Genomic DNA, 57,282 nt, shown 5'->3' with positions numbered 1-57,282 from the left:
CCCGCAGGCTCGGGCCGGCGGTCCGCGCCCACGATCTCGAGCACGACACCACCTATGCGCCCACCATCCTCGCCTACCTTGACGCCAACAGCGATATCGCGGCCGCCTCCAATCGGCTGTCCGTGCACCCGAACACCGTCCGGTACCGGCTTGTCCGCGCCCAGGAGATCTTCGGGTTCGACCTCTCCGACCCGGACCAGCGTCTGGTGCTGTGGCTGCGGTTGCGGCTCGGTGACCAGCTCGGCTGGTGAGCCTTCTTGTTCGGCAGCGTGGGGGATCTGAAGACCGCGCAGGAGCGGCGTTGAAGGCCGAGTGCTCCTATCGAGAGCCTCATCTCATGCCGAACCCGCCCGCGGGCACCCCTGCCGAGCTGCGCCCTCAGGTCGGCAAAGCCTCAGAACTCATCCATGTGGCGGGCCAATGTTCTGGCCGTGCTCCCTTTCCCACTTCCAGCGGTTGGGGTGCTCCCACATGTGCTTGAGATTATGCTTGAGATGTTCCTTAAAGCGGTGCCATCTCCCCTTGTCGTTCTCCTTGTGCCACCACTTCATGTAGCACTTCGCGCTGTGACACTTCGGTGGCGGATCCGCCAGCTGAGGGCTGTTCGGGCCGCTGGTCACGAACGTGGTCGCGGTAGCCGACGGTGATATTGAGGCGGCGACGGGAGGTGCGGGCGCTGTCAGGGCTCCAGCTGCGATGACGCCTGAAACGGCACCGAGCGCGAGCCTGCGCATGGGGCCGATCTTGCGCATATGTCTTCATCTTCTTCCGGCAGAGCTCAGCCTTTTCCGGCCGACCTGCAGATGCTCGGACAGCCGGTAGCGCGGTCGTCGGCTGATGTGACCGCGTACGCGCGGCGCGATTTGATCGCATCTTGTACGCGGAGATCCTGTCTTGTCCTCTCACACGTACCTTGTGGGAACATAACCAGCATCAGGCAACCTGGGCTACCCCCGCATGTCAAAAATCCCGGCATGTTTCGCTCACCGCTCACGGGCCGCAGCAGGCCACCACCTGCCCCATAACCCGCACTTCAGATCACCGTGTCGCATCACCCAGCCCGGAGCAGGCATCGCCATGCCCAGCGACGCGAACTCCGACCTCCACCAGTGCCCTGACACCACCCGGGCCTCCCCGGACACCTGCTCCGCGACCCCCAAACCAGGACGAACCCGATTCAGAAACCCCTGAAACGACAAGATCCCGCCTGATCGCGATGATCAGACGGGATCCCGTCAACTTCAGTCCAGCCGTTTCAGGAACGGCCCCTGGTGGAGATGAGGGGATTCGAACCCCTGACCCCTTCGATGCGAACGAAGTGCGCTACCGGACTGCGCTACATCCCCGTGGACTCGACCAGATTAGCAAACTCCAGGCAGTCCTCGCGCCATCCATTCACGCCCCGCTCAGTCCCCAACCGCCCGCCGGGGCGGCTCCGCGTACTGATCGAACAGCACATCCCCCTGCCGGGCCGCGAGGTCGATGATCTCGGCCTGGGCTTGTTCGGCTGCCAGCTCCGCCACCCGTCGCTGCTCGCGCAGTCGTCGGGCGCGGTCCGCGCGGGCCTGGAGTACGCGATCGCGCCGTTCGCGGTCGACCTGCACCGCGATCCGAAGGAACGTCATGTAGGCCAGCATGATGACCCCGGCGGGCGCCACGCTCCACCAGGGGATCACCTTGACCGCGGCGGTGACCACCGAGGCGATCACCAGCAGGGCGGTGAAGAAGAGGAGCCGCCGGCGCCGGGCCACGATGATCGCGCGACGCCTGGCCCGGAACTGCCGTGGATCGACCCGCTCGAACTCCGGCGCGTCCTCGTCGCTCTGCTCCTCCGGATCGGCGGGCTGCTGCGAGAGGTCCGGCAGCTGGTGTTCGCCGGTGTAGTACTCCTCGAGCTCGACCAGCTCGGCGAGGTTCGTCTTGTCCCTGCGCAACCACATCGGGACCAGGACACACAGCCACATGACGACGATGGCCAGGTAGAGGAGGATGCTCACGGCGACCTCCGGGCAGCACAAAGACGCCTGTGTGCTGCTGGCGTCTTCGATGTGCTCACGTCACGCACCGTAAGACCGCGTGTCACTAATTGACGAGCATTCGGTGCGGTGTGTCGCGAGATCGTCAAACCTCTTCTACTGGAGACCCACCATGAGCAGCTGCCTCACGCGCGCGACGCCACTGTACGAGCAGCCCGCCGGGTGCGTCCTCAACGGTCAACGCGTAGCAAATGTGGTCGCGCCAGGCTCCATCGATGTGAAGTTGACGACGCCGAATGCCTTCTTCCCGGAATCCGAGCTTCTCAACCACCCTGCGGCTGGCTTGATTCTCGGGGCGGATGTTCGCCTCCAGCCGGTGCAGGCCGGTGGTGAAGAAGCAGTGGTCGACGGCCATCGCGAGTGCGGTCGGGGTGATGCCCTGGCCGGCCAGCGCGCCGTCGATCCAGTAGCCCACCTGTGCGGAGCGGGCCGAGCCCCAGACGATCGCCCCGATGGTGAGCTGTCCCGCGAAGCGGCCACCGTACGTGACGACCCAGGGCAGCGCGAGGCCCTGCCTGGCTTCGCGGCGCAGGGTGCCGACCATGGAGATGTACGGGCCGAGACCCGTTCTGAACAGGGGAGTCTCCGGATTACTGGGCTCCCAGGGACGCAGCCATTCGGCGTTGCGCAACCGCGTCTCTCGCCACACACGTACGTCGGCCAGCCGCAGCGGTCGCAGGCCTACCGGGCCTTCGTTGAGAACCGCCGGCCAGCCACGAAGTCGATCCACATCTCTCATCATCCCCCTATCGGGCACGATGTCGCCACGGATCAGTCGTGGTGACTCTCCGCACGCTAAGAGCGCGGGTGATCGCCGCCCCGAATCTGGTCGACCGCGTGCTGGAGGACGGGAGCCAGTACGGCCACGCCATCCCGTACGCCCCCGGAGGATCCGGGCAGATTGACGATCAACGTGTCACCGGCCTGGCCCGCGAGACCACGGGACAGGATCGAGGTGGGGACTTTGTCGCGGTTCGCCTGCCGGATGGCCTCCGCGATCCCGGGAACCTCGCGGGTGATCACCCGGGCCGTCATCTCCGGCGTCAGATCGGTCGGTGTCAGCCCGGTCCCCCCGGTCGTCACGATCACCGCGTACCCCTCTGAAACGCCGTCACGGAGCGCGGCCTCGACCGGCTCCCCATCGGGCACCACGACGGGCCCCTCCACGGCGCACCCGGCCGCCGAAAGCAACGAAACCAGGAGCGGTCCTGATTTATCGGCGTAAATCCCGGCTGATGCGCGGTTGGACACGGTCACCACGAGCGCGCGGATCACCGCGTCCACAACCCGGTCTTGCCGCCCACCTTCTCCTCCACCCGCACATCGGTGATCACCGCGGCGGGATCGACCGCCTTGACCATGTCGATCAACGCGAGCGCCGCCACGGACACCGCCGTCAACGCCTCCATCTCGACGCCGGTACGGTCAGCCGTCTTCACCCGGCAGGTGATGGCGACCCCCCAATCCTCGACATCGAGCGACACCTTGACGCCGTGCAACGCGATCGGATGGCAGAGCGGGATCAGGTCGGGCGTCCGTTTGGCGCCCATGATGCCGGCGATCCTCGCCACCCCGAGCGCGTCGCCCTTGGGCACCTCACCCGATCGCAGCAGCTCCACCACTGCGGACGACAGCAGCACCCGCCCGGTGGCCGTGGCCGAACGCGCCCCGACCTCCTTGCCGGACACGTCGACCATGCGCGCGGCGCCGGTCTCGTCGAGATGGGTGAACTCGCTCAAAGCCGGATCACCTCCACAACAGCCCCGGAAGGCACCTCGGTCACGTCCTCCGGTACGACGATCAGCGCGTTGGCCGAGGCCAGGGCGGCCAACTGGTGTGAGCCCTGCCCGCGCACCGGCGACACCGTCCCGTCGGACGACAGCACGCCGCGCAGGAACGACCGCCGCCCCGCCGGTGACCGCAACGGCGCGGCGGCCTGGGCGGACAACGTTTCCGGCGATCCCGCGGGCAGTCCGCGCATCTTCGCCAGCGCCGGCCGTACGAAGAGCATGAACGAGACGAACGACGAGACCGGATTGCCGGGCAGCGCGAAGATCGGCACCTGGTCCTCGCCCACGACGCCGAAGCCCTGCGGCATGCCGGGCTGCATCGCGACCTTCTCGAAGTCGACCGTGCCGAGCGGCGTGAGCGCCTCCTTGACCGGCTCGTAGGCGCCCATCGAGACGCCGCCGCTGGTGACGATCGCGTCGGCGCGTACGAGCTGCGCGTCGAGCTGGTCGAGGAAGGCGGCGGGATCGTCGCCGACGGTGGGCGCGCGGAAGCCCTCGGCTCCGGACTCGCGTACGGCGGCGGTCAGGGTCACGCTGTTGGAATCCCAGATCTGTCCCGGCCCTAGGGGCAGGCCGGGTTCGACGAGTTCGGCGCCGGTCGAGAGCACCACGACGCGCGGGCGCGGACGTGCCAGGACGCGGCGGCGGCCCACTCCGGCGATGATGCCGAGCTGCGCGGGCCCGATGACCGTGCCCGGTTTGAGGACGACTTCACCGGCTTGTACGTCTTCGCCCGCCCGGCGGATGGCGTTGCCGGCGACGGGGGCGCGGTCGATCGTGACGGAGACGGTCCCGCCGTTCGTCCACTCCACCGGCACCACGGCGTCGGCGCCGGCGGGCAGGGGCGCCCCTGTCATGATGCGTACGGCATGTCCGGGACCGACCGCCCGCAGCTCACTCGAACCGGCGGCCACGTCGTCGATCACCGCCAGCGTGACCGGGACATCGACGACATCACGCGCCCGTACGGCATAGCCATCCATGGCCGAGTTGTCGAACGGCGGCTGCGGCACCGGCGAGGAGACCTCCTCGGCCAGCGTCGTGCCCAGGGCCTGTTCCAGGTCGAGTTCGAGTGGAGCGAGTGGACGCACGGTGGCCAGGATCTGGGCCAGATGCGCGTCAACTGATTTCATCGAGGAACTCCCGCAGCCACGGCACGAACTCGGGCGCCAGATCGGGCCGGTCGGCCGCGAACTTCACGACCGTACGCAGATAGTCGAGTTTGTCGCCGGTGTCGTAGCGGCGGCCGCGGAACAGCACGCCATGGACCGGCCCGCCCTCCTCGGAACCACGCGCGGCGAGCGTGCGGAGCGCGTCGGTGAGCTGGATCTCGTCGCCGCGGCCCGGCGGGGTGTTCTCGAGGACCTCGAAGACGGCCGGGTCGATCACGTAGCGGCCGATGATCGCCCAGTTGGAGGGCGCCTCGTCCACCGGCGGCTTCTCGACGAGGTCGGTCACCCGTACGACGTCATCCTCGGAGGTGGGCTCGATCGTGGCCACGCCGTACAGCGAGACCTGCTCCTTGGGCACCTCCATCAGCGCGATCACGCTGCCGCCATAGGTGTGGCGCACCTGGATCATGCGGTCGAGCAGCTTGTCACGGTAGTCGATGAGGTCGTCGCCGAGCAGGCAGGCGAACGGGTTGTCGCCGACGTGCTGCTTGGCGCAGAGCACCGCGTGCCCGAGCCCCTTGGGCTCGCCCTGCCGTACGTAATGCAGGGTCGCGAGGGAGGCCGGGTCGCGGACCTGGGACAGCCGATGTTCGTCGCCCTTCGCCTCCAGCACCTCCTCCAGCTCGAAGGCACGGTCGAAGTGGTCCTCGATCGAGCGTTTGTTCTTGCCGGTGACCATGAGGAGGTCGAGGAGCCCGGCGGAGGCCGCCTCCTCGACGACATACTGGATCGCGGGCTTGTCGACGATGGGCAACATCTCCTTGGGTGTCGCCTTCGTCGCCGGAAGGAATCGGGTGCCCAGACCTGCGGCGGGCACGACGGCTTTCGTCACAGGGTCGAAGTCAGCCATGAGTAGACCCTAGTGGAGGTATCTGTGGACAAGATGAAACTGCGCCGCGAGCTGCTCACGGCACGTGGGAATCTCTCCCCGGAGCAATTGCGGGTAAACGCCGTGAAGGTTCGCGAAACGCTGCTCGATCAGCCGTGGGCGCAGATGGCCGGCCTGGTGGCCTGCTACTGGTCCACGGGGGCGGAGCCGGAGACGCACGGGCTGGTGTTCGCGCTGTGGAAGCACGGCGCGACCGTGATCCTGCCCGTGCTGCGGGAGAACGACGACCTCGACTGGGCGGTTTACGACGGTCCCGACACGCTGGCGCCCGGCCGTTTCGGCATCATGGAGCCGGTCGACACCCGGCGTGGCGTCGACGCGATCCGCACGGCCGCCCTCGTGATCGTCCCCGCGCTCGCCGTGGACAGGAAGTCAGGGGTACGGCTCGGCCGCGGCGGCGGCTCGTACGACCGCGCCCTGGCCAGGGTGGGACCGAACGTCCCCACGGTCGCCCTCCTCCATGATGGCGAGCTGATCGACGACGTCCCCGCCGAACCGCACGATCAACGGGTCCGCTGGGCGGTGACACCCAGAGAACTCACTAGGCTTATGTGAACGAAACACACAGGAGGGGGCCAGATGACACTCGATGTCTGGCTTCTTCTGGGTGCCGCCATCGTCATCGCGGCCATCGCCTCCGTCCGCATCGCCCATCGCACCGGCCTGCCCAGCCTTCTGCTGTTCCTCGGTCTGGGTCTGGTCCTGGGCGATTCCGGGGTCGGCATCCTGTTCAACAACCCGGAGCTGGCCCAGCAGATCGGCCTGAGCGCGCTGGCGGTGATCCTGGCTGAAGGTGGTCTGACCACCAACTGGAGCCATGTGCGCCGCTCGGTGCCGCTGGCCCTGATCCTGGCCACCCTGGGTGTGGCGGTCAGCATCGTGGTGGTGGCGCTGGCCGTACAAGGGCTGCTGGGGCTCGATCAGAACGCCGCGCTGATCCTCGGCGCGGTGCTGGCCTCCACCGACGCCGCCGCCGTGTTCTCGGTGCTGCGGCGGCTGCCGCTGCCATCGCGCCTGTCCGGCGTGCTGGAGGCGGAGTCGGGTTTCAACGACGCGCCCACGGTGATCGCGGTCATGCTGCTGAGCAGCGCCACGCACTCGTCGCCGACGGTCGGCTCGTTCCTGCTGCGGACCGGGAGCGAGCTGCTCATCGGCGCGGCGGTCGGCCTGGCCATCGGGCCCGCCGGCGCGTACGCCCTGCGCCGCGTCGCCCTGCCCGCCTCGGGCCTGTACCCGATCGCGGTCCTGGCGCTGACCTTCGTCTCGTACGGCGGCGCGGTGCTGCTGCACGGCTCGGGCTTCCTGGCCGTGTACCTGACGGCGCTGATCCTGGGCAATTCGCGGCTGCCGCACCGGGCGGCGACCAGGGGCTTCGCGGAAGGGGCCGCCTGGCTGGCGCAGATCGGGCTGTTCGTGATGCTCGGACTGCTGGCCAGCCCCAAGGAGCTGCCGTCGGCGATCGTGCCGGGCCTCATCGCGGGAACGGTCCTGGTGCTCCTGGCCAGGCCGCTTTCGGTGATGATCAGTGCGCAGGCGGCCTGGCTGCTGCGCCTCGGCCGGACGAACTGGCGCGAACAGACCTTCCTGTCCTGGGCCGGCCTGCGGGGAGCGGTCCCCATCGTGCTGGCGACCATCCCATGGGCGGCCGGCGTCGAGGGCTCGAAGGAGATCTTCAACGAGGTCTTCGTGATCGTGATGGTGTTCACGCTGGTGCAGGGACCGACGCTGCCGTTCGTGGCCCGGCTCCTCGGCGTGGCCACCCCCGGAGAGGCGCACGACCTGGAGGTGGAGTCGGCACCGCTGGAAGAGCTGAAGGCCGACCTGCTGCAGATCAAGGTGCCACCCAGCTCCAAGCTGCACGGCGTCGAGATCTTCGAACTACGACTGCCGGCCGGCGCCGCCGTCACCCTGATCGTCCGCGACGGCAAATCGTTCGTCCCCGCGGGCACCACCCGGGTCAGGGCCGACGACCAGCTCCTCGTGGTCGCCACGGCAGCCTGCCGCGACGAGGTCGAACGCCGCATGCGGGCCGTCAGCCGCCGGGGCAAGCTGGCTGGTTGGTACGGAGAACGCGGTTCGGAATAGACGTTTGACCCAATCGGTTACCATTAGCAGTCGCATCGCTCGAGTGCCAGAACTTGAAGGAGGAGCGCGTGCCGACCTACCAGTACGCCTGCAACGACTGCGGTGACCAGCTCGAGGTCGTTCAGAAATTTACCGACGATGCGCTGACCGTGTGCCCGGCCTGCCAGGGGAACCTTCGTAAGGTGTTCTCCGCCGTCGGGATCGTGTTCAAGGGTTCGGGCTTCTACCGCACGGACAACCGGGCCTCGTCGACCGCCTCTTCTTCGTCGTCTTCGTCCAACGGGAAGTCGGGCGAGAGCAAGTCCGCCGACTCGAAGCCGTCCGAGTCCGCCAAGTCGTCCGACTCGAAGTCGACGACGTCACCCGCCCCTGCGGCCGCATCCGCCACCCCGTAGCGCTGGTGGCCCCCGCAGCCTTATTCGCCGTCAGGCCCTACCCTGCGGCGCTCTGCGCTGCCCTGTCTCTCGCGGGCAGTCGCTGTTGGCGCCCAGCAGGGCCGAGGCGACTCGTTCGACGAGTCGCTCCAGCTGAGGGTTTGGGCCCCAGTCTGCGACGAGCCTGCTCAAGCCCTCGGACGAGCACCGCAACATCCTCAGCGCGGCCCGCTGCCCCGCCTCCGTCAGCCGAAGCGAATCCCCGTCCGGCGACCGTTCGACCAGGCCGCGGGCTGTCAGCTGGTCAGCGTAGGGGCGGCCCTGCTCCCTGCTGACGTTCGCCCGCTCCGCCAGGTCTGCGGCCTTGACCCAGCCCTCCCCGCCGAGCCGCGCCACGATCCAGACGCCTTGTGGCGGAATGTCGGTCAATCCGGCCAAGTCGCCCAACCGGTGGTAGAACCCTCTGCGCAGGTCGGCGTCCGCCAGTCGTACGAGACCTCTCTCGACCTCCGCCAGCGACGACCGCTCCGCCGAGGTGGCCCCCATGACCTCGCCCAGGTCGGTCGCCTTGGTCGTCTGCCTGAGGCGTTGCTGTGGAATCAGCCAGCTGATCAGGAAGGCCACGAACATCACCGGCGCCGCCACCCGGAAGACGGCGGCGATCGCGTCGGCGTACACATGCAGGAAGTCAGCCACGAGCGCCGGCGGCAACCGCTGAATGGTCGTGGGATCCTGCTGGACGCGCGCCGGATCGAAGCCCGCCGGCAACCGGGTCGTGGCCAGCAGCGCCCGCAGGTCGGAGTCGAGCCGCGCGGTGAAGACCGAGCCGAGCGTGGCGACGCCGAACGACCCGCCGATCATCCGGAAGAACGTGGCGCCCGAGGTGGCCACGCCGAGATCCTTGAAGTGCACCGCGTTCTGCACGATGATCACCAGCACCTGCATGGTCATCCCCAGCCCCACACCCAGGACCAGCAGGAACAGCCCCAGCCTCAGCAGGGTGGTGTGCTCGGTCAGCGTGGAGAGCAGAAACAACCCCACCGTGGCGACGCCCGAGCCCGCGATCGGCAGGAAGCGGTATTTGCCGGTCCTGGCGATGAGCTGACCGCTCACGATGGACATCGTGAACATCCCAGCCATCATCGGCAGCAGATAGACCCCGGACAGAGTCGCACTCACCCCGTGAACCACCTGCAAATACAGCGGCAGGTAGATGAGCGCCCCGAACATCCCGAACCCCACCACGAACGCGACGAGCGACGACATCGAGAACGCCCTGAGCCCGAACAACCCGAGCGGCAGCACCGGCTCCGCCGCTCGTCGCTCGGCGAACCACCACCCGGCCAGCAGGGCGATGGCCGCCACTCCGAGCCCGATGATCACCGGGTCGGCCCACGGATAGATGGTGCCGCCCCAGGTGGCGATCAGGACCAGGCACGACGTGGCACCGCCGAGCAGCACGATGCCCAGATAGTCGATCTTGTGTTTGGTCCGCGTACTGTCTCCGGGCAGCACGGTCGCGATCACGAACAGCGCGACCGCCCCGAGGGGCAGGTTGATGTAGAAGACCCAGTGCCAGCTGAGATGATCGACGAACAGGCCGCCGAGCAGCGGCCCCACGATGCTGGAGAGCGCGAAGACCCCGCCGAAGAACCCCTGATATTTCCCCCTGTCGCGGGGCGAGACGACATCGCCGACGATCGCCTGGGCCAGCACCATGAGGCCGCCGCCGCCCAGACCCTGGATCGAGCGGAACAGGATGAGCTCGCCCATGTTCTGGCTCAGGCCGCAGAGCGCCGATCCGATGAGAAAGATGACAATCGCCGCGAGGAACAGCCTTTTACGGCCGAACTGATCGCCCAGCTTGCCCCAGAGCGGCGTGGAGACCGTCGAAGCGAGCAGGTAGCCGGTCACCACCCACGAAAGCTGCTCCAGGCCGCCGAGGTCACTGACGATCCGCGGCAGGGCGGTGGACACGATCGTCTGGTCGAGCGCCGCCAGCAGCATGCCGAGCATGAGCGCGACGATGATCAGCCCGAGGCCCCTTTGCCGCATGCGAAGATACTACTCTTCGCACACGTGTGCTAACGCAGTGAAGCAAGTTATCCACAGAACGCCATTCAGGCCCTGCTCCCCTTCGATCGATGCCGCTAATCTCGGCGCCATGGTCACTCGTGCAGACATCGGCGTTATCGGCGGTTCGGGCTTTTACTCCCTGCTCGACAACGCGGAGGAGATAGAGGTCACCACCCCATACGGGCCACCCAGCGACGTGGTCACGGTCGGGCGCATCGGCACCCGCACCGTGGCGTTCATCCCCAGACACGGACGGGATCACCGCTTCCCGCCCCATCGCATCCCCTACCGGGCCAACCTCTGGGCACTGCGCTCACTCGGCGTCCGCCAGGTGCTCGCGCCCAGCGCCGTGGGCTCGCTCCGCCTCGAGCACGGACCGGGGGCGATCGTGATCCCCGATCAGCTCGTCGACCGTACGTCAGGACGAGTCCAGACCTACTACGACATCGACGGCGCGGTCCACGTGTCGTTCGCCGACCCCTACTGCCCTTCGGGCCGCTCCGTGGCCGTGACGGCCGCACAGGCGGGCGGCTGGGACACGGTCGACGGCGGCACCCTCGTGGTGATCGAGGGCCCCCGCTTCTCCAGCCGGGCGGAGTCACGATGGTTCGCGGGCAACGGATGGACGATCGTCGGCATGACCGGCTTCCCGGAGGCCGTGCTGGCCCGCGAGCTGGCGCTCTGCTACACGTCGCTGTCCCTGGTGACCGACCACGACGCCGGGGTCGAGGCCGGGGAGGGCGTGACGCACGAGGAGGTGATGGAGTTCTTCGCGCGGAATGTGGCGCGGATGCGGACTCTGGTCGCCGACGCTGTGCAGGCGCTGCCGGGGGAGCGAACGTGCGCGTGCGGGTCGGCACTCGACGGCATCAAGCTCCCGTTCGAGCTGCCGTGAGCGGGAACGGCGCGAGCGCCGCCGAGACCAACGGGAGCGTCCCCTTCGGGGGAGGTAGCGCGACCGGGAGCAGTCCAGACGCCAGCCGCACCATCAGGAGCCAGCCCCACAGCAGCGGGCGCCTCACGAGCGTGACCAGGGACGGCACGAACATGACCGGAGCATCGTGGACGTGAATGGGAGCTCCTCGGCCGGAGCCGGGTGGACGCGGCTCGCGCGTCGCCACCAACCGCCCGGACAGCCCGGACGGCCTGGACCGCCTGGACGGCCCGGCTGGCTCGGCCCGCTTGGGCGGCTCGGGCGTCGTCGCCGGCTTGTCGCCGCAGCTGTCGCAGGCGCCGGCGTCCTATCCGCATATATCGCCCTACGCCCCACCCACACCCCCTCAGTCCTGGTCGCGACCCACGACCTCTCCCCCGGCGTCCTCAAGCCCGGCGACCTCCGCCCAGCCGCCCTCAACCCACCCCCATCCGGCGCGGTCCGTTCGGGCGCAGTCGGCCGCGTACTGGCCGGCGCCATGCGCAGAGGCGAGCCCCTCACCGACGTACGCCTGCTCCACTCACTCCCCTTGCCACCCGGCACGGTGGCCACCCCAGTACGCCTCGCCGACCCCGATACGGCCCAGCTGGTAGCCCCGGGCTCGACGATCGACGTCCTGGCCGCCTGGGAAGGCCAGCCGACGGCCCAACTGGTAGCCGACAACGTCACCGTCGTGACCATCCCCAAGGCCGACAACGACCACGGCGCCCTGATCGTCCTGGCCACCACCCCGTCCCAAGCAACCCAGCTGGCCGCCGCCCAGGCAGGCGGCCGGCTGTCCATCACCATCAATCATCACCCGCAGTAATCGTTCAACTACACTTTCAGACCATGAGTGGATTCAAGAAGTTCCTCATGCAGGGGAACGTCATCGACCTGGCCGTAGCAGTGGTCATCGGCGCGGCCTTCAACTCCATCGTCAGCTCGTTCGTGAGCCACCTGCTCACCCCGCTGATCTCTGCCTTCGGCGGGCTACCCGACTTCTCAAGCCTGAAGATCACCGTCGGCCGTGCCAACTTCATGTACGGCGAGTTCATCAACGCCGTGATCTCGTTCCTGCTGATCGCGGCGATCGTCTACTTCCTGGTCGTCAAGCCGTACAACCATTACAGAAATCGTGCCGCCACCAGAGCGGAGATCACCCATCGCAACTGCCCCGAGTGCCTGTCCGAGATCCCGAGCGCCGCCACCCGCTGCGCCCACTGCTGCGCCGAGGTCGCCCCCGCCTAAAGAACCGAGTCGATCTTCGGGTCGTACTCCCAATGCCATGGCTCGAACGGACTGCTGTACGCCCAGGACGGATGGAACCACCCATACTTCTTGGAGTTGTTCTCCATCCACACGAACTCCACCGACCGGAACCGCTCCACCCCGCCACAAAGGTCAACGGCCAGCCCGAGACCGTGGTTGCTCCGCCCCGGCACCGCCGCGAACCCCGGCCGCCGATAGTAAACAGACTGCTGCTCAGCCAGGCTGCGGTACGCGTCAGTCACGCACATCTGCTTACCGAAGCGCTTCCGGTAAGCCTCGTTCAAGCTGACGAAGGCGATCGTCGCATCAGCCCTGAGGCTCATCCCCTTCTGCTGCAACGGACACAACATCGCCTTCGGGATCAACCCATTCGGATACGAGTTAGCCGTGGCCGCCCGCAAGGGATTGCACCCCAGCGCCGCCCGCCCCACCTTGTCAACCTTGATGCCCAACTTCACCAGCGCCGCGGTCAACGACTTCACGATCTTGTCGGACCGCTGCCTGAGCGTGTCGACCTCCACCGCAATCTGCGCCTCAGCCAGCAGATTCGACGCCCGCAGTTCCTGCGCCTCAGCGGCCAGCCGCTCGGTCTCCTTGTAGAGCGTGCTGGTCTGCTCAACGACCTGCTGCCGATTCGCCACGATATGAGCGGTGTCGGCCATGGCCCGCAACGTCCCCGCATCAGCATCACCAGACAGGAACTGCGCGACCCCGTCGCCCCCGACCGGCTGCTCGTACAGCAACTCGGCCATCTGCGACACCGGCTGCCGAATCACGGCAAGCTTCCTCTCCGCTTCCTGCAGGGCGTTCAGCTTGCCGGTCAGCGTCTTCTCAGAGGTGGCGATGTCGTTCCGACGCTTCTCCAGCGCCTTGGTCGCGTCCTCAAGCTCCTTGGCCGACTTCTCGGCCTCCTTGCGGAGCTCGGTGAGGCCCGCCGGATCCCGCCGATCGGCGTGCGCCGGGGTGGCCACAGGCAGCCCGACCAGGGAAGTCATGGCCATGACAACCGCGATCAGACCCGCTGACCGAGGGGATGGCACCGTCGACTCCTCCGTTTGCAACTCCGTTACCAGGGTCCGGCACGCACGTTACTACAGCCCCTGGAGTGCCCGGACCGAACTCTGAAGAGTGTTATGACGCGTAAAAACCACTTTGTACGCCCACCACCCCTCCCGCCTGCCTTCATACGCTTGTCGCTCCAGGCACGACGGGCACATCTCAGACAGACACGCACACCCCTACGGCAGACCCATCTGAACGGACATTCAACCCATACGACAGACACCGGGACGCGTGATCCTCGGTGGGGCGCCCGTTCGGCATCCAGAGGGACGCTGAGGCAGTCCCCCAGGCAAGCAACTGCCGCGCAACTCACACTCGCATCAACGCGCACTCAGCTTCGGACGGCAGCCGGGCCTGACAAGCACCATCGTCAGCGACCACATCAAGCAGGCCACCCCTCCCACGGGCCGGCATCTCCTCCCTCAATTACCTCCTGCCTCCCGGTAGCCTCCTCGCCCTCATCCACCTCCCGCCCAGGCCGCCGCTTATGCTCCCGACACACCTCCCAAAGCCACGTATCCACCCACTCCCCCGCACACGCCCGCTCCTTATGCACAGGCTCGGCCGCACGCCGCTCCACGACGACCGGTGCAGAAGGCACCACCACTTCCGCCTGCTTCGGCGCCGGCTCCGGCGCAGGCGCGACAACCCGCACAATCTCCGGCACCACCCCCTCGTACCACCGTTCCGGCCGAGCAGGTGCAGGCACCAAAACCGGCTCAAACGCCACCCGAGCCACGACATCAACCCGCATCCCCTGCTGCGCCGCCGCCCGCTCGTACCCGGTGAGCTCCCCCGCCAACAACCCCCCAGCGAGGATCCCCGGCGCCGACACAGCCGCAATCAACACAACAGGCCGCCTACGCACCTGACTACGTCGCCTTCTGGTCACGGAGCCGACGGTATCCACGCGGGACGAGCAACAATCTGATCGCTTGCCATGCCTTTACTGCAGCTCAGAGCACCCATGACCAACCCCACCAAACTCACCCCCGCCCGACGTCCCACGCAGTGCCGTAGTTTCGCTAGGCTTACGGGGTCCGCCTCCGTAGCTCAGGGGATAGAGCACCGCTCTCCTAAAGCGGGTGCCGCAGGTTCGAATCCTGCCGGGGGCACCATTATCGATCAGCAGGAATAGGCCCCCGACCAGCATGAACGCCAGTCAGGGGCTTTGTTATCAGTCCGGCTGTCACCGGTCGTTTGCGACCAGCCTTCCCCAATGCCTCCCCAGCGTCGGTCATGCGCTGAGCGCGCTCATCCGCGTCACTTTGCTGTGTGCGTGAGGATGGCGGCGGCCAGTTCCTCGTGCGCCTCCGGCGGCAGGGTCTGCCCCATGCCTGCCACGATCGTCAGCCGCGCCTCCGGGATCTGCTCGGCGATGATCGCGCCGTGGCCCGGCTTGGCCGGCTCGTGGCTGCCCTCGATGACCAGTGTGGGCGCCTTCACCTGATGGAGCACGCCCACCGGCTCGAAGTCGGGCTTGGCCATGGCGGCCAGCCGGTGGTTGGCCACCGCCGACAGGTCGCGGGCCCGGCCGTGGATCCGTTCCTGCAGGCGCCGCGCCGCGTCCTCGTCGAACGGCAGCCCGGTGCCGTGCAGCAGGCGCTGCTCGGCGAGCATGGCGTCGATCCGCGCGTGCCGGTCCGCCGGTGGCGGGGCGGCCATCAGCGTACGGTAGAAGGCCACGAACTCCGGCGTCGGCTCCGGCAAGCTCCCCTCGAGCTGCGGCTGTCCCATCAGGGCCCGCATGATCACCTGGCCCTCGCCGCCACCGAGCGGGGAGGAGCCGATGACGGTCAGCGAGCGCACCCGCTCCGGCCGTTCCACGGCGACGAACTGGCCGAGCAGGCCGCCCGCCGAGTGGCAGACCAGGTGCGCGCTCTCCAGGCCGTGGGCGTCCATCACGCGGTACACGTCGTTCTTGATGTCGTCCCATGTGTACGGGTTCGCCGTGAAGTCCACGGTGCCCGACATGCCGGTGTCACGGTGGTCGTACCGGATCACCCGGCGGCCTCCGGCGGTCAGGCGGGCGATGAACTCTTCCGGCCACAGGATGCCCTGCGACATCGAACCCGTGATCAACAGGATCGGCGCGTCCGTCTCGGCGCCGAACTCTTCGCTCCAGATGTTCACGTTCTGCAGGTCTGCTCCAGATGTTTATGTTTTGCAGGTCTCAAGGCATGCCGTCTTCGGTTACGGGCGCCTTCTGTAGAACTCCGAGTCACGCCAGATCCGTACGGGAGCCGATGCCCGGCGACGTGGAGTGATGACGGCTCATCGCCGGATGTGCGCGGAGCCGCTCGAGCGCTTCGGTGGTCAGACTCTCCAGCCGAGGGCTGCGGTTGAGGAGCCACCCACCTGGGCAGGGTCTCCCGCATCCCAGGCACCACCGCTGAGATTTCTTGGCCCATTTCACAAGAATCGACATCGCCAGTCGGCGATCTATTGGATTAGGGCCGGAGGTCGTTGGAGAGGTTGATCCGGATCTCCGTGTTGCGGTAGCCGGCGCGCAGGAACGCGGCCGCCATCGGCGCGTTGCCGACGTCGGTGGTGGCGGTGACGCGCGGCTCTCCGTTGCCCGCGTGCATGCGGGTGATCTCGGCGAGTACCTCGTCCACGTATCCGCGCCCCCGGAACTCCGGGACCACCCCGAGATACCCCACATTCACGTTGTACGGAGTCGCCGAGGGGATCGCCATGCCCGCCACCTCGCCCTCATGCGTGTACGCGATCCGCCACCACTCTCGCTTGCCCGGCGCTCCGAGATAGAAGTCCATCTCTTCACGCGCGGTCGCCTCCACGCCCTTGGCCGCCACGTTCGTTCGGGTCTGGAAGTCCAGGCTGCCCTCGGCGATCCTCGCGAACACCGCCAGGAACTCCTCATCGGACGCCTTGGCGAACCGCAGCGCCCCGGCCACCGGAGGCACCCCGTCGGCCGGCGCCCACTCGAACTGCAGCCGCTCCACCTCCCGGGTAAGGCCGGCCGCGTGTGCCGCCGCCCGCCGCCATTCCACGGCCGCCGAGGTGGCCGGATCGTCCCGCCAGCCGCCCGCCGCCTTGATCGCGTACTGCACCGGCCGCTGGAACACCGCCAGCGCGGCCCTGATCAGTTCGGCGGCGACCGCTGTGCGCTCACCCATGGCGGGATCCACGTCGAGGCAGTCGAGCGCGACCGGGTACGCGCTGTCCCTCGGCCCCCACCACAGCGCCCGTCCCACGACCTGGTCTCCGACCTCGGCGATCCACGTCCACTCCGGCCGGTACATGTTCTCGGCCAGTTCCGCGAGGTAACGGTCGGCCGGGATCCAGCCGACGGGCTCGGTCACGACCCACGCGGTCACCCGGTCGAGCTCCGCAGGGACGATCGCACGGTAGGAGATCAGTGGCCCTGGCCGTTGCGAGATGGACATGTGCACCCCTTTGGGCTGTTCGTAACGAGCTGTGGCTGTGCGGGGCGGGATTCCGCGCCCTGATGAGCGGGACACGCACCGGCACCCACCCCCCTTGCATCGAGGAGGCATCATACGGGACGTCCCGTATGGCATCTAGCGTTAGGCAGAGGCGCCGCCATTGTCAAACGGGTCGTCCCGTTTTATAAACTGACACCGCGAATGCCCGCCACCTCTCCGACGCCCGCACCGAAACGATCATGAACACTACGCTCGACCTGGCCCGAGAGGTCGGCTACGCCAAACTCAGCATCGAGGCGGTCGCCGCCCGGGCCGGCGTCGGCAAGGACACCATCTACCGCCGATGGCCATCCAAGGCCCTGCAGTTCCTCGACGCGGTCCTCAGCTCGAGAGCTCGCCTGACTCCTAAAGCTGGCGCCCCAGGTTCGAATCCTGCCGGGGCACTCTGCTCCACCAGGAATTTTGCCCTCTGATCTGCGGCTTCTCGGCCGCAGGTCTCCTTCGCGCCAGGGCCCTCTTAGGTCACCCCTATGCAGCCGTAGGACCTTGATCACGGGATATATGCGGGATGATCTTTGGCGTATTTCCCCTGGTCAACTTCCGGTTTCTGGCGAACATGCGGGTTACCGCTGTAGTCCATCCCATGACCATCGCGGAATCTTCAGTCCCTCCGGAACATCGTCGGCGGACTCGTGATGACGAGACATCGTCGTCGTGGTGGCCCAGGCGAAGTAGTCGTGCAGCACCTGCCGGAGCGGCTCGGCCGTGCTCAGCCCCACATCCTCCAAAGCCTGATCGAAACAGGCGATCGCCCCACGGTCCATCTCCTCGTGCGGGCCGTTGCCGCTGTGGATCCGTACGACCGATGTCTCGTCTCCATACGCATCGGAGTAGGTGGTCGGTCCGCCGAGCGCCTCAGCCCAGTATGCAGCCAGCCGCTCGCTGTGCTGGGGATGGTAGCCATGGCTGAACGCGTGACTGACCACGTCGTCGGCCATCACCCTGGAATGCCACGCCTCGGCCAACCGGAGCAGGCCCTTGCCGCCACCCGCGGCCTCATACACGCTCTGCATGTTCCGAGGATGCCAGGGTCGGCGCAAATGACCCATGCTCGTCACCGTACGACCGCCGTCGGCGAGCTCTTACCGCTGTCGGGGAGGTGAGGTCCTGGATGCGCTGAAGCAGCTCCAACTCGTCCTGCGCCAGTTCAGCGCCGAACAGCCGCCGCGTCTCCGGCTGCAGTGCCCGCGCCTTGCGCGCCTGGCGCAGTGTGGTGGCGATGAGGGCGACCTTCCGCCGGTACCACCATGAGCGCACGAGCCCAGGCGCGGCGAATGCTCGCTGGCCGGCCTCGACGCCCAGCTTGGCGACGCTGGCCGGGCTCCCGGTGACGGCGGCCTCGCTCGCCGTTTTGACCAGGGACCAGACAACCTCTGTGGCACCCTGCCGATCCCCGAACTCCCGCTTGAGCAGCGCCCCGTAGCGCGTCACCTCGCCGATGAGCTGCCGCACTTCGCCTGCTTCCTCCGCCTCATGGAGTGAGGCCAGGTGGGCGCGGAATCTGCGGGCGTGGTCAGACAGCCGCAGAGACTGGGTGACCGCCATCACGTCCTCGGCCTTGGCGCTCTCGCGCAGGACACGGCCCAAAAAGAGGGGCAGGGCGGCGAAGGCGGGCCGGCCGTAGAAGTCATTCAGCGACACGATCTGCGCCGAGGTCATCCGCTCTGCGGCATCGACCATGCGCTCCTCGAGGGAGATCTCCGCGAAGGAGCCCTTCCTGAAGAACTTCCAGCAGACGGGTACACGGAACAGGTCTGGCCGATAGGGAGCGCCCAGTACCTCGGAGGCCATGATGTACAGGTGCGCGCGGACGATCATGGACTTGTCGAACTGATGTAGCTCGCGCATCCGCGCCTGCTTCCGGTGCTCCCACGAACTGGTTCCGGCCAGCCGGGAATACCGCTCGACGAATGTGATGTGCGCTTCGGCGGCGTCGTCGTCCGCGCCGAGCGTTCCCAGCACCGTGCCGTCGGAGGCGGGCTGGTCCGGGCCAATGATCATTTGGCCCAGCTCGCTCATCATCTCGCCCCAGCCATATGTGAGGTTATGGAGCCCGGGCGCGCGACGCTTCAGGAACCGATTGACCCGCGATCGGGCTTGGTCCTTGACGCCGGCCAGCTGTGCGTCGTGTGTCTTCCTCAACTCGGTGAGATATGCCGCCAATTCCTGGTCCGGTGTTGGGCTCACGAGCGTCCGGAGGTGCTCGTCGGCCCGGCGCAGCGGAGAGACCGTCTCCGGGACACCGGCCAAGAACCGCATGAGTTCCAGGACCATAGACGGCCGCGGGACACTCCACTGCTCGTCGAGCTCTTCCTGGCTGAGTCGCTTCAGGTCGGCCAGGTCGGGAAACTCCATGCCCACATAGGCGTCGACCAGTTCGGGAACGTGGTGGCGCTGCACGACCACCCCGTCGCCCCACAGCTCGGCAGCTTCGAGCAGCGGGCCGTCCCCGTACGTTGTGCTCAGAACGATGACCTGGTCGTGCAGGATCACCGACTCCACCAAGGTAGAGAGCGCGGCCAGATTCACCGCGTTGGGTCTATCGGCCCGTGTTACCAATCGCGTGGCGGCGACCAGCGTCGTACCGTCGAGAAGCACTGCCTTCACGGGCCCTCCGGGGAAGGGGGTGGCATCGCGCGGAGCCAGATCTGCCGTGACCATACCCGCCGGGGCTGGGCTGGTCATCCTTCAAGGATCCGCGCTGTGGCAGCGCATCCCTTCCTGTGCTGCGAGCAGGCACGGATTGGCCCATCGAACCTGAGCAAGTGGGAGCCCCTCTCTGCCGCCCCCACCCGGCCCCTTCCTGAATCAACAAGTCCAAGATCAACGTACCGAGGAAACTCGCAGCGAGCGCGTCGGCGATCCTTCGCTTGGCAGCCTGCCATTTTGCGGACGTGAACAGGACAATCCCCGCTCACCCAGGTCGCCTGCCCGCCCGCGTCCAGCGCGGCCAGGATTATCTGGGTGGCCAGGGCGGGCTTGGTGGCAAAGCTCATCCCGTCCGGGATCCCGGCCGTCTGACAGCGGTCCGGGCGGCCAGCCAGGTGCGCTCGGGCAGGTAGAGTCACCAGCAGCAGGTCGGCTACGTGCTCGCCGTTGGCATCGATCTGCCCCTGTTGCGTGGCCGGGCCGAACCCGCTGGGCACGTGCTGGATCGGCTGCTCGCCCACCGTGAGGCGGCCATGTGTGACCGCCGGGACCGCCGCGAACAGATAGCCCGCCGGCGCGTCGGTCGGCAGGCCGGCAACGTGCCGCACTGGCTGAGCGTGGGCCGTCAGGAGGTGGGTCTGATGCAGGAGTGCTGCGCCTCGAACCAGTCGGTGGCGATGTCGGTTCCCGTGAAGCGCCCGATCAGGGCCAAGGCTGAGCTGACGCTCTCCTCCCGGTCCACGCGGTCGTCGTAGACGTCGTCAGCGCTGATCTGGAAGCGCAGCCCGTCCATCAGGTGATCGAGCGCGTGCGGGTCGTCGCCGAAGCGTGACTCCGGTTGGGAGGGGCTGAAAGAGGTCACCAGGCGCCCGTCGCGGGCGTAATGGAGATAGTCCCTGTTACTGATGTCCGTGCTGAGGCCGAAGGCCTCGCGGCCGTCTGCGGTGATGGACAGCAGGTGCTCGCGGTCGGCAGTCGCCGGCACGATGCTGATCCAGTCCCCGACCTCGGCGAGCCAAAGGGATCCGTCGTCGATGTTCTGGTCGAGGATCTCACTCAGGTGGCACGGGGTGCGGGTGGAGAGGTCCAGCTGGTAGATCGGGGCGAGGGCGTCGAGGTCCGCTCCCTTGATCCAGATGGCGCTGAATCCCAGCGCCCACAGATCCATGTCGCCGTCGAGCCCTCCGTGAAGAGGGTCGAGGCCAGAAGGTCGTGCAGGTAGGTCGGTGACTGCATGGCCGCCTCTCGGGAGGAGGGGGCATCCGACGGGATGCCCCCTCCTCAAAGGTGAGTTATGGGTTGTCTTGCTTGATTGTCACGAAGAAGGCGTTGGCGGGCCGGTTCTGCAGGCCCCTATGAACAGCAGCTCACCGCCCTGCACACCGTCAGGAACGCCTGGTGCGTCATACCCGGCTTGCGACGGATGGCGGCGATCAGTGTCAGCTTCTTTCGTTTCTCCGGTGGAGCGAGTGGCTATCGGCATCGCGGGGATATCCGCGATGCCGATCTCGACGGGTGTGGTTTTGGTGGCGGATAGGCGCCGCGTCAGGTCAGCCCGCCGTCTGCTGGATCGGTGCCGGGGCGGCCGTCCGGCGGCGCCGGGCGGTGAGGCCGAGTGCGGCGGTGGCGACGGCCCCGGCGAGGGCGAGTACGCCCAGGGCGTTCGCCAGGGTGCCGACAGCGGAGGTGAGCGCGAGGACCACGAGCGGGCAGATGAACTGGCCGAGGAAGAAGGAGCCCGTCCACAGGCCGGTGCCGCGGCCGCGGTCGGCGTAGCGGAGCTTGGACATGGCGAGGGTGAGCAGGCTCGGCAGCATGATGCCGCTGCCGAGGCAGTTGATCACGGCACCGATGGTCAGTACGACGGGGTTGGGGGCGAGCCAGATCACCGCGAAGCCGAGGGCGCACAGGCCGAAGGCGGTGGGCAGCCAGGCTTGCGGGCTGCGGCCGGTCTTGGCGAAGACGACGGCGCCGATCACGACCGCGGCACTGGAGCTGGCTGTGGTCAGTCCGATCAGGCCGGAGTTGCTCACGCCCATGTCGTTCAGGAGGAACGCCATCTCCACCTGGACGGTGTAGAAGAGGATGGCGCCGAAGAGGGTCAGCGCGCATGTGCCGGCCAGCAGACGCCAGGGGAAGGGCCGCTTGGCCATCGGTTCCGCGGCGGTGGGGGCGGGCTCGTTCGCGCGGTCGGCCGACCGGGGCTGCGACAGGAAGGCGGCCATGGCAGGGGCGAGCAGCAGGCTCACGCCGTAGGCCCAGAACGGTGCGCGCCAGCCGGCTGATCCGGCCGCGCCGCCCAGCACGAAGAAGGCCGTCGCGGAGATCGAGGCGCACATCGTCTGCATCGCGAGGTAGCGATCGCGTTGCCGGCCGGAGTAGTAGTCGCCGATCAGTGTGGTGCAGCAGGTCATGATGGCGGCCTCGGCGACGCCGACGAGGGCGCGGCCGGCGACGATGGCGCCGAGGGAGTCCAGCCACAGGGGTGCGGTGCCGAGGATCGCGTACAGCACGGTCGAGACGATGAGGAGGCGTTTGCGGCCGAGCCGGTCGACGAGGACGCCGGCGAAGGGGGCCAGCAGTGCCAGGGAGAGGGCGGGGATGGTCAGGGCCATGGGGACGAGCGCGTCGACGCCCGGTACGTCGGCGAAGTGGTCGTGCATCTGTGGCAGGACGGGGGCGATGAGCACGGCGCCCAGGATGGGCAGACAGGCGCCGGCCATCAGCAGCGTGAGGCGAAGCCGGTGGCCGGGGCCGGACACGGTCTGCTCGGACCGGCCGTCTGCGACAGCTTCGGACGGCGGGGAAGGGAGCGGGGGCACGGGTGCGGACATGTGGGAACTCCACGTGGCATGTCGGGAGGGGGACGGGGCGGTGCGGCCGTCGTGGTCGGACCGTCCGGTACCGTGGCGGGTTCGGAGCAGGGTGCCGATGACTGCCGGGCGTCGCGGCGGGTCGGCTCACCGGGCGCCTGCGCGGTCCCGATAGCGGGTGATGGTGGGACTCCGGCGCCGGGTTGAGACGACTATGGGTCACCGGACAGGTCCTGCCTAGCCCTCATCCGATCGATATCGAATATGTGGATCATCTAGGACCTGGATACTTGGCACCTGTAGGAGCCCGCTATCTCGTGGCGATACGGCCGGGCTGGGAAGCGGCCAGCTCCGCGCCCACGCGGGCCGCGGTCTCGCGCAGCCAGATGTGAGCCGCGTCGTGGGTGTGCACCGGGTGCCACCACAGTGCCTCCTGGAGAGGGACCGCCCCGTAGGGCGGTTCCATGAGGCGTACGGCGGCCACCCCGCGCAGCAGCTCGGCCAGGCGCTGCTGTACCAGGGCGATCCGGCGGGTGCCTGCGACCAGGAACGGCAGCGCCTGGAAGCTGTCGACGGAGATCTCCACGCGGGGTTCGACACCGAGCATGATCAGCTGCCGGGCGGCCGGAGCGTCGTAGGCACGCTGGTAGACGACCCAGGGCAGCCGTGCCAGGTCGTCCATGGTCAGCTGGTCGGCGACCTCGTCGTTCGTCTCGGCCACCAGGAAGACCCAGCGGTCGGTGAACAGGTCGACGGCGGGGAATCCGCTGATGATGCCGTGCGGCATCATCAGCCCATCGGCTGTGCTGAGCAGCGGTGTCGTGTTCTCCGTGACGTCGATGGGCGTCCGCTGGAAGCGCAGCCGTACCCCCGGGGCCTCGGCGTGCACGGTCCGGGTGAGCTCGGCGCCGAACACGGCGAGGGCGTAGTCGGAGGTGAGCAGGGTGAACTCGTGCTCCTCGCTGCCCGGGGCGAAGTCGGCCCTGCTGCTGAAGACCCGTTCCAGCAGGTCGCAGGCGGTCGAGGTGCGGTCCAGCAGAGCGCGACCGAGGGCGGTCAGTTCGTACTGTTTGCCGACGCGCGCGAGCAGGTCGTCGTCGAAGTGCCGGCGCAGGCGGGCGAGGGCCGCGCTCATCGCCGGCTGACTGAGCCCGACGCGCTGCCCGGCGCGGGTGACGTTGCGTTCCTCCAGCAGGGCCCGCAGGGACAGGACGAGATTGAGATCGAGGCCGGAGAGGGACACGGACACGACGCCTCCAGAGCGAGGCCGCTTGCGGCAGCAGCATTTACGCAACAGATGATCAACATCTAAAGAATCTATTTCCCAGATTACGCGGTGGGGGTCACATTGGTCTCACCGCAATCTGGAGGACATTCCCGTGAAACCCGCAGCCGCTTCCGCGTCCTTCTCCGGGCCCTTCGCCCTTGGCGTCCTCTCCGCCCCTGACCAGGTGTCTTTTCCCGGTCTTGTGATCCCGGGGGGGCGCGTGCTGGATCTTCCCACGGCCTTCGGACAGCCGGCCTTGACGACCCGGGGGATCCTCGAGCGCTGGGACGAGATGCTCCCTCGCCTGCACGAGCTCGCGGCCGACGAGACGGCCGACTGGCGACCGTTGGAGCACCTGCGGGCGCACGCGCCGGTCGAGCCCCGCCAGGTCTTCCAGTCCGGCGCCAACTACCGGCAGCACGTGATCGACCTGGAGGTCGCCCACCGCGCCCCCGACGACCCCCGCACCGCGGAGGAGGCGCGCGCGGAGATCGCCGCGGTCATGGACCGGCGAGCGGCCGAGGACCTGCCGTACGTGTTCATCGGTCTGCCGAGCGCGATCTCCGGCCCCTTCGATGACGTCGTACTTCCGGACTGGGCCGAACAGCCGGACTGGGAGCTGGAGTTGGCGGCCGTCATCGCCAAGCCAGCCTACGGGGTGACGGTTGAGAAGGCCCTGGAGTACGTCGCCGGCTACACCATCGCCAACGACCTCACCGACCGCGCCACCGTCTTCCGCCGGGACATGAAGGCCATCGGCACCGACTGGCTGCGCTGCAAGAACGCTCCCGGTTTCACCCCGCTCGGCCCGTGGATCGTGCCCGCCGAGTCGATCGCCGACCCGGGTGACCTGCGGGTCAACCTGAAGCTCAACGGCGAGACCATGCAGGACGAGTCCACCAAGGACATGCTCTTCGGCATCGCGCGACTGGTGTCGTACATCTCCCAGACCTCCCGGCTCCTGCCCGGCGACCTGGTGCTCACCGGCAGTCCGGCCGGCAACGGCATGCACTGGGGACGGCTGCTGCGCGACGGCGACGTCATGGAGGGCTCGATCACGGGCCTGGGCGCGCAGCGCACCCGCTGCGTCGCGGAGAGGACCGCGTCGTGACGGCCCCGCTCGACCCCACGGACGCTGAGGGTGCGATCACCGAGGCCGCCAAGAGGTATTCCAACTGGGGGCGTTGGGGCGAGGACGACGTGCTCGGCACGCTGAACTTCCTCGACGAGGCCAAGCGCCGCGAGGGTGCGGCACTGGTCCGCCGGGGCGTGAGTTTCTCGCTGTCGCAGCCGTTCGACATGAATGGGCCGCAGAAGGGCTGGCGCCGCCGCACCAACCCCGTCCACACCATGCTGGACACGGGAACGGACGCGGCGCTGGGCAACCAGGGCTTTCCGCACGGCATCGGCGGCGCGGACGACGTGATCGCGATGCCGCTGCAGTGCTCCACTCAGTGGGACGGGCTCGGGCACATCTTCGACCACGGCAAGGCATGGAACGGACGCGACGCTGCGAAGACCGTCACCTCGGACGGCGATCTGGTCACCGGCATCGAGCACATGGCCCCGTACGTCGCCGGGCGTGGAGTCCTCCTCGACGTCGGCCGGGTGGTCGGCGACGAACACGGAGAACTGCCGGACGGTTTCGCGATCACCGAGGAACACCTGACCGCGACGGCCGAGGCGCACTGCGTGGCCGTCGGCCGTGGTGACATCGTCGTCGTCCGGACCGGGCGGCTGGCGTGCGCCCGCCGCGAGGGCTGGGGCGACTACGCGGGCGGAGACTCTCCCGGTCTGTCCTTCACCGCTGCCGGCTGGCTGCACGCGAGCGAGATCGCCGCGATCGCCACCGACACGTGGGGCTTCGAGGTACGGCCGAACGAGTTCGACGGCGCCTTCCAGCCGCTGCACCAGGTCGTCATTCCCAACATGGGCCTGCTGATCGGCGAGATGTGGGACCCCGACGCTCTCGCGGACGACTGCGCCTGCGACGGCGTGTACGAGTTCTGGCTCACCGCCGCACCCCTGCCCATCACCGGAGCCGTCGGCTCCCCCGTCAATCCGGTCGCCGTCAAGTGACCTGCCCAACAAAGGAGTTGGCCATGGAAGCAAAGAGAGTCCTGGTCATCGGAGGGGGCACCTCCGGCAACGTCATGACCGTGCTGCTGCTGCGGGCCGGCATCGACGTCGACCTCGTCGAGGCCAGGCCGGACTGGAACGTACGCGGCTCCGGCATCACTCTTCAGGGCAACGCCCTGCGCGTGCTGCGCGAGATCGGCGTCTGGGACGAGGTCCGCGAGCACGGCTTCGGCTTCGACTCCCTGGGGCTGACGACGCCTGACGGCACCGTGCTGCACGTCGGCGAGGTCCTCCGCACCGGCGGAGACGACCTCCCCGCCACCCTGGGCATGCAGCGCCCGGTGCTCCAGCGCATCCTCGTCGACGCCGTCCGGGCATCCGGCGCGAACGTCCGGCTCGGCACCATCGCGGAGATCCTCTCCGAGGACGACACGTCAGTGACCGTCCGCCTCAGTGACGGCAGCGAGGGCCGCTACGACCTCGTCGTGGCCGCCGACGGCCTGCACTCCGCGACCCGCGCCGCCATCGGCATCGACGTCAAACCCGAGCCGACCGGCATGGCCATCTGGCGTGTCCCGGCGCCCCGCCCGGCCGGAGTGGAGTGCAGCGCCCTCTCCCACGGCGGGCCCTGCTACATCGCCGGTTACACGCCCACCAGCGAGGACACGATCTACGCCTATCTGGTGGAGCCCAGCCGCGACCGCGCCACGATCCCGCCCGAGTCCTACGCGCAGGAGATGCGCCGCCTCGCCGAGGGCTACGGCGGTGCCTGGGACGAGATCCGCGACTCGATCACCGACCCGGCGCAGGTGAACTACACCTGGTTCGACCGGATGCTGGTCGAGGGGTCCTGGCACCGGGGCCGGGTCGTCCTCATCGGCGACGCCGCGCACTGCTGCCCGCCCACGATGGCCCAGGGCGCGGCGATGGCCATGGAGGACGCCTGGGTGCTGTCCCAGCTGCTGACCAGCGGATCCGCGTGGGACGAGGAACTGCTCACGCGCTACTACGAGCGGCGGATCGACCGGGTGCGGATGATCGTGGAAGCGTCCGTGCAGATAGGGCAGTGGCAGCTCGAGGGTGTGCCCGGTGACGTGCCCGGGCTGCTGGACGCCACCATGCCGGTGCTCAAGGAACTGCCGTGACGGCCCACCCTCCCCGAGCTACCGCTGGGAGGTGCGCCCAGCCCGACCACCGCCCCTCGCCGAGCGCTGACGCGCGCCCTTCCCCGACTGTCGACGTACACGCGCACGTCTTGATCCCCGAGGTCGAGGCCCTGGTGGCCGGCCTGCCGGGCCTGGCGGAGGCCAGGGCCCTCGACGCCCGCCGCAACGGGCCCGCGGCCCAGGCCATCAGCGGCCCCATGGTCGCCGAGCGCCTCCCAAGGCTGACGGACGTTGCCGTACGACTGGCCGCGATGGACGCGCAGGGTGTGGACGTCCAGTTGGTCAGCCCGTCGCCCTCGCACTACCACTACTGGGCGGACGAGGAGACGGCGGAGAAGGTGTACCGCCTCGCCAACGAGGCGACGGCCGCCCACTGCGCCCAGGCTCCCGGCCGTCTGCACGGTCTGGGGCTCGTCCCCATGCAGCACCCGGAGTCGGCGGTGCGCGCGCTCGAACTCGCCGTGGGCATGGGCCTGTTGGGCGTCGAGATCTCCTCGCACGCGCCGGGCCGGGAGCTGTCGGATCCGGCGTACGAACCCTTCTGGACCCGGGCCGAGGAGACGGGCGCGATCCTCTTCCTGCACCCCTTCGGTTGCACGCTCGACGAGCGCCTCGACCAGTGGTACCTGTCCAACACCGTCGGCCAGCCCACCGAGAACGCCGTCGCCCTCTCGCACCTGATCTTCTCCGGGGTGCTGGACCGCCACCCGGAGCTGAAGCTGATCGCCGCGCACGGGGGCGGCTATCTGCCCACCCACATCGGTCGCGCCGACCACGCCTGGTCGGCCCGCTCCGACGCGGGCGCGGCCTGCGCCCACCTGCCCAGCAGCTACCTCAAGCGCTTGTACTTCGACTCCCTGGTCCACGACCCGCAGGTACTGCGGGCGCTGATCGGCGTGGTCGGCGCGGACCGTGTGCTGCTCGGCTCCGATTTCCCCTTCGACATGGGCACCGAGGACCCCGTCGGCGCGCTGCGCGCCGCACGCCTGCCCGACGACGACTTCAACGCAGTGCGCGGTGGCAACGCGACGACGCTGCTGCGCCTCACCTGACCCCGCACAGGAGAACCCGCCATGAGCGCACGCCTGCTCACCCATCTGCGGCACGTCGACCTCGCCATGCCCGACTACGACAAGCAGCTCGACTTCTACGCCGGCGTCTGGGGCCTGACCAAGGTCGCCGAGGACTCCGGGATCTCCTTCCTCGCCGCTGAGGGCAGCCCCGAGCAGTACGTGGTACGGCTGCGCAAGGCCGAGGAGAAGCGCCTCGATCTCGTCTCGTACGGCGCCGCGAGCGCGGCGGACGTGGACACCCTGGCCGAACAACTCCTCGTGGGAGGAATGCAGTTGATCTCCCAGCCGAGCAAGATCGACGCACCCGGAGGCGGCTACGGCTTCCGCTTCTTCGACGTCGACGGCCGCACCATCGAAGTTTCCGCCGATGTGGACGTACGGCAGCACCGCAAGATCGAGGAGAAGGAGTCGATCCCGGTCAAGCTGTCGCACGTCGTGCTGAACTCGCCGGACCTGGCCAGGACCCGCGAGTGGTACGAGCGCCAGCTGGGCTTCCGCCTCTCCGACACACTCAGCTCGCCGCACATGGGCGAGGTCATGCACTTCATGCGGATCTCCAACCAGCACCACTCCATGGCCATCGCCAAGGGCCCGCACACCTCCCTGCACCACGTCTCCTTCGAGATGCGCGGCCTGGACGAGTACATGCGCGGCTCCGGCCGCGTGATCCGCGCCGGCTTCAAGAAGGTCTGGGGTCCGGGCCGGCACTTGGCGGGCGACAACACGTTCACGTACTTCCTGGACCCGCACGGCAACACCGTCGAGTACACGACGGAACTGGAGCTGCTGGACGAGGACACCTGGCACCCCCACGTCTACGACTTCTCCCAGCCCGAGGTCACCGACCAGTGGGGCACCGCCAACCCCATGAACGAACTGGTCGCCAAGGAGTCCTTCAACGATGTAGACCGCGGCTGCTTCGCCGCCCCGCCGGTCTGATCCCGCTCGAACACCGGGACGCGGTAGCCCTGTCAACCGACCTGGCACTCGCCGCGCCCCCGCCTTCCCCGCTTTCGAAGACCGCCGGAGCCTGGAGCCGTGCATGCGTTTCGCCACCTATGAACACCGACACCAGCGCCGGGTCGCGGTCGTGGAGGAGGACGGCACCCTCCACCCTGTTCCCGGGGCGCGCTCGCTCACGGAGCTGATCCGCTCCGGCGACGGACTCGACGCGCTCCTGCGCGCCGGCGCCGCCACGCTCGACGTCCCGCCGGGCCCTCACGTGTCCGAGGTGCGGCTGCTGCCACCGATTCAGCCGCCCACTGTGCGGGACTTCGTCACCTTCGAGGAACACGTCGAAGGGGTACGGCGGTCCGTGGACGGCGTGGGCGGGGTGCCCGAAGCCTGGTACGACGCCCCGACGTTCTACTTCACCAACCCGTACGCCGTCATCGGCGCCTACGACAACGTCCCGGTGCCGCCGGGCAGCGAAGTCCTCGACTTCGAGCTGGAGGTCGCCGCCGTCATCGGCCAGGAGGGGCGGGACCTGACGCCAGAACAGTCACGGGACCACATCATCGGCTACACGGTCTTCAACGACTGGTCGGCCCGCGACCTGCAGTCCCGCGAGATGCAGGTCCGCCTCGGCCCGTGCAAGGGCAAGGACACGGCCGCCACTCTCGGCCCGTACCTGGTCACCGCCGACGAGCTGGAGCCGTACCGCGACACCGACGGCTTTCTGCGCCTGGCGCTGACCGCCTCGGTGAACGGCGAGGTCGTCGGCAAGGACCTGCTGTCCAACATGAGCTGGACCTTCGAGGAGATGGTCGCCTACGCCTCGCGGGGCACCGTCGTCCGCCCCGGCGACGTGCTCGGCTCCGGCACCTGCGGCAACGGCGGCTGCCTCGCCGAGCTGTGGGGCGTCCGGGGTGAGCAGTCCCCGCCCCCACTGAAGCCGGGCGACACCGTCACCCTCACCGTGGAGGGCATCGGCACCGTCTCCAACACCGTGGTCGCGGGCAGGGATCCGGAGCCGCTGCCAACCGCCCGCCGCCGCAGCCGGGAGCGGCCGTGAACGACCTGCACCCCAAGAGGCTCCTCGGCAAGGTCGTCGTCGTCACCGGCGCCGCGCGCGGCCAGGGCGCCGCCGAGGCCGAGGCCCTGACCCGCGAGGGCGCCCGCGTCATCGCCACCGACGTGGCTCGGGCCCCCGGCTGCCGCCGTCTCGACGTCACCGACGAGGAGCACTGGGCGGAGCTGGCCGCCGAACTGCGGGAGTCGTACGGCCAGGTGCACGGCCTGGTCAACAACGCGGGCATCACCTGGCGCGCCCGCCTCGGCGATGTGACCCCCGACGACTTCGCCCGCGTCCACGCCGTCAACGTAACCGGCCCGCTGCTGGGCATCCAGCACATGGCGCCGCTGATGCCGCCCGGCTCGTCCATCGTCAACGTCGGCTCCACCGCCGCGCTCAGCGGCCACTACCCGGTCGCCTACACGACCAGCAAATGGGCGCTGCGCGGTCTGTCGAAGACCGCCGCCACGGAGCTGGGCTCGCGAGGCATCCGCGTCAACACGATCCATCCCGGCTTCATCGAGACCGAGATGACCGCCTCCGCCGCGCCCGCCTTCCGTGAGGCGAACATCCGCGAGACCCCTCTCGGCCGCACCGGCACGGTGGACGAGGTCGCCCCGCTCGTGGTCTTCCTCCTGTCCGACGAGTCCTCCTTCATCACCGGCGCTGAGATCCCGGTCGACGGCGGACTCACCGCGCACGGCGGCGTCAAGTCCATCTCGGATGCTCTGGGTTCGACTGCTGAGGGTTCGGCTGTTTCGAGTTCGGAGGGGAATTGAAACGCGGGAAGGGAAGGTACGCGCCGCGCGATGACGTGCAGTCTGCCAAACCGATCTTTCATGACATAGTGTCCACGTGCTGAAGCTCCTGTTATCCGCTCCAAAGCGAAGTGGAGCACTCCTCTTAGTTCTGGTTCTGATCGCCGTCGCAGTGTTCGCATTCATCGAGCGCCAACGGGCGGTCGAGGCCAGTCGAATTGCAGCGGCACGCAGCCTTGCGCTGCATGGTGCCAACCTGCGGACTCTCGATTGGAGTATGGCTCTGACGCTGGGCGCCGCCGCCGTAAAGATCCATGCGGATGATGAGACGAGAACCGCCTTCATCGATACGATGATCGCGAAAGGCGGAATCACCGTTGCGTCCGGGAACGCTATCAGTGCCGTGGCGTTGAGCGGTGACGGAAAGACAGCCCTGGTCAGCACGTTTGGCGGCGAGGTGGAGCTGTGGAGCCTGGCAGGCCGGATATTTGAATCCGGAATCGTGGAGTTGAGCACCCTCAAAGGGATCGGTGGTGACGTAAGGGCGCTGGCCATGACACCGGATGGCAACACCGCTGTGACCGGCAATGGCGCCTCGGGTGATGGCCGGACGATCGTTTGGGACCTCATCGACAAGGACCATCCGCGGAAAACTGCAGAATGGACCGAATCGGCAGACTTCCTTACGTCTGAGGTCCAGCGTGTGGCGCTGACTCCCGATGGCAAGCTGGCGGTGGTCGCGCGTGAAGGCGGAACCATCAGCGTCTGGGACCTCACCAAGAAGAAACATCCCGTCAGGCTGTCCACCTTGAAGATCCAGCTAGGCGATGACGGCGAGGACTCAGTGGTATCCGGACTTGCGGTGAGCGCGAACGGGTCAACCCTGATCGTGGCCGCCAAGGCCATCGCGGTGGTTTGGGATCTGACTGACAAAGCTCATCCGGTTCAACAAGGAACCCTTCGCGGTACGGGTTCTGACGTGCGGGGTGTGGCACTCAGCGCTGACGGGCGCACGGCGGTGACCGGTGGTCTGACCGGTTCCGACGGGTTGGGCGCGGTGAACGTGTGGGATCTGACCAATCGATCCAGTCCCCTGCGCCTCGCCGCTCTACCCGGACTTATGAGCGAGGCGTACAACGTGGCTTTGACCCCGGATGGACGAAGGGCACTAGCTGGGGGGTTCGGCGGGAAGACGATTCTGTGGAATCTGGATGACCGTAGCCATCCATTCGAGCTGGCCACCCTCAAAGGACCAACCCGCATGGTGGAATTCGTGGCTTTGAATGCTGATGGAACCAGGTTGATCAGCAGCACTCCAACCACCCTCTACTCCTGGAACATCCCCGAAATCGGCAAGGATCCTCTGCGTGAGGCGTGCGCTCAGAGCCTCATCGGGGAGGTCGACAAACAATCATGGGAGCGCACCAGCGACGGGGAGCCGTGGCCCGACTACCTGGACGATCATCCCGAGTTCAACCCCTGCGAGTAGCCCCAGCCACCCGGCCCTCGGTACGTTCCGACCCGGCTTCCGCGATGGATGGCGATTGCCGTTCCAACGGTGGGCGCCTGTGTAGTAGGAGTGCGGTCAGGCTGCCCGCGACCAGCCCCCAGAACGCCGCACCGATGCTCAGAATCGTCATCCCCGACGCCGTCACCACGAAAGTCACCACCGCGGCCTCCCGGCCCTCCGGCTCGGTCACCGCGGCGGCCAGCGACGAGCCGAGCGCCGACAGCAACGCGAGGCCGGCCACCGCCGTGACCAGCACGGGTGGGGACAGCAGCACCAGAGCCATGGCCAGGCCGGCGCCGAGGCCGAGCGTCAGCTGCCCGGCGCCGAGGGCCACCGTCGCGATCCATCGGCGGGCGGGGTCAGGGTGGGTGTCCGGGCCGGCGGTCAGCGCTGCGGTGATCGCGGCCAGGTTGATGGCGTGACCGCCGAACGGCGCCGCCGCCGCGCTCGCCAGGCCGGTTGCGACGAGGACCGGGCGCAGGGGCGGTGTGTACCCGTATGTCGCCATGACCGCCATGCCGGGGACGTTCTGCGCGGCCATAGTGACGAGAAACAGCGGGATGGCGATGCTCACCACTACGGACGGGTTCAGCGTCGGGGTGGTCAGCTCGACCGCGGGCCACAGCGCCGCGCCGGACAGGCCGTTGCCAGGTCCGTGCACCGCGATGGCGATGATCGCCACGACGAGCGCGCCCGGAACGGCCCACTGCCGTACGTACCGCTGCAACACCGCCCAGGTCAGGACGACGGGCACGGCCAACAGCGGAACGTCGACGACGGCGCGGACCGGTGCGGTGCACAGGCTGAGGATGACGCCCGCCAGCATGGCACCGGCGATCGGACGCGGGATGGCGGCGATCGCCCGGGCCGGCCAGGGCGACAGGCCGGCGAGGACGATGAGCCCGGCGCAGACAATGAACGCGCCGACCGCGGCCGGGAAGCCGCCGGGCACGGGACCGGTCGCCACCAGCAGCGCCGCGCCGGGGGTTGACCAGGCGATGCTGATCGGCATGCGGTACCGCAGCCCGAGGAAGACCGCCACCGCTCCGATGGCGCAGCAGAGGGCGAGCAGCCCGGACGCGGCCTGCCCCGGCGTCGCCCCGACGGCACGCAGCCCCGCGAGCACGACGGTGAACGAACTGGCGTAGCCGACCACCGCGCTGACCAGCCCCGCCATGACTGCCTGTATCCGCACGTCCATCCCTTAGACTCGTAATTGTTCCGTTTACGGAACGAACCATAGTCACGTGGCCACAGCGGGACAAGCCCGGCGGTGGAATGCAAGGATTGCCGGGTGGACGGCCGTGACGCGGATATCGGGAGCCGGCTGCGGCGATTGCGGGAGGCCCGTGGCATCTCCCTGTCGGCGCTGGCCCGCAACGCCGGCATCGGCAAGGCCACCCTGTCCGGCCTGGAACTGGGCACCCGCAACCCGACGCTGGAGACGCTGTACGCGGTGGCGGGGGCCTTGGGCGTACCGTTGACGGCCCTGGTTCTGGAGCCCGGCGCGCCGCCCGCAGAGGCCGTCCACGTGCCCGGCGCCGCCGTGACGGCCACGCTGCTGGAGGTGTTCGAGGAGCCGACCGCAACGTTCGAGTTGCTGCGCATGCGCGTCCGCCCTGGCATCGTGCAACACTCGCCACCCCACGCCCCCGGCGTGACCGAACACGTCACGGTCTACGCGGGCGTGCTGCGCGCCGGCCCAGCCGACGCCCCCCTGCTGGCTACGCCAGGCGAGCACATCTCCTGGCAGGCCGACGTCCCACACATCTACAGCACTGTCGGCCCAGACGAAGCACTGGCCACCCTGCTGATCCGCTCCCCCCGACAGGCCTGAGCCACCGGATCCACGCCGCATTTCCTTTGACGCCGGCCCGCCTGCGATGGCGACAGTGATATTCCGGTAGCGGTGACTATTCGCGGCGAATGCGCGCGTTTATCGTTCGGAGCCTGCCGGAAGCGAACAACCGACAAATGGGGGCTCCATGTCAGCGCGTTTACGACTGGCCGTGGTGACCATTCTCGCCCTCACCTGGGTGGGCGGAGGAGTGAGCGGAGCCGAGGCGGCGGTGAAAGCCGACAGCCTCCAGCAGGACATCCGGACGGCCGTCTACGCGGTCCATCGATTCTGGTCAGCTCACTGGTCGGATTACTTCCCTGGGGGATATTCGCCGCCCCGCGTCCTGGGTTCCTACGACGGGCGCGACCCGGCCCGGCCTGCGTGCTCGGGACACAAGATGCTGCCCTACAACGCCTCCTACTGCATGACCCAGCATTTCATCGCCTGGGACATCAACCTGATGAGGATGAGCTACACCTACGGCGACGGGCTGGTGTACCAGGTCATCTCGCATGAATGGAGCCACGCCGTACAGAATCGTATGCCGCCCAGATATCTGGTGCCGCAGGTCGAACTGCAGGCGGACTGCATGGGAGGGGCGGCACTCGCGGGGGCGTCGAGGGACGGCACGCTCACGTGGGAGCGGGGCGACAACCAAGAGATCGCGGCGACGCTGCGGGGGCTGTCGGGTGACACGCCGTGGACGAACCCGCGCGATCACGGCAGCGCCACCGAACGGATCAACGCGTTCAACACCGGCGTCCGGTACGGCGTCAGAGCGTGCCTGGCCTAGCTTGTCTGCGGAACGACGCTCGCCCGCAGATCGACCTGGTGTTCGCCCCCGACGAGTATGCAGTAGTGCAGCACTCTGCTGACCACTTTGGTGACCATGTCCGCGCGACCCCTGCTCAGCCAGACGTTTCCGGCCTGGGCCATCGCCCGCAGGGCGGGGTCGTCAGAGGAGGCGACATGGTTGATGAGCCCGGCCGCCAGCACGTAGTAGCGCTGGTCGGTGTTGAACGCGTCGCGCACTCCCGGGCTGGCGAACACGCCCAATGCGTGGTCGCAGGCATCGAGCTGCGGAATCGAGCCCGGCTTGATCGGCTGGTTGGCCGCCTCCATGACCGGCCGCTGCCAGGTCATGCGCGCTGCGGGGATGGCCCCGACGGCCAGGCGCCAGTTCAGCAGGGCGCCGTAGACGCCGGCCGCCAAGGCGAGCGTGATCACGATCGTCGCGCTCGCCACGACCGGGCGGTTGACGCTGGCGACGGGCGGTCGCCTACGGGACAACGGTCGCTTCCGGGTCCTGATGAGGCTGCCGCACCCGGCGAGCAGAAGACAGGGGTAGATCGCGTACGCGTACGTGAGCGTGGCGTAGTTGCCGATCGCCACCTGGAGCGGCGCGCCCTGCGCGAAGCAGGCGCCCGCCCGCTCCCACCCGCATTCGGCCACGGCGACATGGCCGAGGATCACCAGGGCCATCGGAACGGCCGCCGCCAGGAGCATGGCCCCCGCATGAGCCACGGCCCACGTTCCCGAGCCGCGGCCGCCGACCAGGATCCCGGCCGCCAGCGCGGCCAGCGCCAGCAGGCCCACGGCCACGCCCATGGTCACGTAGACGGCCTCGAGGAACTGCCCCGTACCGACCTGCCTGCTGCCCGCGGTGAGCATGGGTTGCAGCGCGAAACCGCCCACCGCCATGAGGCAGCAGGCCACGGCGAACGGCAGGGAGGCCCGGACAAGCTGGGTGGGCGGGCGCTGGAGCAGGACCGGCGCGGCGGCGTCGTCGTCCAGATGAAGCCGCAGGCCGCGCCGCGCTCGCGTACCGGCTACCACAAGGTAGGCGCAGGCCAGCGCGATGGTGAGCACCAGTGGGGTGTACTTGACCATCGTCACCAGTGTCACCACCAGCAGGTCCCACGTGACACCGGCCCGGACGACAGTGGCGATGCCATAGAACCAGAAACCCAGCCACGGGCCGATCACCACCGCCGACACCGCCACGGCCGCCAGGGTGATCGTCCGAGGGTGGGCGGAGACGGCCAGCCAGGCCGAGGAGCAGGCCTTGGCCCAGGAGAGGAATGCCCTGATGATCAGCAGAAGCACGAGACAGTAGGTGAGTCCGACCAGCGGGTTCACGAAGGCGAGGGTCCAGATCCACAACTCCGCGCGGATCATGGCCGCGAACTGGCCGGCGATGACGCCCACTGTGAAGCTGGCCGAGGCCCACCACAGACTCATCCGCGAACCATGTCCCGCGAGCCGCCCGATGCTCGCCCGCCAGACGGCCACGACAAGGACGCCTGAGATGAGCAGCCCGAACATGAGCCCGGGCGCGAAGTAGCGGGCCTCGATCACCCCCTCGGTGTCGAGCTGGGAATAGGAGTGATAGACGGGTGCGAAACCCAGGCCCGCCAGCGACCCCGCGCTGAACATCTCCCACTGGTCCAGGCGCAGGAGCCTGCCCGGCTCGTTCAGTACGGCGAGGCGATACCGCCGGGCGGGATGGCTGCTGAAGAAGCGCAGCGGCCCCGGGTAGCGCCGGTTCGACGAGGCGGTCTCGATCGCCTCGGCCATCGTCTCCTGCCGTTCGGCGGTGTCGCCCGCCTTGACGTCCGCGTGGTGCTCGCGGGCGCGCAGCACCGCGGTCCTGGCCAGCCACAGCACCAGGGTCATCACCACCACCCTGGCGCTCTGCACAAGCAGGCCGCTGGGAATCCAGATCGCCGTGGCGACCAGCGCGGGCACACAGGCCGTCAGCAGGAACGACCACCAGATCGCCACCGTGAAGTGCGCGATGCCGACGTCGCGGTTGCGGATGTGCGCCAGTTCGTGCCGCAGGACCGACTCGGTAATGGCGGGCGTCGTCGCGTGCGCGAGGACCAGTCCCATGCTCAGCACCACGATGTGGCGTCGTGGCAGGCCGAGCGCGCGTCCGGTGACTTCTCCCCTTCCCGGGTCCACCAGCAACCGGACGTTCTTGCCGGGAGCCTCCGCCTCGGCGATGGAGGTGAACCTGCGTACCAGGTCCGCGTGGGCTTCGCCGCCGCTCACCTCCGCGAGGGCCATGAGTCCGCGGCGGTACGCCCACAGCGGGTGCAACGCGTAGAGCAGCAGGGCGAACAGCGCGGGCACGACGAGCGACCCGATCGGCAGGAGTGCCTCGCCCGCAGTCACTCCCGCGGTGCACTCGCCATACCTGTCCACGAGCAGGGTCGGCTCGACCGAGCGCACGCCGGAACGCAGCGATGACAGGCACTCCGCGTGCCGTACGTGTTCGGGCATATAGGCGACGCGCAGCCGGAGCTCGAACAGGTACAGGGCAAGGTAGAGAGAGCAGGCGATCGTCGCGGTGATCAGGATGAGGAACCGGGACGTCGTCGACGACGGCAGCGTGAACGGGTTCGGTCTGCGGCCTGACACCATCTCGCCCGCCGCGGTCACCTCTCGCCCGACAAGTGGCCGAAGGTCGCCTGACGCAGGCGGAGGGCGGTGGCCTTGTCCACGCCCAGCGCGAGTGCGATCTCCTCGACCGCCTGCGCGGTCTCCTTCACCTGAGCGGGATCGAGAACGGGAACGACGGTCTCGGAGCCGGCAATGGGCGCCGGGCGCGAAGGGAAGAGCTTGTCCCACAAGCTCTTGGAGACCTGTTTCGAGGTACGTTCGACGGCCTGGGTGAGCGTGTTGGTCGCCGCGCCGGTCAGGACGGTCAGGACGATGGGCGTCAGGAGTGTCACCGCGTCCGCGAGCGAGAACCCGAGAAGGTCGTCACCACCGCCGCGGAAGGCTCGCCGAGGGTTTCTCCGGGTGGCCTGGGCGATCGCCGGAAAGTATTCCGCCTCTTTGGGGGCGACCTCGGCGACAATGGCGCGAGCCAGGTCGTCGATGCGCCTCTCGTTCTCCGATTCCAACGCCATACCAGTCCTTAACGAATGAATGGCCAGAGTTACCGCATGCTAACTTCCGTTCCGACAGGAACACCAGAAAGAAATGTTCCGGCCACCGTGATATGCGTTGCGCGTCAAGTCCAAAAGCAATTCCGATTCGAGCGGAAATGATATGATATGTCCGGCTTTCGTGCGGCGATGATGTTCCGCTTCATAGGCGATTGCCCGGCGACTGGGGCAGCCCTCCGACCCATCCCCAAAAATGCAGAATGATCCCCAGCATGACCGGCACCATCGTCGCGGCCCCGCTCCACTCCCCCGGCGACATCTGGAATCCGCCGAGCAATCCGCCGAAAACCGGAAGGCCGATGCAGAACCACGGAGGGAACGGGAAGCCATCGACCCGCTCCGGTGCGCCGTCTGTGACAGGCCAGCCGAGATAGGACCACCGACGCAGGCGTCCCGCGGGGATGATGCGCGTGCCTTCCGGAAATTCCACGATCGCGCGCCGCGCGAGACCCTCGCCGATCCGCACCCAGAGGATCTCGTCGTCGGGTATGTCGTCCAGCCACGGATGCCACATGACCCGCTGCCAATAACCTTTGCCGCCATCCAGCGGAGTAAGCCTGAGCATGGGGCACCGGACCAGCCCTTTTCGGGTCGCGACATGCGCACGCACCAGCCACTCGACAGGCTCGGCCGACGCGGCCTTCCTGTTGAGAATCCACCGTCCCACCCAGGCCAAGAGGCACCAGACAAGGACGACGCCGACGACGACCGGAAGTGCGACGTCCTCCTCGGCGATCTGAACCGCCGCACCGACTGGCAACCCCAAGCAGAGGGCGGTCAAACTGACTGCGGTGACGTGACGGCTTCCGTAGAGAGACACCTGTGCTCCATCTCCGTGGCCTTCCCGTGCAACGCTCCGGAACAGGCGAACGTCCCCACAGCGCAGGCAGGCAAGCCCGTACCGCCGAAAATCGCTTGCCGCGAACGGCGGGCTCAGAGAATGTGGCTTCTATGACGCTCTAACGGACAGCACCCCGCTACTCCGAGATCCACAGCGCCGTAATGCCACCCTATTTAGCGAAGAGAGCGTCTTTGTCGCCGTCCACCTCGGCCACCGTCACCGTGTTCGCCTCCCCCACAAGCTGGATCGAGTCCGATGCCGTCGCGCAATGCCACCAGGTGGCCGCCCTCGACGGCATGATGCACGTCGCCGCCATGCCGGACCTGCACCCCGGCAAGGGCGCCCCCATCGGCGCCGCCATGGCGTCCGCCGTCCTGTACCCGTTCCTGGTGGGCTCCGACATCGGATGCGGCATCGCCGTGTTCCCCGTCAAGCTCAAGCGCGCCGTGCCCGAGAAGCTCGCCGCCCGGTTCCCCGATCTCGATCGCGCGCTGGACCCTGAGCGGGATGCCGACGATCCCGCCTGGGCCGTGGTCAAGGGTGATATTCCCGCAGGTCACGTCGAGGGTCTCGGGACGGTCGGCCGGGGCAATCACTTCGTCGAGCTGGCGCGGATCGGGACCGTCTTCGAGCCGGAGCACGCGAGCCGTCTCGGACTCGCGGCCGGGGATCTGGTTCTCGTCGTCCACAGCGGTTCCCGTGGGCTGGGCGAGCGGATCCTGCGGGCGCACACCGAGGTCAACGGCGCGGGCCCCGCCCCTGATCCCGGCGCCTACCTGGCGATGCATGACGACGCCGTACGCTGGGGATCGCTCAACCGGCGGCTGCTGGCCGCCCGGGTCGCCCATGCCCTGGGCACCGAGCCCACCGAACCGATCGTCGACCAGTGCCACAACCTGGTCGAGATCCGCGACGGGAGCTACCTGCATCGCAAGGGAGCGGCGCCGGGTGACGGCCGCGACGTGCTCATCGCCGGTACGCGCGGCACCCCTTCCTACCTCGTGGCCGCCCACGCCGGACCGGACGCCAACCATTCCGTGGCGCACGGCGCGGGCCGCAAGATGTCGCGTGCCGACGCCCTGCGCCGGGGCCGGGCCAAGCACACGGTCGAGGAGCTGCGACGCACACCGGTGGGCTCGCTGGTGGTGTGCGGTGACCGCCAACTGCTCTTCGAGGAGGCACCCACGGCGTACAAGCGCATCGAGCAGGTGATCGCCGACCTCGTCGACCATGACCTGGCCACGCCCGTGGCGACCACGGTCCCTCTGGTCACCTACAAGACACCCGACCTCGGGTCCAGACCCCAAAGGAAGCGAGGCCGGTCGTGAGCGTTCACCTGCTCCTGTCGGCCGGCCGCGGCCCGCAGGAGTGCGCGTGGGCACTGGCCCAACTGCTGCACCGTCTGGAAACCGACGCCACCAGGCAGAATCTGGAGACCCATCGAGCCGAGACCGTTCCCGGCGACCGGCCCGGTACCTACCGATCGGTCCTCATCCAGATCGCAGGAGCCGGGGCCGAGGCATTCGCCGCCGCCTGGACCGGAACCCTGTGCTGGCAGGCCCCCAGCCCATACCGGGCCAACACCAGCCGAAAGAACTGGTACGTCATCGCCCAACCGTGCCAGGTCGACACCCCGCACACGACCTTCGCGGAAGCCGACGTCGACATCGTCGCCTGCCGCACCGGCGGTCCCGGCGGTCAACATCGGAACAAGGCCAGCACGGCCGTACGGGCGACCCACCGGCCCACGGGGATCGTCGTCGTGGTCGACACCGAGCGGCTGTTCAGCCTGAACCGCCGCATCGCCATGCGGCTGCTGCGGCAGCGCATCGAGCACGACGACGAGGCGGCAGGACGCGCCGTCACCACCGCCCGCTGGCGCATCCACGACGAGCTCGTACGCGGCAACCCCACCCGTATCGAACGTCCGTAACCGTCGCAGCAGGATTCCACCCCGGCCACCGCGGCCGGATCTTCATGGTCTGGGGCCGGAGCCGCTGGGATCGAGCAGGATGATGACGGTCAGCACCACGATCCAGGCCACGACCGCGGTCAGGATGAGCCTGTTCAGGGAGGGCCTGCGGCGGAAGAACTTCATGGTCTTCACAGCCATCCGCTCTTCCGCAACAGCCGGTGCACGATGATCACGGAGATGACCATGACGCTCAGGCTGAGGGGATAGCCGAGCAGCCAGTGCAGTTCGGGCATGAAGTCGAAGTTCATGCCATAGATCCCGGCGATCATGGTAGGGACGGCGATGAGGGCCGCCCACGAGGAGATCTTGCGCATGTCGGCGTTCTGTTGCATGGCCGCAGTGCTCTGCTCCCGGCTCACCAGGGCCAGGTGCGCGCTCAAGGCGCTGGTCAGCAGTTCGTTGTGCTCATCCACCTGGGCGTCCACTCGAAGCAGGTGGTCCAGCACGTCTCGAAATTGGTCGCGGGCCACGGTGCACAGCTCCACCCGGCCTTTGACGATCTCCTCCAGGACCGGCACCAGCGGGTCCTGGGCCGCGCGGAACTCCAGCACTTCCCGCTTGAGGGAGTAGATGTCCTCGGTGACATCGGCGTATTCCCCGCTGAACACCCGCCGCTCCAACGCGATGAGGTCATGCTCGACCTCATGGGAGACGCGGGAGTAGGTGTCGACGACCTGATCACAGATCGCGTACAGCACCCCAGCCGGCCCTGCCGCCAGCAGGTCGGGATCGGATTCGATGCGCCGCCGCACCCCCGCGAGCGGGTTGGCCTTGCCGTGGCGGACACTGATGACGAAGTCGCCGCTCAGGAACAGGTTGATCTCGCCGACCTCGATGTCGGAGGTCTCTTCCACGTACAGCAGCGGTTTGAGGACCACGAACAGGGTGTCGTCGTAGCGTTCGAGCTTGGGCCGCTGGTGGGCGTGAATGGCGTCCTCGACTGCCAGGGGGTGTAGCTTGACCTCGCTGGTGATCAGGTCGAACTCGTCCTGGGTGGGCTCGTGCAGGCCGATCCATAGGTAACAGTCGCCTCTGGCGCGTGCGGCGTTGAAAGCGTCGCTGATGTCGCCGGTGATGGTCTCACGCACGCCGTTGCAGTAGATCGCCTTGTCCACAATCACATCAGGCATTGTGGCGGATCCGGCAACTCTCCTCCATTTCCTCCCCTGTCAGGATGACGCGCAGGTCGGACCATTGCCGGCGCTACGTCCGCGACTACGAGCGCTTATCCGAGCCGCTGTTCGTGCTGCGGACCACACCTCTCACGAGGGGCTGGCCTTCCAGCTGGACAACCCAGATGACGATGGCATCGAGCACCCCGTGACCATCGAGGTCAGTGTCAACAATTGGGTGGGGCCAAACGTTGGATCACCATGGTGAATCGCCGTAACCCTCGTCTCGCCGGGGCGCATTACCGACCGCCGGCCTTCCGGAGCGCGTCGCCGAGCGCCTCCGTGCTGGTCACGCCCACGATCAGCGCGCCGTTCTCGAAGACGAATCTCGGTACGGTGGTGACGCCCTCCCGCCGCGCCGCGGCCACCTGCTCACGTACCTCGGCGACCCCCTCCCCGGAGGCGAGAAAGGTCCGCACCCGGTCGCCGGCCAAGCCGGCCCGCTCGGCCAACTGGGTGAGTCGCGGGTGGTCGGCGACGTTCACGCCGTCGCGGAAGTACGCGTCGTAAAGGGTGGTCGCCAGCGCGGCCTGCACCCCGGCACCGTACTCGTCCAGGGCGAGCCACAGCAGCCGGTGCGCGGTCAAGGTGTTGACCGCCATCGCACGGTCGAATCGGTACTCAATTCCCTCACCGGCACCGAGCCGGGTCATCTCCGCGAGCATCGCCGCAGCTTGTTCCGGACCGAACATCTCGGCCACCGTGTCCATCAGTGGCCGGGGCTCCTCGGGCGCGTCAGGGATCAGCTGGTACGGGCGATGGACGAGTTCGACGTCCGGTTCCGCACCGGTCGTGGCCACCGCGCGGTGGAACTGGTGCGTGCCGAGGCGGCACCACGGGCACGCGATATCGCCGTACACCTCTACCTTCATCCCGGGTCCTCTCTCATGAAGCGCAGCGCTCGGAGGGCACGGGACCACGCGAGGACTTCATCCAGCATGAGGGTCAGGGCGGCTTCCTGGCGTTCGCCGGGGGCGCACACGCCGGCCTTGGATTCGGCGAAGTCGAAGTCGTAGTACGGGTTGATCGCGACTTGGGCGTGTACGTCGGCGACTTTGATCTCGCCCATGGTCTGCCGTAGTTGTTCGGCGGCGCGGGTGCCGCCGTAGACCCCGTAGCTGACGATCCCGGCTGCCTTGTCGTTCCATTCGGCGTACAGGTAGTCGATGGCGTTTTTCAGCGCGGCGGGGATGGCGCTGTTGTACTCCGGCGTGACGAACACGAACCCGTCGAACCTGTCGATCGTGGCCGCCCACCGCTTGGTATGTGCGTTCTGGTAGTAACCGATGACCGCGGGCGCGGGCTCATCCAGCAACGGCAGCCCGTAGTCGGCTATGTCGACGAGTTCGAGGCCGGCCTGCCTGGCCTTGACGGCGGGATGTCGGCCGGCGGCCTCGGCGACCCACTGGGCCACGTCCTCCACGCGGCGCCCGGGGCGGGTGCTGCCCAAAATGATCGCGATCTGGATCATGGGCTTGCTCCTCACTTTTGGTGAATGTGCTCAGCGTCCCGGCGCTGGGCGGGTCGGGCCAGGTTGCGGTTTTCCTAGCCCTGGCAGGGCCAGGCTCGCCGCGTACAATCGCAGTCGATGAGGGAGACAGAGCTGGGCGCGTTTCTACGCGCGCACCGGGAGGCGGTCCCGCCGACCGCGGTCGGACTCCCCAACGGGGACCGGCGCCGCACACCTGGGCTGCGCCGGGCCGAGCTGGCCACGCTCGCCGGCGTCAGCGTGGATTACCTCACCCGGCTGGAGCAGGGGCGCGACCGCAGCCCGTCCGCCCAGGTGCTCGCCGCGCTCGCGGAGACGCTGGGTCTGTCCCGTGACGAGCGGATCCACCTGCACCGGCTGGCGAAGACCACCGGCGGCGGCACGTGCGACGGGGCCGCCGCGACGCGGGCCCTGACGGTGCGCCCGACCGTACAGGCGCTGCTGGACCAGCTCGAGCCCGCGCCGGCGCTGGTCGCCAACCGGCCCGGTGACCTGCTCGCGTGGACGGCCGGGTTCGCGCGGCTCGCCAGCCCGACCGGGCTGCTGGAGGCCGAGCCACCGAACCTGGTCCGGTACGCGTTCACCGACCCGCGGGCGCACGATGCCCACCCGGACTGGGACACGGTCGCCGGCGAGCGGGCCGCCGCGCTGCGGGCCGCGGCCGCGCTCGGCGACCCGCACGCGGCACTGCTCGCCGAGGAGCTGACGATCACCGCCGACGCCCGCTTCCGCGACCGGTTCGAGGGCTCGGCCGCACTGCCCGCGCGCACCGGGGTCGAGCGATGGGCGCACCCGCAGGTGGGAGAGCTGCGACTGGCGTACGAGAGCCTGGAACTTCCCGACCCCGACGAGCTGCGGCTGGTCGTCTACCTCGCCTCCGACGAGGCCACTGCCGCCGCCCTCGACCGCCTCATCACATAGCGCGTCGACGCGAAAACGCGTTGCCGGAGATGCCGGCAAAACGTATGGTTTTGCGCTCGTGACTACAGTGGTGGAGCGAGTCCTGCCTGCTCGGCTGGGGACAGGATTTCGGTGGTTGCTGGCCTCGAGCTGGCTGACAAATCTCGGTGACGGGGTCGCGGCCGCGGCGGGTCCACTGCTGATCTCGACGTTGACTCGCGACCCGCTGCTGATTTCGCTGTCGGCTCTGGTGGGCTGGGCGCCGCCGCTGCTGTTCGGCCTGTACGCGGGCGTGCTGTCGGATCGGCACGACCGGCGCCGGATCGTGCTCGTCGCGAACGCGGTGCGGGCCGTGGTGCTGGCGGCGCTCGTCGCGCTCATGGTGAGCGGCACCGTGACCGTGGCGACGGCACTGGCGGCGCTCACGCTGCGGTCCATCGCCGAGGTGTTCGCCGACAACGCGACGGCCACGCTGACGCCCATGATGGTCGGCAAGGACGATCTCGTCATCGCCAACGCCCGCTTGGGCACGGGGTTCATCACGCTCAATCAGCTCGCCGGGCCGCCGGTCGGCGCGGCGCTGTTCGGCCTGGGCTTGATCTGGCCGTTCGCGGGCCAGCTGCTGCTGGTGGTGGCGGGGATCGTCCTGGTCTCCCGGATCACGTTGCCGCCGCACGGGCGGCAGGCCGACGACCCCGTGATGCCCGACACCGTACGAGAGCTGATCGCCGGGTTCAGCTGGACCATCCAGCACGCGGCGGTCCGCACGCTGGCGCTCACCATCCTGATCTTCAACTTCACGTTCGGCGCGGCCTGGTCGGTGCTCGTCCTCTACACCCAGGAGCAGCTCGGCCTCGGCGCCCTGGGCTTCGGTCTGATGACCACCATCGGCGCGATCGGCGGCTTGATCGGCACCAGCCTGTACGGGGCCATCACCCGCAGGGTGAGCCTCGGCGCTCTGATGCGGATCGGACTCATCATCGAGACGTTCACTCACCTGGGCTTGGCCCTGACGCATTCGCCGTGGGTCGCCGGGGGCATCTTCCTGGCCTTCGGCGCGCACGCCTTCATCTGGGGCACGACCTCGGTCACCGTCCGCCAGCGCGCGGTCCCGCACGAACTGCAGGGCCGAGTGGGCAGCGTCAACACCGTCTGTGTGTACGCCGGTCTGGTGGTCGGCTCGTTGATCGGCGGTGTCCTGGCCACCCGCTTCGGTGTCGCGGCGCCCTTCTGGTTTGCCTTCGCGGGTTCCGCGGTGTTCGTGGTGTTGCTGTGGCGGCAGCTCATGCTGATCGCCCACGACGATTGAGATCAGCCGCCGAGTGAGCCGAAGAGTAACCCGGCGGCGATCCCGGTGAAGAAGAGGGCGAACAGGATCTGTACCACGAGATCGGTCCCGGTCGTCCAGCCGTAGGCCAGGGCGTCCGTCGTGATGTCCACTGGCATGAAGCTCATGAACATCCAGGCGAAGGTGCGGAAGGCGAGCATGAAGAGCCCGTCCCACCAGCCGAACAACAGTCCCCACAGCAGGACCCCGAGGCCGAAGAAGGCCAGGTACAGCCAGCGGCTGAGCGTTGTGCCGGACTCCGGCAGGAACCACTGCTCGCCGCCCATCACCTCCACCCCGACGACTTCGCCGTGCCAGAGCCGCAGTGTGGCCGGTTGTCCCTGTTTGGCCTTGACGTAGAAGCCGGAGGACACGTCGCGGGCCTGCCGTGATCCGTTGGCCCGCTGCCAGGTGATTTCGTAGTGGGTGGTCGTGCTCGTGTGCGTTTGGCCGTTGGCGTCGGTGGTCGTCGAGGTCGTGGTGTAGGTGCGCCGGCCGACAATGGATCCTGCCTCGTTGCCGAAGCAGTCGCCGACGCCCCGATCGCACGCCACGACCTCGCGGAACTCCCTGGTCTGCTGGTACGGGCCGGCGGCGCCGACGAGCGCCGCCACGAGCATCCCCAGCCCGAGCGCGACCACGATCCATCGCCTTAAAGAACGTTTGGGCCAAGATACGCGGCGCGGCAGCAGACGGAACCGGGGAAGCCTCATGCCCCATCTTTACAACGATCACTACCCGTGGAGGGTCGTTCAGCCCGACGTGACGGTGACCGCTTGCTGGGCGCGTGCCAGGGCGGAGCCGTTGCACTGGGTCGAGGTTCCGGTGAAGATCAGGTCGGTCGAGCAGCCCTCGTTGTCGGTGACGACCACGGTGACCTGGTACGTGCCGGGCGCGGGGAAGCGGTGCGTGGGCCGCGGCCCTCCGTCCTTGAGCACGGTCCCGTCGCCGAAGGTCCAGTCATAGCGGACGACGCGGCCGTCCGGATCCGGTGAGGTCGAGGCGTCGAAGCCGGCCTCGAGTCCGGTCGGCTCACTGACGGACAGCACCGCCTGAGGGCCTTGGTTCGGTTGCACGGCGAGCGACTGGAACGCGGGCCGCTTGCCTCCGGTGGGGACCGGGGGGCCGGGCTGTATCAGTTCGCCGCCCGGTTTGATGCGGAATGCCGAGACGTCGCTGGAGTTGAGGTTCGACACGTACAGCCACCGGCCATCCGGCGAGGGCCCCAGCGCCACCGGGCTGTCGCCCGCATTGAAGTCCGCGATGTGGTCAAGGGAGCCGTTGTCGCGGATGGTGTATGCCGACACCAGCTTGGTCTCGCTTTCTATCAGCCCCCCGTCCGTCACATACAGGTTGCGACCGTCGGGGGTCACGGCGGCCGCGATCGGGACGTCGGGCGCGGGGAACGGCGAGCCGGGCACCGGCTTCAGGGCGCCCTCCGAGCCGACGCTGAAGGCGAACACGTCGTGCGACTCCTCGCCTTCATGCCTCGCCGCGCACGGCACGAAGAGGAACTTGCCGTCGGGCGTGAGGGCCATCGCGCCGCCCGCCGCGCCGATCGGCGTCGTGTCGGGCTGCCGCTTGAGCTTGCCATTGTCCTCGACCCTGAATCTGACCAGCACATCCGGTTCGATGTCCGCCACCGGGTCGCCGGTGGTCACGTACAGGTTGCGACCGTCGGGGGTCATGGCTATCCCCCGGGGATTTTCTCCCAGAACCGGGAAGGATGTTCCGGACGTCGTGAGCGTGCCGTCGCTCGCGATGGGGAACATCGTCACCGTCGCGGCTCTGCGGCTGATGACGTACAGCCGCTGCCCGTTGGGGGACACGAGGGCGTCGTCCGGGTCCTCTGGGGTGGGGGTGGGCGACCCCAGGGGGACGAGGCGACCGTCAAAGCCGACCCGGTATGTCGTGATCGTGTTGTCATCGCCGTTGGCGACATAGACCGTGCGCGCGTCGGGTGAGATCTCGATTCCGCGGGGAGCCTTGCCGGTCTCCGTCAGCTTGGCGTCCGCCTTCAGGCTGCCGTCCTGCTGGATCGCGAACCTTGTGATGTTTTTCTCCAGGATGCTCGTGACGTACACGGAGCGCGGGGTCGGCTCCACGGGCGAGACGGTGGGTGTCATGGCCAGTGGCAGCCCGATCAGGGCCGACAGCAGGCCTAACTTGGTGAGCACAGCAAGATTTCCTCTCATTATGGGGAAGGTCAATCATCCGGGCCGCTTCCATTAAGGCTGCCCGCCCTGGTATCCGCTCGGGTCGAGCAGGCTGGGGACGCATACGATCGCCGCGCCGGATTCATTCACGGCCGGCTATTTCCACCCGTCCCCGTCGTACAGGCGCGGTTCTTGTGGTGGCGCCGGTGTTGTTGTTGACCGGCTCGTGCCAGATGGACTCGCCCCCGTAGCAGTCCGGCTTGTTGATGGCCTGGATGCCCGTCCAGCTCACTCAGCGTACGCGACGCACGGCCAGAAATGGTTTCTTCACCATCGGGCGCACGACTGACTCCTCCTTTCTCAGCTCAGTCCATTTGTCCGATATCACACTTTCACAAGGAAAGTGAGATCAGAAGGGCAGCAACCGGACAGTAACCGGGCATTTGTCGGCAAGGTGTTTGTGTTTCACGGGGGGAGAGCATTCGGAACGCGTTTAACGCTGCGCCATAGGCGCGTCCCGAGCGGCTGGAAGCAGCCGCCAGGGAGGAGCCGAACAAGCATTGTCCCGGCTGCTGCGGCGAGTTTCATTGCGCTCCTTGCGTGGATTTCCCCGTTGGCTTACTCACGCAAGAATGCAGGCTGTAGCCGGGCCTGTCGTTACGGGCGGGCGCACAGTACTTCAGTCTGCGTGCACTGTCGTGCTCGCTGTCGTGCTCTGGCGGCGGAGCTGGCGCGGAGAGAGGCCGTAGGCGCTGCGGTGTGGCACCGCGCTCTCAGCGCCGAGCGCGTGGGCCAGTACCAGGGTCAGCACGTCGAGCGTGAGGGTGGACAGCTGGGAGGTCTCCGACGGACTGAGCTCGGGCATGTGCCGAGCGAGCTGTCGCAGGAACTGTGAAGACAGTGCACCAATGGTCTGAGTGCCCGACTCGCGCGGGGCACCCAGGCGCCGCAGGTCCCGGGAAGGCAACGGCAGCAGCGAGCGCGGGAAGCGCAGGATCATCACCCGGCTCATCGGAATATGCGGCGCAATATCGACCTGGAAGGGACGCGAGGTATCGATCAGGACCAGATCTCCAGAGCCCGGATTCTTGTGTCGCCCGTTCTGTGTCACTGTGACGCCACCGAACACCGTACAGGCCAGCTCGAACAGTTCAGGGTCGGCCTGCCGGATGAGCTTGAGGGTGCGGTGGGCGGAGTGCGGCGCTGTCAGTGCCGCCTGCACGGGTCCGAACGTGTTGAAAGCGACGTGCGCCCAGAATTTGCGCTCCATCTGCGGGGTCGCAGAGTAAGTCATAGGGCATGGAGAGCCTGGAGTTCACCTCCGCTAGTAGGCGAACCGCTCTTCCGCTGGGATCTTGTCGGTGCTGACAACCTTCATGGCTCCAGTCTGGTCGCGACGAGGGCCGAATGAGCATCGACCGGAAAAGCTGAACGCGACCCGTCGCCGCGAGCTCATTCCGGGCGAATCGCCGCAACGACCGCCCGTTTCGGGCCGACCATCGGGTACGGCACCACCGACGTGTCACAGCCGTGGCGGCGCGAGGCCCCATCTTCGGTGACCCTCGTCTGGTCCCACAGCGTCTTGGCCAGCGTGACTTCGAAGCTGTGGCCCTCAACGCCTATGGGGCGCTGCGCCATCACCGGTCCAACGATCCGTCCAGTACCGGAGCAGGGAGCTGGCTGTCCTTCAACGTGTCGTCCCCGATGCCGACACGCAGGTTCGGCTGGCCTGGCACCAATCCGACAAGATCCAGGCTGCGGCTCAAGGATGTCTTCCCCAAGCGAGTGGCTTCTTCTGCCAGATAGCACCGCGCGATTCTCCATCCTGGTGATGAGCATTCGTTAGCCGCAGGACGACCGACGTAAGGGAGATCTTGATGGAGAGCGACGCCGGTGGGCCCATCGTCGTATTGACCGCCCTGGACAGTGACCACGCGATGCTGCGTTCGCGCATGATCGGGGCGCGCACGGAGGTCCACGGCGGGATCCAGTTCGACATGGGCCGTCTGGGTCTCAGCATCGTGGCGCTTGCCCTGCTGGAGCTGGAGGAGTTCCCGACAGTAGCGATCACTGAGCGGGCAAGGCTCGTGCTAAATCCTCGGATGGTGCTGTTCCTCGGCTCGGGCCGCGCTCTGTCCTCGGACGTTGCGCCAGGTGATGTCGTTGTGGCCGATGAGATCCGCAGGGCGGAAGGTGAGGAGGCCGCCTCACCCGAGCTGCTTCGGACAGTGACCCAGTCGCTGGCCGGCATCCGCATCCCGGGGAAGATCCATATTGGCCCTGTCCTCATCAGCGACAACGCATGCTACGTAGACAATCCGGCCGGTGTTCTGGCTGCAGGTAAGGCTGCCAGGATCAGTGCCTGCCTGACGATCTGGACGGTCGGTGAAGAAGCCGGGAGTGCAGCGGTGCCCATCGTCATGGCGCTGACGGGCGCTTTGCCCTCGCAGGCAGTCGCCCCTTCACCGGGAGTTGCCTGGCAGTTCAACCACGCCGAGCAGGACGGTGTCATCAATGTCGTAAACGGGCCCATGGAGATGACGCACTTCGGCGATCAGGGAGCCGCGATGTACGCGGTGGCGAACGGCTGGATGGTGGTGAACCATACCGTGCAACCCGATCTGCGAACCCTGTTCCAGGAGTGGGAACGGAGCCTTCGCCGGACGACCGTCCAGGAACTGTCCACACGACCTTCCCTCCACCTCGAACGAACTCTGCTCCTGAGCGAGCTGATGAGGGCGTTCGGCAACACCGGCCCCGGCCGGATCCTGTTGATCAGGGGAGAACCGGGTTCCGGTAAGTCTGTGGCCGCGTTGAAGGCCGCGGAGGAATTCCGTCGTCGAGAGGGAGGTCTGCTCGTCGCGAGGATGCGCGACGTCGCCGCACACGCGGAACTCCTTTCAGGCGCGCAGGGGGAACTGCTGGTACTGGACGGAGCCGAGGCGATTCAGACCGGCCTGGATCCCGATGCGGTCCACACCGCGTTGGAAGCAGGTGCCAGAGTGGTCCTGATCAGCCGTGACGATGCCGCGCAGAACATCCGCGAAATGTTCTCGTGCACGGTCGAGGACTTCGTCGTCCCTCCGTTGGATGACAAGGAGATCGAAACAATCTTGGCGTCCGCCCCTGAGCTGGCGGTGATGGCCGAGGACATGCGCTCCCGCTGGCTGCTGCGCCGTCTCGGTCTGGTCAATCTGCTCCTACGCGCTGCCCGGCGCGGAGCCGTGCTACCCGACGCCCTGGCCTGTGAGTCTGACGTGTACAAGGTCTACCACTCTGCGGTCGTGCTCAACCTGGGCATGGCGGTGAATGGGGTGCCGCCCGACGACCGCGCGGCCGCCCTGGGGACGATCGCGGAGCGAATGCTGGGGAAGCCGTGGACACCCACCTTGTCCGGAGCCGCGCTCGCCTCTCTCCGCTCCGACGGAATCCTCACCTCGATCGGCGACGGCTCCGCTATCGGTGAGGAGACGTTCGCTCATGACATCCTGCGTGATTTCGCAACGGCATGGCGCCTCTTCCAAGAGGGCGGAACAGACCTGTTGGAGATCAAAGGGCCGCGTTGGGCCATTAGGGCCGCTCGGATCCTCTGCCAGGAAAGAATCCGGCCCGGAACCGGGCTCCGCCCGCGTTGGGCGCAGATGTACGACGACTTCCGCCGGCTGGCGTCAGTCCACGGTTCGCGGTGGGAGGAGATCCCTTGGGAGGCGGTGCTGTCAACCGGATGGTCCGCCGAAGTGCTCGACGCCCTGAGCGAGCGGCTGCTCAGCGAGCCTTCCCTGCTTGAGCAGTTGCTGCGTTGCACAATGTTGCGGTTCGGGGAGGATGCCGCCTGTGATCCGGTTACGGGTGGACCGGTCGTCGCCTGGCTGGCCAGGCACGGCGACGTCCTGACCAGGCGCCACGACGATCTACGGGACGATGTCGTCCTCGCCTGGCTGCGGGGCGTCTCCCGGCTGGAGACCCGCGGGGACAATGTCGATCACCACCGGCCGACGCGGGTGCTCCTACGAGACAGCCTCGTCGCCTCGCCTCCGCAGTACGACAAGGCGCTCTTCTTGGAGGCCCTCGCGCTCCTCGGAGGAGATCAGGATGAGCGCTCCGAGACACTGCTGCGTGCCCAAACGTCCGGACGCGCGTACGAACTCATCCGAGCCGTCGATCGTTTCGACCCTGCTTCCTCGCTGGCCGTCGCCAATCCGGCGCTCCTTGTCGAACTGGCCTTGGCCTACTACCGGCCGGGACGCGGGCGGAGTAGGCACGAGTTCGGCCTCGCCAGCAGGGCCGCCTGGCACCGCGGACCGTTCATCCATCTGCTCCTGCGCTCGCCCAAGCTCGGCTTCACACTGATCCGGGGACTGCTCGAGTCATTCGCTGAAGGGCCGGCGCTGGCCGGTGACTTCATGAGCTTGGGAGAGCGCGAGTATCCAGGTCCAGCAGCGTCCTGGTCTTGGTACCAGGGCGCGCTCAACGGACCCCAGCCGTGCATGAGCGGGCTCATGGCGGTTGAACGGGTCCTCCTCGATGAGTTCGCTCTGCCCCCGAAGGATGCCGCGGTGATCACCCTTCGGGAGATCGGCACAGTAGCCGGAGCAGGACTCGCTTACAGCATGCTGCTCCGTCAGCTTGACGAGATCACCAACGAACTCGACAGCTTCCTCGCCTTGCCCGAAGTGTGGGAGCTCGAGTTCGCCCGGTTCGCAGCCAGGCGGCTCCACAAGTTGGAGGAACCCCAGAGCCTGGAGCTCGCTCCCACTGAGGTTGCCATGCGACTCGTCGTCCAAGCCATGTCTCAAGGCGACGAAGCGGCTCTGGAGCGTCTACGACAGGTGGGCCGCCAGTTGCTCGCAGCGGGGGATGGCGACGACCTTGCTGTGCACAACTGGGCCGACCACTTCGATGCGAAGCGCTATGTACTCGCTCGGAGCGAACAGGGCTGGATCGCCGAGGTCAAATCCTCCGCGGAAGCGGATCTCGCCAGAGCCCGCGCCGGCACAGCCCTCAACAGCCGGCTCTATCGCATGTTGAACAACTACCGGCCCCTCGCGGACCTGCCGTATCGAATCGACCCACCCGCCAAGGTCGATCCCCGTCAGCTCACCGAGGATCTGGAAACCGTCCGAAGTCTGGACCTCTCGGTCAGCCCCTTAGGGGCACGTTGTTCGGTCGCTGCGGCGACCATTCACGCGGTCGCTGCAGGCGCGCTTCTGGATGCGGACGATCTCGGATGGTCCATCGATCTTCTGCTGACGGCCATCCACCCCAGCACCGACGTTTACCCCGATGCCATTTCGGCGTGGGGCGACGATATTCAGGCCGCTTTCGCTCTGCCGCGGACGCTGCTTCCTGCCTTCGCGGAGTCACGACAGGCCGATCCTGAAGCGATCATCGCCTGTGCCGCGCACCCCGTCCACCAGGTCCGCACCTATTTCGCGGAAGGTCTTCGCCCGCTCTGGTCCGAACCCTGCGCAATGCCCTGTCACCACCTCTTGGCCTGGCGCGCCGTCGAGACGGGAATCCGGCATGCCTTGGACGGTTTCGACAGTACGCGCCACCGAACGGTGATCGAGCGGCTTGACCGGCTCCATGGCGCGGAGCAGATCCTGCGTGAACTGGAAACCTCGGTGACACCCGTCCTTGACGCGGCGAGCGCCCGGCACTGCGTCACCGAGACCGCACGGCGGCATCGAACCGCGCTTCTGGCGGCCTACGCACGCTCGGCCGAGAGCGACCGCGAGGAGGACAAGGGCCCCATGGCTGCGGCACTCCTCCGCACGGCTCGGAACGAGCCCGAGGTCGTCCTGGAGTTCGTCGAACACCTCGCGAGCCGGCCAAACGTGCTCGACGACCTCCTGTGGGGATTCAAGACGGTGGCGACCTACGAGACTGGGCTGACCGACGCTTTCGCATCGTTGTGGCCCACCATCATGGAGATCATCCTGACAAGGCCCGGTGAGGACGCCCCCGCGTCGGCCAGCCTCCTGCCCAATCCTCAGCCCTGGGCGATGGACGCGGACATCGACGGCACCATACGTGAGACGGGTCAGCGATGGCTGCGGCTGGCCCCGGTGGAACACCTCATCGATGCCTGGACGCTCACCGCACCGACGGCTGGGCTCGACGAACTCCTGGGGTTCCTCCGTGTCCAGCCGATCTACCAGCAAGTAGAGATCGGTCTTCCCTGGGTAGCCCGGTTGGTACGCCAGAACATCAAGCTGCCCGGTTATCTCCTGCTGGATTGGCTGCGGGATATCCATCCGGAATTGACGGCCGTAGCACATCCGCACTTCCAGACCATCGTCGACGCCCTTGCCGAAGCGGGCCACACCGCCGCCATCGCGCTGCAGCAGCTCGAAGAGTAACGTCCCCTTCATTTGAAGAGGAAACGGGAAACCCTGCGGGAGCCCTTCCCTTTCACGGCGGGCGTGGCAAAATTCAACTGGTTACGAGCCCTTCCGCCCATCAGCAGGAGGGCGGCCAGAAGGCCGATCACCTGCTGCATGGACCCTAGGTCGCAGGTAGTCAGGAGAGCGTCGAGTGACACTTGGTACAGAAGCACATCCAGTGCCGGAGAATGTGTCTCCTGACAACATTGCCGCTGCCTTCCTGAACACATGGATTAATCCACTCCCTTGGTCGTGGCGGATTTTCTTACCGCCTTTCGACCATCATGTTCGCCCGTAGAGCTAAATCCAGAAGTCGCCGGTCGTCCAGTTGAGAGGAGACGGGGAAATGGGGCGAAATGAGTGGGTGCATCGGAACTTCGGTGCCGAGCTCAGAAGGCGGCGGTCCGCCGCGGGAATGACGCTTTCGCAGCTCGCGAAGGCGGCGAACTATAGCAAAGGCCATCTCAGCAAGGTCGAACGAGGCGACAAGCCGCCGTCACGCGACCTCGCCCGACACTGCGATGTGGTCCTCGGGGCGGAAGGTGAACTCGCAGCGCTCGTTCCCGTCGTCGCCAAGAACACCGAGCCGATCGACGACATAACCGATGACGAAGGATGGATGATGTATCTGGCCAATGACGGGCATAGCTGGTTCGGCCCGGTCGGCCGACGTCAGGCGATCGCCTTGGGTGCCATCTCGCTCGCCGGGATGCACGTGGGCGCCCCAGGGACATCGGCAGACCTTGAGGAGACCGCGGCGCTGGGCGGATTCCGTACGCTCTTCCCTCAACTCCGCCAGCTCGGGCAGGCCGTCTCCCCCAGCGAGATGCTGCCCATACTGATCACGCAGGTCCACACCCTGCGCAAAATGGCGCAACGGTCAGCCGACCGCCGTCGGCCCGAGGTCCTTGCGCTCGGCTCCCGCTATGCCGAGTACACCGGCTGGATGGCTCAGGAAGCGGGTGACACCCGTGCGGCCCTGTGGTGGACCAACATGGCCGTCGAGATGGCGCAAGCAGCCGATGACACCGATCTCAGTACCTACTCGCTGGTCAGACGAGCCCTGATCACGCTGTATGCGGACGACGCCGAACAGACCATCGCTCTCGCAGCTGAGGCGGCTCGCGCTGACAGCCCGCCCAGGATCAAAGGCCTGGCGGCGCAGCGCGAGGCACAGGGCCATGCCCTGGCGGGGGACTACCGGGCTTGCATGAACGCCCTCGACACCGCCCGTCACCTCATGGCCCGTGACGACTCCAGCGATGCTCCGGTCCTCGGCTCCAGCCACGTCGCGGACCAGGTGGCGATGTCCACCGGCTGGTGCCTTCATGACCTGGGGCGCTCACAGGAAGCGGCGGATCTCCTCGACGCCGAGATCCGCCGACTGCCCGCAACCGCCCTGCGGAGCCGCACCCGATACGGCGTCCGGCAGGCCCTCGCCCACGCCGCCGCAGGCGACGTCGACCAGGCGTGTCATGTCGTGGACTCGCTGCTCGACGGCGTGCGTTCAGTCCGTTCGGCCACTGTGACGGTCGATCTGCGCCGTCTCGCCCACGTTCTGGCCAGGCACCGCACGAACCGCGCGGTCTGCGACCTCTACCCGAGGCTCGTCGCCTCGATCTCCGTATTCGGCATCTAATCCCATCCCCTGAACTGCGGTGGAAGCCGCGAGAGGAGTTCACCATGCCCGACATCTTCATCAACTACCGCACGGGTGACGGGGAGAACGTAGCCGCCTACCTCGATGAGAAGCTGTCGGAACGGTTCGGCTCCAGTACCGTCTACCGAGCCACCAGGTCCATCGAACTCGGCCAGCGCTTCGATGCCGACCTGATCAAAAACGTCCGGCGGTGCCGGATCTTGCTCGCGATCATAGGCCCTGGCTGGCTCAACGCTATGAACCGGCGCGGTGAACGCGCCCTGGACGCCACGGACGACTGGGTCCGCAAGGAGATCATCGAAGCGCTGGAGTACGGCTTGGTCGTCGTCCCGGTGCTGGACGGAGCCAAGTTGCCCCGACTTCAGCGCCAGGACCTGCCTGAAGAGCTCGCGGATCTGGCCGATCTCCAGTCCGCTCAGCTCGGCTCCAAGGACCACGCCGGTGATATCGCCAGGCTCGGCGACTTCATCGCCAGGAAGCTCCCGCACCTCACTGACGCGCACGCCAAGGAGCCCCTGACCGAGAAACCGTTCCAGCCAGGCAACGGCATCGGCGCCACCCAGGGGAACTCAGGAACGATCGTCAATGGGACTCACACCGGAAGCGGGTCCATCTACGGCGGCCACCACTTCAGCGGCCCTGGGACGAACTACATCGAGAACGGTCAAGACACCCAAATCAATCAGGCCTTCGGCGCTCCCCGAAACACCGAGAAAGAACAATGATGACCGGGGATTCGTTCACCTCCCAGGTCAACGCGACGACTGCGCCCACTCACACAGGATCAGGCGACCAGACCAACTACTTCATTCAGGTCGCCGCCAAGTCGCTCAAGACTGCCAACCCACGCCGGGTGTCACGTGACTATCTGGACTGGCTTGATCCGCGCTTCGTCCCACCATCGCGCTTCGGCGACGCTCAGCAGCGCTTCGAGAACTCCGGCATGGTGGTCGTGTCTGGAGACAGCGGCAGCGGCCGCCGAACCGCCGCGCTGATGCTTCTGAGCAGTTGGCAGGGAGGACCGGAAACCGGGACGATCCGTGAGCTGCCCGACAGTATCGAGGAGCTGAACGAGACCGAGGACATCTCCTCGTGGGAGGACGGCGATCGGA

At 67.6% G+C, this 57,282-nt stretch carries 54 protein-coding genes, 2 tRNA genes and 2 pseudogenes (2 of these 58 cut by a window edge); 27 read left to right on the top strand and 31 right to left on the bottom strand.

From position 1 onward, the window contains the following. On the top strand, positions 1-251 hold the 3' end of the coding sequence (locus tag KME78_RS08110; RefSeq protein ID WP_219528140.1) for a PucR family transcriptional regulator. 1,114 nt of this gene lie to the left of the window's left edge; only the last 251 of its 1,365 coding nucleotides appear in the window; its start codon lies beyond the left edge, outside the window; the stop codon is at positions 249-251. Between the two features lie 1,018 nt (positions 252-1,269). Here the strand turns inward: KME78_RS08110 and KME78_RS08105 are convergent. The 7 genes from KME78_RS08105 to galU form a co-directional block, all read right to left on the bottom strand. Continuing rightward, positions 1,270-1,346 (bottom strand) — tRNA-Ala (locus KME78_RS08105). Between the two features lie 60 nt (positions 1,347-1,406). Next, positions 1,407-1,997, bottom strand: coding sequence for a divisome protein SepX/GlpR (gene sepX / locus KME78_RS08100; protein ID WP_219528139.1), 591 nt, complete (start codon positions 1,995-1,997; stop codon positions 1,407-1,409). Between the two features lie 124 nt (positions 1,998-2,121). Next, positions 2,122-2,775, bottom strand: a complete 654-nt coding sequence (locus KME78_RS08095; protein ID WP_219528190.1) for a GNAT family N-acetyltransferase — start codon at positions 2,773-2,775, stop codon at positions 2,122-2,124. A 56-nt stretch (positions 2,776-2,831) separates the two neighbouring features. Continuing rightward, a complete protein-coding gene (locus KME78_RS08090; RefSeq protein WP_219528189.1) occupies positions 2,832-3,311 on the bottom strand; it encodes a MogA/MoaB family molybdenum cofactor biosynthesis protein in 480 nt (159 codons plus the stop codon). Then, entirely contained in the window at positions 3,308-3,775 is a 468-nt protein-coding gene (gene moaC, locus KME78_RS08085; RefSeq protein WP_219528138.1) for a cyclic pyranopterin monophosphate synthase MoaC, read from the bottom strand. The genes KME78_RS08090 and moaC overlap by 4 nt, the downstream gene beginning before the upstream one ends. Further along, entirely contained in the window at positions 3,772-4,959 is a 1,188-nt protein-coding gene (gene glp, locus KME78_RS08080; RefSeq protein WP_219528137.1) for a molybdotransferase-like divisome protein Glp, read from the bottom strand. The genes moaC and glp overlap by 4 nt, the downstream gene beginning before the upstream one ends. Next, a complete protein-coding gene (galU, locus tag KME78_RS08075) occupies positions 4,946-5,848 on the bottom strand; it encodes a UTP--glucose-1-phosphate uridylyltransferase GalU (protein WP_219528136.1) in 903 nt (300 codons plus the stop codon). The genes glp and galU overlap by 14 nt, the downstream gene beginning before the upstream one ends. Before the next feature lie 33 nt (positions 5,849-5,881). Between galU and KME78_RS08070 the strand changes: the two genes are divergently transcribed. The 3 genes from KME78_RS08070 to KME78_RS08060 all read left to right on the top strand — a co-directional run bounded on the left by KME78_RS08070 (position 5,882) and on the right by KME78_RS08060 (position 8,367). Continuing rightward, complete coding sequence (locus KME78_RS08070; protein ID WP_219528188.1) at positions 5,882-6,442, top strand: 5-formyltetrahydrofolate cyclo-ligase; 561 nt, start codon at positions 5,882-5,884, stop codon at positions 6,440-6,442. 24 nt (positions 6,443-6,466) lie between these two features. Further along, positions 6,467-7,972: a potassium/proton antiporter gene (locus KME78_RS08065; RefSeq protein ID WP_219528135.1), complete on the top strand. Its 1,506-nt coding sequence runs from the start codon at positions 6,467-6,469 to the stop codon at positions 7,970-7,972. 68 nt (positions 7,973-8,040) lie between these two features. Then, a complete protein-coding gene (locus KME78_RS08060) occupies positions 8,041-8,367 on the top strand; it encodes an FmdB family zinc ribbon protein (RefSeq protein WP_219528134.1) in 327 nt (108 codons plus the stop codon). Positions 8,368-8,397: 30 nt separating this feature from the next. On the opposite strand, the gene KME78_RS08055 is transcribed toward KME78_RS08060, so the two are convergent. Then, the gene (locus KME78_RS08055) at positions 8,398-10,401 is read right to left on the bottom strand and encodes a DHA2 family efflux MFS transporter permease subunit (protein ID WP_219528133.1); all 2,004 of its coding nucleotides are present in this window, start codon (positions 10,399-10,401) and stop codon (positions 8,398-8,400) included. Between the two features lie 109 nt (positions 10,402-10,510). Between KME78_RS08055 and KME78_RS08050 the strand changes: the two genes are divergently transcribed. From KME78_RS08050 to mscL, 3 genes are all read left to right on the top strand, one after another. Next, on the top strand, positions 10,511-11,317 hold the full coding sequence (locus KME78_RS08050) for an S-methyl-5'-thioadenosine phosphorylase (protein ID WP_219528132.1): 807 nt from the start codon (positions 10,511-10,513) through the stop codon (positions 11,315-11,317). A 517-nt stretch (positions 11,318-11,834) separates the two neighbouring features. Further along, complete coding sequence (locus tag KME78_RS08045; RefSeq protein WP_219528131.1) at positions 11,835-12,164, top strand: hypothetical protein; 330 nt, start codon at positions 11,835-11,837, stop codon at positions 12,162-12,164. Between the two features lie 23 nt (positions 12,165-12,187). Next, entirely contained in the window at positions 12,188-12,586 is a 399-nt protein-coding gene (mscL, locus tag KME78_RS08040) for a large conductance mechanosensitive channel protein MscL (RefSeq protein ID WP_219528130.1), read from the top strand. On the opposite strand, the gene KME78_RS08035 is transcribed toward mscL, so the two are convergent. Beyond that, positions 12,583-13,602: a M15 family metallopeptidase gene (locus KME78_RS08035; RefSeq protein ID WP_246650610.1), complete on the bottom strand. Its 1,020-nt coding sequence runs from the start codon at positions 13,600-13,602 to the stop codon at positions 12,583-12,585. The two genes, mscL and KME78_RS08035, sit on opposite strands and share 4 nt — an antisense overlap. Positions 13,603-14,711: 1,109 nt before the next feature. Between KME78_RS08035 and KME78_RS08030 the strand changes: the two genes are divergently transcribed. Further along, a tRNA-Arg gene (locus KME78_RS08030) sits at positions 14,712-14,787 on the top strand. 145 nt (positions 14,788-14,932) lie between these two features. Here KME78_RS08030 and KME78_RS08025 read toward each other — a convergent pair. Together KME78_RS08025 and KME78_RS08020 are read right to left on the bottom strand one after the other, a co-directional pair. Next, positions 14,933-15,802, bottom strand: a complete 870-nt coding sequence (locus KME78_RS08025; RefSeq protein ID WP_308126845.1) for an alpha/beta fold hydrolase — start codon at positions 15,800-15,802, stop codon at positions 14,933-14,935. A 317-nt stretch (positions 15,803-16,119) separates the two neighbouring features. Beyond that, positions 16,120-17,079, bottom strand: a complete 960-nt coding sequence (locus KME78_RS08020; protein WP_219528128.1) for a GNAT family N-acetyltransferase — start codon at positions 17,077-17,079, stop codon at positions 16,120-16,122. A 239-nt stretch (positions 17,080-17,318) separates the two neighbouring features. On the opposite strand from KME78_RS08020, the pseudogene KME78_RS08015 reads away from it, so the two are divergent. Beyond that, positions 17,319-17,465, top strand: a pseudogene (locus tag KME78_RS08015) (helix-turn-helix domain-containing protein); the annotation flags it as partial. 237 nt (positions 17,466-17,702) lie between these two features. Here KME78_RS08015 and KME78_RS08010 read toward each other — a convergent pair. From KME78_RS08010 to KME78_RS07990, 6 genes and pseudogenes are all read right to left on the bottom strand, one after another. Next, on the bottom strand, positions 17,703-18,152 hold the full coding sequence (locus KME78_RS08010; protein WP_219528127.1) for a group II truncated hemoglobin: 450 nt from the start codon (positions 18,150-18,152) through the stop codon (positions 17,703-17,705). Continuing rightward, positions 18,136-19,824, bottom strand: coding sequence for a hypothetical protein (locus KME78_RS08005; protein ID WP_219528126.1), 1,689 nt, complete (start codon positions 19,822-19,824; stop codon positions 18,136-18,138). The genes KME78_RS08010 and KME78_RS08005 overlap by 17 nt, the downstream gene beginning before the upstream one ends. Before the next feature lie 221 nt (positions 19,825-20,045). After that, positions 20,046-20,203 (bottom strand): annotated as a pseudogene (locus tag KME78_RS68405) (IS701 family transposase); the annotation flags it as partial. A 210-nt stretch (positions 20,204-20,413) separates the two neighbouring features. Beyond that, a complete protein-coding gene (locus KME78_RS08000) occupies positions 20,414-20,956 on the bottom strand; it encodes a DUF6461 domain-containing protein (protein WP_219528125.1) in 543 nt (180 codons plus the stop codon). A 382-nt stretch (positions 20,957-21,338) separates the two neighbouring features. Continuing rightward, on the bottom strand, positions 21,339-22,622 hold the full coding sequence (locus KME78_RS07995) for an MFS transporter (protein ID WP_219528124.1): 1,284 nt from the start codon (positions 22,620-22,622) through the stop codon (positions 21,339-21,341). 289 nt (positions 22,623-22,911) lie between these two features. Then, entirely contained in the window at positions 22,912-23,850 is a 939-nt protein-coding gene (locus KME78_RS07990) for a LysR family transcriptional regulator (RefSeq protein WP_308126844.1), read from the bottom strand. 238 nt (positions 23,851-24,088) lie between these two features. Here KME78_RS07990 and KME78_RS07985 point away from each other — a divergent pair, with 238 nt between their 5' ends. From KME78_RS07985 to KME78_RS07950, 8 genes are all read left to right on the top strand, one after another. Continuing rightward, positions 24,089-24,979 (top strand): fumarylacetoacetate hydrolase family protein, encoded by an 891-nt coding sequence (locus KME78_RS07985; RefSeq protein ID WP_308126843.1) that lies wholly within the window; start codon positions 24,089-24,091, stop codon positions 24,977-24,979. Beyond that, a complete protein-coding gene (locus tag KME78_RS07980; protein WP_219528122.1) occupies positions 24,976-25,947 on the top strand; it encodes a cyclase family protein in 972 nt (323 codons plus the stop codon). The genes KME78_RS07985 and KME78_RS07980 overlap by 4 nt, the downstream gene beginning before the upstream one ends. Before the next feature lie 23 nt (positions 25,948-25,970). Continuing rightward, entirely contained in the window at positions 25,971-27,092 is a 1,122-nt protein-coding gene (locus KME78_RS07975; protein ID WP_219528121.1) for an FAD-dependent oxidoreductase, read from the top strand. Then, a complete protein-coding gene (locus KME78_RS07970) occupies positions 27,089-28,165 on the top strand; it encodes an amidohydrolase family protein (protein ID WP_219528120.1) in 1,077 nt (358 codons plus the stop codon). Before KME78_RS07975 ends, KME78_RS07970 begins: the two co-directional genes overlap by 4 nt. Before the next feature lie 21 nt (positions 28,166-28,186). Next, complete coding sequence (locus KME78_RS07965; RefSeq protein WP_219528119.1) at positions 28,187-29,125, top strand: VOC family protein; 939 nt, start codon at positions 28,187-28,189, stop codon at positions 29,123-29,125. A gap of 103 nt (positions 29,126-29,228) precedes the next feature. Further along, positions 29,229-30,200, top strand: coding sequence for a fumarylacetoacetate hydrolase family protein (locus KME78_RS07960; protein WP_219528118.1), 972 nt, complete (start codon positions 29,229-29,231; stop codon positions 30,198-30,200). Next, entirely contained in the window at positions 30,197-30,979 is a 783-nt protein-coding gene (locus KME78_RS07955) for an SDR family NAD(P)-dependent oxidoreductase (RefSeq protein WP_219528117.1), read from the top strand. The genes KME78_RS07960 and KME78_RS07955 overlap by 4 nt, the downstream gene beginning before the upstream one ends. Before the next feature lie 76 nt (positions 30,980-31,055). After that, entirely contained in the window at positions 31,056-32,447 is a 1,392-nt protein-coding gene (locus KME78_RS07950; RefSeq protein WP_219528116.1) for a WD40 repeat domain-containing protein, read from the top strand. Here the strand turns inward: KME78_RS07950 and KME78_RS07945 are convergent. Then, the gene (locus tag KME78_RS07945) at positions 32,431-33,669 is read right to left on the bottom strand and encodes a benzoate/H(+) symporter BenE family transporter (protein ID WP_219528115.1); all 1,239 of its coding nucleotides are present in this window, start codon (positions 33,667-33,669) and stop codon (positions 32,431-32,433) included. The two genes, KME78_RS07950 and KME78_RS07945, sit on opposite strands and share 17 nt — an antisense overlap. Positions 33,670-33,762: 93 nt before the next feature. Between KME78_RS07945 and KME78_RS07940 the strand changes: the two genes are divergently transcribed. Continuing rightward, positions 33,763-34,305: a helix-turn-helix domain-containing protein gene (locus tag KME78_RS07940; RefSeq protein WP_308126842.1), complete on the top strand. Its 543-nt coding sequence runs from the start codon at positions 33,763-33,765 to the stop codon at positions 34,303-34,305. 148 nt (positions 34,306-34,453) lie between these two features. Beyond that, entirely contained in the window at positions 34,454-35,101 is a 648-nt protein-coding gene (locus KME78_RS07935; protein ID WP_219528113.1) for a neutral zinc metallopeptidase, read from the top strand. Here KME78_RS07935 and KME78_RS07930 read toward each other — a convergent pair. The 3 genes from KME78_RS07930 to KME78_RS07920 all read right to left on the bottom strand — a co-directional run bounded on the left by KME78_RS07930 (position 35,098) and on the right by KME78_RS07920 (position 39,084). Continuing rightward, positions 35,098-37,752 carry a M48 family metalloprotease gene (locus KME78_RS07930; RefSeq protein ID WP_219528112.1) on the bottom strand — a complete coding sequence of 885 codons (2,655 nt, stop codon included), beginning with the start codon at positions 37,750-37,752 and terminating at the stop codon, positions 35,098-35,100. The two genes, KME78_RS07935 and KME78_RS07930, sit on opposite strands and share 4 nt — an antisense overlap. Then, positions 37,749-38,225, bottom strand: coding sequence for a hypothetical protein (locus tag KME78_RS07925; RefSeq protein WP_219528111.1), 477 nt, complete (start codon positions 38,223-38,225; stop codon positions 37,749-37,751). The genes KME78_RS07930 and KME78_RS07925 overlap by 4 nt, the downstream gene beginning before the upstream one ends. 181 nt (positions 38,226-38,406) lie before the next feature. Further along, positions 38,407-39,084: a hypothetical protein gene (locus KME78_RS07920; RefSeq protein ID WP_219528110.1), complete on the bottom strand. Its 678-nt coding sequence runs from the start codon at positions 39,082-39,084 to the stop codon at positions 38,407-38,409. Positions 39,085-39,296: 212 nt separating this feature from the next. Here KME78_RS07920 and KME78_RS07915 point away from each other — a divergent pair, with 212 nt between their 5' ends. Both KME78_RS07915 and prfH read left to right on the top strand, forming a co-directional pair. Continuing rightward, on the top strand, positions 39,297-40,433 hold the full coding sequence (locus KME78_RS07915) for an RNA ligase RtcB family protein (RefSeq protein ID WP_246650608.1): 1,137 nt from the start codon (positions 39,297-39,299) through the stop codon (positions 40,431-40,433). Further along, positions 40,430-41,038, top strand: a complete 609-nt coding sequence (prfH, locus tag KME78_RS07910) for a peptide chain release factor H (protein WP_219528108.1) — start codon at positions 40,430-40,432, stop codon at positions 41,036-41,038. The genes KME78_RS07915 and prfH overlap by 4 nt, the downstream gene beginning before the upstream one ends. Before the next feature lie 42 nt (positions 41,039-41,080). On the opposite strand, the gene KME78_RS07905 is transcribed toward prfH, so the two are convergent. From KME78_RS07905 to KME78_RS07890, 4 genes are all read right to left on the bottom strand, one after another. Further along, a complete protein-coding gene (locus tag KME78_RS07905; protein WP_219528107.1) occupies positions 41,081-41,218 on the bottom strand; it encodes a hypothetical protein in 138 nt (45 codons plus the stop codon). Further along, entirely contained in the window at positions 41,209-42,210 is a 1,002-nt protein-coding gene (locus tag KME78_RS07900; RefSeq protein WP_246650607.1) for a magnesium and cobalt transport protein CorA, read from the bottom strand. The genes KME78_RS07905 and KME78_RS07900 overlap by 10 nt, the downstream gene beginning before the upstream one ends. A 281-nt stretch (positions 42,211-42,491) precedes the next feature. Beyond that, a complete protein-coding gene (locus KME78_RS07895) occupies positions 42,492-43,124 on the bottom strand; it encodes a DsbA family oxidoreductase (protein WP_219528105.1) in 633 nt (210 codons plus the stop codon). Then, positions 43,121-43,723, bottom strand: coding sequence for an NADPH-dependent FMN reductase (locus KME78_RS07890; RefSeq protein ID WP_219528104.1), 603 nt, complete (start codon positions 43,721-43,723; stop codon positions 43,121-43,123). The genes KME78_RS07895 and KME78_RS07890 overlap by 4 nt, the downstream gene beginning before the upstream one ends. 117 nt (positions 43,724-43,840) lie before the next feature. Here KME78_RS07890 and KME78_RS07885 point away from each other — a divergent pair, with 117 nt between their 5' ends. Further along, positions 43,841-44,662 carry a helix-turn-helix transcriptional regulator gene (locus KME78_RS07885; RefSeq protein ID WP_219528103.1) on the top strand — a complete coding sequence of 274 codons (822 nt, stop codon included), beginning with the start codon at positions 43,841-43,843 and terminating at the stop codon, positions 44,660-44,662. Between the two features lie 58 nt (positions 44,663-44,720). Beyond that, positions 44,721-45,950, top strand: a complete 1,230-nt coding sequence (locus KME78_RS07880; protein WP_219528102.1) for an MFS transporter — start codon at positions 44,721-44,723, stop codon at positions 45,948-45,950. 2 nt (positions 45,951-45,952) lie between these two features. Here KME78_RS07880 and KME78_RS07875 read toward each other — a convergent pair whose 3' ends face one another. From KME78_RS07875 to KME78_RS07855, 5 genes are all read right to left on the bottom strand, one after another. After that, positions 45,953-46,609, bottom strand: coding sequence for a hypothetical protein (locus KME78_RS07875; protein WP_219528101.1), 657 nt, complete (start codon positions 46,607-46,609; stop codon positions 45,953-45,955). 111 nt (positions 46,610-46,720) lie between these two features. Then, entirely contained in the window at positions 46,721-48,145 is a 1,425-nt protein-coding gene (locus tag KME78_RS07870; protein ID WP_219528100.1) for a beta-propeller fold lactonase family protein, read from the bottom strand. A gap of 121 nt (positions 48,146-48,266) precedes the next feature. After that, positions 48,267-48,416 carry a hypothetical protein gene (locus tag KME78_RS07865; protein WP_219528099.1) on the bottom strand — a complete coding sequence of 50 codons (150 nt, stop codon included), beginning with the start codon at positions 48,414-48,416 and terminating at the stop codon, positions 48,267-48,269. 387 nt (positions 48,417-48,803) lie between these two features. Then, positions 48,804-49,394: an AraC-like ligand-binding domain-containing protein gene (locus KME78_RS07860; RefSeq protein WP_219528098.1), complete on the bottom strand. Its 591-nt coding sequence runs from the start codon at positions 49,392-49,394 to the stop codon at positions 48,804-48,806. 182 nt (positions 49,395-49,576) lie between these two features. Further along, positions 49,577-49,765: a hypothetical protein gene (locus tag KME78_RS07855; protein ID WP_219528097.1), complete on the bottom strand. Its 189-nt coding sequence runs from the start codon at positions 49,763-49,765 to the stop codon at positions 49,577-49,579. 236 nt (positions 49,766-50,001) lie between these two features. On the opposite strand from KME78_RS07855, the gene KME78_RS07850 reads away from it, so the two are divergent. After that, positions 50,002-54,486, top strand: a complete 4,485-nt coding sequence (locus tag KME78_RS07850; RefSeq protein WP_219528096.1) for a hypothetical protein — start codon at positions 50,002-50,004, stop codon at positions 54,484-54,486. Positions 54,487-54,494: 8 nt separating this feature from the next. Here the strand turns inward: KME78_RS07850 and KME78_RS65985 are convergent, their stop codons facing one another. Further along, positions 54,495-54,626, bottom strand: a complete 132-nt coding sequence (locus KME78_RS65985) for a hypothetical protein (RefSeq protein ID WP_281428633.1) — start codon at positions 54,624-54,626, stop codon at positions 54,495-54,497. Positions 54,627-54,856: 230 nt separating this feature from the next. On the opposite strand from KME78_RS65985, the gene KME78_RS07845 reads away from it, so the two are divergent. The 3 genes in view from KME78_RS07845 to KME78_RS07835 are tightly spaced (at most 44 nt apart) and all read left to right on the top strand, a layout consistent with a single transcriptional unit that may run on beyond the window. After that, complete coding sequence (locus KME78_RS07845; RefSeq protein ID WP_219528185.1) at positions 54,857-56,149, top strand: helix-turn-helix domain-containing protein; 1,293 nt, start codon at positions 54,857-54,859, stop codon at positions 56,147-56,149. 44 nt (positions 56,150-56,193) lie between these two features. After that, a complete protein-coding gene (locus KME78_RS07840) occupies positions 56,194-56,895 on the top strand; it encodes a TIR domain-containing protein (RefSeq protein WP_219528095.1) in 702 nt (233 codons plus the stop codon). Further along, positions 56,892-57,282 carry the start of a hypothetical protein gene (locus KME78_RS07835; protein WP_219528094.1) on the top strand. It continues 1,571 nt past the right edge of the window, so 391 of the gene's 1,962 nt are visible here — the first part of the coding sequence; the start codon lies at positions 56,892-56,894; its stop codon lies beyond the right edge, outside the window. Before KME78_RS07840 ends, KME78_RS07835 begins: the two co-directional genes overlap by 4 nt.

The organism is Nonomuraea guangzhouensis (genome assembly GCF_019396345.1).
GTDB lineage: Bacteria > Actinomycetota > Actinomycetes > Streptosporangiales > Streptosporangiaceae > Nonomuraea > Nonomuraea guangzhouensis.
The sequence above is the reverse complement of the archived record's forward strand: the minus strand, read 5'-3'. Positions and strand labels throughout refer to the sequence as shown.

Bases quoted from the DNA above. Each gene is read 5' to 3' on its own strand.
- KME78_RS07845 (WP_219528185.1), top strand. From the start codon at position 54,857: ATGGGGCGAAATGAGTGGGTGCATCGGAACTTCGGTGCCGAGCTCAGA.
- galU (WP_219528136.1), bottom strand. From the start codon at position 5,848: ATGGCTGACTTCGACCCTGTGACGAAAGCCGTCGTGCCCGCCGCAGGT.
- glp (WP_219528137.1), bottom strand. From the start codon at position 4,959: ATGAAATCAGTTGACGCGCATCTGGCCCAGATCCTGGCCACCGTGCGT.
- KME78_RS07925 (WP_219528111.1), bottom strand. From the start codon at position 38,225: ATGGCGTTGGAATCGGAGAACGAGAGGCGCATCGACGACCTGGCTCGC.
- KME78_RS08065 (WP_219528135.1), top strand. From the start codon at position 6,467: ATGACACTCGATGTCTGGCTTCTTCTGGGTGCCGCCATCGTCATCGCG.
- KME78_RS07840 (WP_219528095.1), top strand. From the start codon at position 56,194: ATGCCCGACATCTTCATCAACTACCGCACGGGTGACGGGGAGAACGTA.
- KME78_RS07890 (WP_219528104.1), bottom strand. From the start codon at position 43,723: ATGATCCAGATCGCGATCATTTTGGGCAGCACCCGCCCCGGGCGCCGC.
- KME78_RS07945 (WP_219528115.1), bottom strand. From the start codon at position 33,669: ATGGACGTGCGGATACAGGCAGTCATGGCGGGGCTGGTCAGCGCGGTG.
- KME78_RS07850 (WP_219528096.1), top strand. From the start codon at position 50,002: ATGGAGAGCGACGCCGGTGGGCCCATCGTCGTATTGACCGCCCTGGAC.
- KME78_RS65985 (WP_281428633.1), bottom strand. From the start codon at position 54,626: ATGCAGCAGGTGATCGGCCTTCTGGCCGCCCTCCTGCTGATGGGCGGA.
- KME78_RS08010 (WP_219528127.1), bottom strand. From the start codon at position 18,152: ATGCAGAGCGTGTATGAGGCCGCGGGTGGCGGCAAGGGCCTGCTCCGG.
- KME78_RS07895 (WP_219528105.1), bottom strand. From the start codon at position 43,124: ATGAAGGTAGAGGTGTACGGCGATATCGCGTGCCCGTGGTGCCGCCTC.
- mscL (WP_219528130.1), top strand. From the start codon at position 12,188: ATGAGTGGATTCAAGAAGTTCCTCATGCAGGGGAACGTCATCGACCTG.
- KME78_RS08005 (WP_219528126.1), bottom strand. From the start codon at position 19,824: ATGACCAGCCCAGCCCCGGCGGGTATGGTCACGGCAGATCTGGCTCCG.
- KME78_RS07995 (WP_219528124.1), bottom strand. From the start codon at position 22,622: ATGTCCGCACCCGTGCCCCCGCTCCCTTCCCCGCCGTCCGAAGCTGTC.
- KME78_RS07885 (WP_219528103.1), top strand. From the start codon at position 43,841: ATGAGGGAGACAGAGCTGGGCGCGTTTCTACGCGCGCACCGGGAGGCG.
- KME78_RS08050 (WP_219528132.1), top strand. From the start codon at position 10,511: ATGGTCACTCGTGCAGACATCGGCGTTATCGGCGGTTCGGGCTTTTAC.
- KME78_RS07905 (WP_219528107.1), bottom strand. From the start codon at position 41,218: ATGGCTGTGAAGACCATGAAGTTCTTCCGCCGCAGGCCCTCCCTGAAC.
- KME78_RS08095 (WP_219528190.1), bottom strand. From the start codon at position 2,775: ATGAGAGATGTGGATCGACTTCGTGGCTGGCCGGCGGTTCTCAACGAA.
- KME78_RS08055 (WP_219528133.1), bottom strand. From the start codon at position 10,401: ATGCGGCAAAGGGGCCTCGGGCTGATCATCGTCGCGCTCATGCTCGGC.
- KME78_RS07960 (WP_219528118.1), top strand. From the start codon at position 29,229: ATGCGTTTCGCCACCTATGAACACCGACACCAGCGCCGGGTCGCGGTC.
- KME78_RS08035 (WP_246650610.1), bottom strand. From the start codon at position 13,602: ATGACTTCCCTGGTCGGGCTGCCTGTGGCCACCCCGGCGCACGCCGAT.
- KME78_RS08000 (WP_219528125.1), bottom strand. From the start codon at position 20,956: ATGGATCTGTGGGCGCTGGGATTCAGCGCCATCTGGATCAAGGGAGCG.
- KME78_RS08070 (WP_219528188.1), top strand. From the start codon at position 5,882: ATGAAACTGCGCCGCGAGCTGCTCACGGCACGTGGGAATCTCTCCCCG.
- KME78_RS07975 (WP_219528121.1), top strand. From the start codon at position 25,971: ATGGAAGCAAAGAGAGTCCTGGTCATCGGAGGGGGCACCTCCGGCAAC.
- KME78_RS07860 (WP_219528098.1), bottom strand. From the start codon at position 49,394: ATGGAGCGCAAATTCTGGGCGCACGTCGCTTTCAACACGTTCGGACCC.
- KME78_RS08020 (WP_219528128.1), bottom strand. From the start codon at position 17,079: ATGTCCATCTCGCAACGGCCAGGGCCACTGATCTCCTACCGTGCGATC.
- KME78_RS07965 (WP_219528119.1), top strand. From the start codon at position 28,187: ATGAGCGCACGCCTGCTCACCCATCTGCGGCACGTCGACCTCGCCATG.
- KME78_RS08045 (WP_219528131.1), top strand. From the start codon at position 11,835: ATGCGCAGAGGCGAGCCCCTCACCGACGTACGCCTGCTCCACTCACTC.
- KME78_RS07900 (WP_246650607.1), bottom strand. From the start codon at position 42,210: ATGCCTGATGTGATTGTGGACAAGGCGATCTACTGCAACGGCGTGCGT.
- KME78_RS07935 (WP_219528113.1), top strand. From the start codon at position 34,454: ATGTCAGCGCGTTTACGACTGGCCGTGGTGACCATTCTCGCCCTCACC.